50 protein-coding genes and 1 tRNA gene are annotated in these 56,892 nt (G+C 71.4%); 29 read left to right on the forward strand and 22 right to left on the reverse strand.

The genetic code is table 11. The features are described from left to right. Positions 1–91: 91 nt before the first annotated feature. Both ACFWV2_RS19585 and ACFWV2_RS19590 read right to left on the reverse strand, forming a co-directional pair. Entirely contained in the window at positions 92–1,306 is a 1,215-nt protein-coding gene (locus ACFWV2_RS19585; protein ID WP_384406257.1) for an acyl-CoA dehydrogenase family protein, read from the reverse strand. A gap of 5 nt (positions 1,307–1,311) precedes the next feature. Then, positions 1,312–2,334 (reverse strand): phosphotransferase, encoded by a 1,023-nt coding sequence (locus ACFWV2_RS19590; RefSeq protein WP_384406258.1) that lies wholly within the window; start codon positions 2,332–2,334, stop codon positions 1,312–1,314. Positions 2,335–2,488: 154 nt separating this feature from the next. Here ACFWV2_RS19590 and ACFWV2_RS19595 point away from each other — a divergent pair, with 154 nt between their 5' ends. Continuing rightward, complete coding sequence (locus ACFWV2_RS19595) at positions 2,489–3,787, forward strand: enolase C-terminal domain-like protein (RefSeq protein WP_384406259.1); 1,299 nt, start codon at positions 2,489–2,491, stop codon at positions 3,785–3,787. Between the two features lie 255 nt (positions 3,788–4,042). On the opposite strand, the gene ACFWV2_RS19600 is transcribed toward ACFWV2_RS19595, so the two are convergent. From ACFWV2_RS19600 to ACFWV2_RS19610, 3 genes are all read right to left on the reverse strand, one after another. Then, the gene (locus tag ACFWV2_RS19600; protein WP_384406260.1) at positions 4,043–4,342 is read right to left on the reverse strand and encodes a DUF202 domain-containing protein; all 300 of its coding nucleotides are present in this window, start codon (positions 4,340–4,342) and stop codon (positions 4,043–4,045) included. A gap of 65 nt (positions 4,343–4,407) precedes the next feature. Continuing rightward, complete coding sequence (locus tag ACFWV2_RS19605) at positions 4,408–4,803, reverse strand: YidH family protein (protein ID WP_384406261.1); 396 nt, start codon at positions 4,801–4,803, stop codon at positions 4,408–4,410. A 9-nt stretch (positions 4,804–4,812) separates the two neighbouring features. Beyond that, on the reverse strand, positions 4,813–5,361 hold the full coding sequence (locus ACFWV2_RS19610; RefSeq protein ID WP_384406262.1) for an NUDIX domain-containing protein: 549 nt from the start codon (positions 5,359–5,361) through the stop codon (positions 4,813–4,815). Between the two features lie 143 nt (positions 5,362–5,504). On the opposite strand from ACFWV2_RS19610, the gene ACFWV2_RS19615 reads away from it, so the two are divergent. Next, entirely contained in the window at positions 5,505–7,160 is a 1,656-nt protein-coding gene (locus tag ACFWV2_RS19615) for an FAD-binding dehydrogenase (protein ID WP_384406263.1), read from the forward strand. Between the two features lie 52 nt (positions 7,161–7,212). Here ACFWV2_RS19615 and ACFWV2_RS19620 read toward each other — a convergent pair whose 3' ends face one another. Both ACFWV2_RS19620 and ACFWV2_RS19625 read right to left on the reverse strand, forming a co-directional pair. Then, a complete protein-coding gene (locus tag ACFWV2_RS19620; RefSeq protein WP_384406264.1) occupies positions 7,213–8,610 on the reverse strand; it encodes a gluconate:H+ symporter in 1,398 nt (465 codons plus the stop codon). A gap of 45 nt (positions 8,611–8,655) precedes the next feature. Further along, entirely contained in the window at positions 8,656–9,183 is a 528-nt protein-coding gene (locus tag ACFWV2_RS19625; RefSeq protein WP_384406265.1) for a gluconokinase, read from the reverse strand. A 146-nt stretch (positions 9,184–9,329) separates the two neighbouring features. Between ACFWV2_RS19625 and ACFWV2_RS19630 the strand changes: the two genes are divergently transcribed. The 4 genes from ACFWV2_RS19630 (at position 9,330) to ACFWV2_RS19645 (ending at position 13,516) form a co-directional block, all read left to right on the forward strand. Continuing rightward, positions 9,330–10,031: a FadR/GntR family transcriptional regulator gene (locus ACFWV2_RS19630; RefSeq protein ID WP_384406266.1), complete on the forward strand. Its 702-nt coding sequence runs from the start codon at positions 9,330–9,332 to the stop codon at positions 10,029–10,031. 189 nt (positions 10,032–10,220) lie between these two features. Beyond that, positions 10,221–11,678, forward strand: a complete 1,458-nt coding sequence (locus ACFWV2_RS19635; protein WP_384406267.1) for an amino acid permease — start codon at positions 10,221–10,223, stop codon at positions 11,676–11,678. A gap of 123 nt (positions 11,679–11,801) precedes the next feature. Next, positions 11,802–12,887 (forward strand): S-(hydroxymethyl)mycothiol dehydrogenase, encoded by a 1,086-nt coding sequence (locus ACFWV2_RS19640; RefSeq protein WP_384406268.1) that lies wholly within the window; start codon positions 11,802–11,804, stop codon positions 12,885–12,887. Beyond that, a complete protein-coding gene (locus tag ACFWV2_RS19645; RefSeq protein WP_384406269.1) occupies positions 12,887–13,516 on the forward strand; it encodes an MBL fold metallo-hydrolase in 630 nt (209 codons plus the stop codon). Before ACFWV2_RS19640 ends, ACFWV2_RS19645 begins: the two co-directional genes overlap by 1 nt. Here ACFWV2_RS19645 and ACFWV2_RS19650 read toward each other — a convergent pair. Beyond that, complete coding sequence (locus ACFWV2_RS19650) at positions 13,500–14,426, reverse strand: RluA family pseudouridine synthase (RefSeq protein WP_384406270.1); 927 nt, start codon at positions 14,424–14,426, stop codon at positions 13,500–13,502. The two genes, ACFWV2_RS19645 and ACFWV2_RS19650, sit on opposite strands and share 17 nt — an antisense overlap. A gap of 52 nt (positions 14,427–14,478) precedes the next feature. Next, a tRNA-Leu gene (locus tag ACFWV2_RS19655) sits at positions 14,479–14,566 on the reverse strand. Positions 14,567–14,775: 209 nt separating this feature from the next. On the opposite strand from ACFWV2_RS19655, the gene ACFWV2_RS19660 reads away from it, so the two are divergent. The 3 genes from ACFWV2_RS19660 (at position 14,776) to ACFWV2_RS19670 (ending at position 17,430) form a co-directional block, all read left to right on the forward strand. Then, on the forward strand, positions 14,776–16,101 hold the full coding sequence (locus ACFWV2_RS19660; protein WP_384406271.1) for a M20/M25/M40 family metallo-hydrolase: 1,326 nt from the start codon (positions 14,776–14,778) through the stop codon (positions 16,099–16,101). Between the two features lie 127 nt (positions 16,102–16,228). Further along, a complete protein-coding gene (gene chpH, locus ACFWV2_RS19665) occupies positions 16,229–16,462 on the forward strand; it encodes a chaplin ChpH (RefSeq protein ID WP_384406272.1) in 234 nt (77 codons plus the stop codon). Positions 16,463–16,602: 140 nt separating this feature from the next. Continuing rightward, on the forward strand, positions 16,603–17,430 hold the full coding sequence (locus ACFWV2_RS19670) for a chaplin (protein ID WP_384406273.1): 828 nt from the start codon (positions 16,603–16,605) through the stop codon (positions 17,428–17,430). Between the two features lie 72 nt (positions 17,431–17,502). Here the strand turns inward: ACFWV2_RS19670 and ACFWV2_RS19675 are convergent, their stop codons facing one another. Further along, positions 17,503–17,691, reverse strand: a complete 189-nt coding sequence (locus ACFWV2_RS19675; protein ID WP_073915128.1) for a DUF5703 family protein — start codon at positions 17,689–17,691, stop codon at positions 17,503–17,505. A gap of 47 nt (positions 17,692–17,738) precedes the next feature. On the opposite strand from ACFWV2_RS19675, the gene ACFWV2_RS19680 reads away from it, so the two are divergent. Continuing rightward, positions 17,739–18,407, forward strand: coding sequence for a hypothetical protein (locus ACFWV2_RS19680; protein WP_384406274.1), 669 nt, complete (start codon positions 17,739–17,741; stop codon positions 18,405–18,407). An 85-nt stretch (positions 18,408–18,492) separates the two neighbouring features. On the opposite strand, the gene ACFWV2_RS19685 is transcribed toward ACFWV2_RS19680, so the two are convergent. Continuing rightward, the gene (locus ACFWV2_RS19685; RefSeq protein WP_384406275.1) at positions 18,493–20,742 is read right to left on the reverse strand and encodes a helix-hairpin-helix domain-containing protein; all 2,250 of its coding nucleotides are present in this window, start codon (positions 20,740–20,742) and stop codon (positions 18,493–18,495) included. Then, entirely contained in the window at positions 20,739–21,716 is a 978-nt protein-coding gene (locus ACFWV2_RS19690) for an aldo/keto reductase (protein ID WP_384406276.1), read from the reverse strand. Before ACFWV2_RS19690 ends, ACFWV2_RS19685 begins: the two co-directional genes overlap by 4 nt. 131 nt (positions 21,717–21,847) lie before the next feature. Between ACFWV2_RS19690 and ACFWV2_RS19695 the strand changes: the two genes are divergently transcribed. Then, positions 21,848–22,897 (forward strand): LLM class F420-dependent oxidoreductase, encoded by a 1,050-nt coding sequence (locus ACFWV2_RS19695; protein WP_384406404.1) that lies wholly within the window; start codon positions 21,848–21,850, stop codon positions 22,895–22,897. A 218-nt stretch (positions 22,898–23,115) separates the two neighbouring features. Next, complete coding sequence (locus ACFWV2_RS19700; protein WP_384406277.1) at positions 23,116–23,901, forward strand: ferritin-like domain-containing protein; 786 nt, start codon at positions 23,116–23,118, stop codon at positions 23,899–23,901. Positions 23,902–23,937: 36 nt separating this feature from the next. Here the strand turns inward: ACFWV2_RS19700 and ACFWV2_RS19705 are convergent, their stop codons facing one another. Then, entirely contained in the window at positions 23,938–24,930 is a 993-nt protein-coding gene (locus ACFWV2_RS19705) for a magnesium and cobalt transport protein CorA (RefSeq protein WP_384406278.1), read from the reverse strand. An 88-nt stretch (positions 24,931–25,018) separates the two neighbouring features. Here ACFWV2_RS19705 and ACFWV2_RS19710 point away from each other — a divergent pair, with 88 nt between their 5' ends. The 4 genes from ACFWV2_RS19710 to mshC all read left to right on the forward strand — a co-directional run bounded on the left by ACFWV2_RS19710 (position 25,019) and on the right by mshC (position 28,550). After that, a complete protein-coding gene (locus ACFWV2_RS19710; protein ID WP_384406279.1) occupies positions 25,019–25,708 on the forward strand; it encodes a histidine phosphatase family protein in 690 nt (229 codons plus the stop codon). 68 nt (positions 25,709–25,776) lie between these two features. Further along, positions 25,777–26,367: a DUF3090 domain-containing protein gene (locus ACFWV2_RS19715; RefSeq protein WP_384406280.1), complete on the forward strand. Its 591-nt coding sequence runs from the start codon at positions 25,777–25,779 to the stop codon at positions 26,365–26,367. Further along, positions 26,364–27,170 carry an SCO1664 family protein gene (locus ACFWV2_RS19720; RefSeq protein ID WP_384406281.1) on the forward strand — a complete coding sequence of 269 codons (807 nt, stop codon included), beginning with the start codon at positions 26,364–26,366 and terminating at the stop codon, positions 27,168–27,170. Before ACFWV2_RS19715 ends, ACFWV2_RS19720 begins: the two co-directional genes overlap by 4 nt. Positions 27,171–27,320: 150 nt before the next feature. Beyond that, the gene (gene mshC, locus ACFWV2_RS19725; protein WP_384406282.1) at positions 27,321–28,550 is read left to right on the forward strand and encodes a cysteine--1-D-myo-inosityl 2-amino-2-deoxy-alpha-D-glucopyranoside ligase; all 1,230 of its coding nucleotides are present in this window, start codon (positions 27,321–27,323) and stop codon (positions 28,548–28,550) included. Between the two features lie 142 nt (positions 28,551–28,692). Here mshC and ACFWV2_RS19730 read toward each other — a convergent pair whose 3' ends face one another. The 5 genes from ACFWV2_RS19730 to ACFWV2_RS19750 all read right to left on the reverse strand — a co-directional run bounded on the left by ACFWV2_RS19730 (position 28,693) and on the right by ACFWV2_RS19750 (position 35,068). Then, positions 28,693–29,889, reverse strand: coding sequence for a PAC2 family protein (locus ACFWV2_RS19730; RefSeq protein ID WP_384406283.1), 1,197 nt, complete (start codon positions 29,887–29,889; stop codon positions 28,693–28,695). Between the two features lie 208 nt (positions 29,890–30,097). Further along, positions 30,098–31,702 (reverse strand): glycerol-3-phosphate dehydrogenase/oxidase, encoded by a 1,605-nt coding sequence (locus ACFWV2_RS19735; protein ID WP_360793870.1) that lies wholly within the window; start codon positions 31,700–31,702, stop codon positions 30,098–30,100. Between the two features lie 16 nt (positions 31,703–31,718). Beyond that, positions 31,719–33,245 carry a glycerol kinase GlpK gene (gene glpK, locus ACFWV2_RS19740; protein ID WP_384406284.1) on the reverse strand — a complete coding sequence of 509 codons (1,527 nt, stop codon included), beginning with the start codon at positions 33,243–33,245 and terminating at the stop codon, positions 31,719–31,721. Between the two features lie 35 nt (positions 33,246–33,280). Next, positions 33,281–34,039 (reverse strand): MIP/aquaporin family protein, encoded by a 759-nt coding sequence (locus ACFWV2_RS19745; protein ID WP_384406285.1) that lies wholly within the window; start codon positions 34,037–34,039, stop codon positions 33,281–33,283. 264 nt (positions 34,040–34,303) lie between these two features. Further along, entirely contained in the window at positions 34,304–35,068 is a 765-nt protein-coding gene (locus ACFWV2_RS19750; protein WP_384406286.1) for an IclR family transcriptional regulator, read from the reverse strand. Positions 35,069–35,310: 242 nt separating this feature from the next. Between ACFWV2_RS19750 and metH the strand changes: the two genes are divergently transcribed. From metH to ACFWV2_RS19770, 4 genes are all read left to right on the forward strand, one after another. Beyond that, positions 35,311–38,841, forward strand: a complete 3,531-nt coding sequence (gene metH, locus ACFWV2_RS19755) for a methionine synthase (protein ID WP_384406287.1) — start codon at positions 35,311–35,313, stop codon at positions 38,839–38,841. Positions 38,842–38,968: 127 nt separating this feature from the next. Continuing rightward, entirely contained in the window at positions 38,969–39,667 is a 699-nt protein-coding gene (locus ACFWV2_RS19760; protein ID WP_384406288.1) for an HAD family hydrolase, read from the forward strand. A 475-nt stretch (positions 39,668–40,142) separates the two neighbouring features. Further along, positions 40,143–41,732: an ABC transporter substrate-binding protein gene (locus ACFWV2_RS19765; protein ID WP_384406289.1), complete on the forward strand. Its 1,590-nt coding sequence runs from the start codon at positions 40,143–40,145 to the stop codon at positions 41,730–41,732. Positions 41,733–41,809: 77 nt separating this feature from the next. Next, positions 41,810–43,390: an ABC transporter substrate-binding protein gene (locus ACFWV2_RS19770; protein ID WP_384406290.1), complete on the forward strand. Its 1,581-nt coding sequence runs from the start codon at positions 41,810–41,812 to the stop codon at positions 43,388–43,390. Between the two features lie 70 nt (positions 43,391–43,460). On the opposite strand, the gene ACFWV2_RS19775 is transcribed toward ACFWV2_RS19770, so the two are convergent. Both ACFWV2_RS19775 and ACFWV2_RS19780 read right to left on the reverse strand, forming a co-directional pair. Next, a complete protein-coding gene (locus ACFWV2_RS19775) occupies positions 43,461–44,138 on the reverse strand; it encodes a response regulator (RefSeq protein WP_384406291.1) in 678 nt (225 codons plus the stop codon). A 43-nt stretch (positions 44,139–44,181) separates the two neighbouring features. Beyond that, positions 44,182–45,084, reverse strand: a complete 903-nt coding sequence (locus tag ACFWV2_RS19780) for a RecB family exonuclease (RefSeq protein ID WP_384406292.1) — start codon at positions 45,082–45,084, stop codon at positions 44,182–44,184. Between the two features lie 180 nt (positions 45,085–45,264). On the opposite strand from ACFWV2_RS19780, the gene ACFWV2_RS19785 reads away from it, so the two are divergent. From ACFWV2_RS19785 to ACFWV2_RS19795, 3 genes are all read left to right on the forward strand, one after another. After that, positions 45,265–46,398, forward strand: coding sequence for a site-2 protease family protein (locus ACFWV2_RS19785; protein ID WP_384406405.1), 1,134 nt, complete (start codon positions 45,265–45,267; stop codon positions 46,396–46,398). 18 nt (positions 46,399–46,416) lie between these two features. After that, positions 46,417–47,304, forward strand: coding sequence for a tRNA (adenine-N1)-methyltransferase (locus tag ACFWV2_RS19790; RefSeq protein WP_015032448.1), 888 nt, complete (start codon positions 46,417–46,419; stop codon positions 47,302–47,304). Between the two features lie 188 nt (positions 47,305–47,492). Further along, on the forward strand, positions 47,493–48,071 hold the full coding sequence (locus tag ACFWV2_RS19795) for a hypothetical protein (RefSeq protein WP_384406293.1): 579 nt from the start codon (positions 47,493–47,495) through the stop codon (positions 48,069–48,071). A gap of 4 nt (positions 48,072–48,075) precedes the next feature. Here ACFWV2_RS19795 and ACFWV2_RS19800 read toward each other — a convergent pair whose 3' ends face one another. Then, complete coding sequence (locus ACFWV2_RS19800; RefSeq protein WP_384406294.1) at positions 48,076–48,387, reverse strand: ferredoxin; 312 nt, start codon at positions 48,385–48,387, stop codon at positions 48,076–48,078. A 253-nt stretch (positions 48,388–48,640) separates the two neighbouring features. Between ACFWV2_RS19800 and arc the strand changes: the two genes are divergently transcribed. The 5 genes from arc to prcA all read left to right on the forward strand — a co-directional run bounded on the left by arc (position 48,641) and on the right by prcA (position 54,271). After that, positions 48,641–50,407: a proteasome ATPase gene (gene arc / locus ACFWV2_RS19805; protein ID WP_384406295.1), complete on the forward strand. Its 1,767-nt coding sequence runs from the start codon at positions 48,641–48,643 to the stop codon at positions 50,405–50,407. A gap of 181 nt (positions 50,408–50,588) precedes the next feature. After that, positions 50,589–52,100, forward strand: a complete 1,512-nt coding sequence (gene dop / locus ACFWV2_RS19810; protein WP_384406296.1) for a depupylase/deamidase Dop — start codon at positions 50,589–50,591, stop codon at positions 52,098–52,100. Positions 52,101–52,259: 159 nt separating this feature from the next. After that, the gene (locus tag ACFWV2_RS19815) at positions 52,260–52,472 is read left to right on the forward strand and encodes a ubiquitin-like protein Pup (RefSeq protein ID WP_073818441.1); all 213 of its coding nucleotides are present in this window, start codon (positions 52,260–52,262) and stop codon (positions 52,470–52,472) included. A 160-nt stretch (positions 52,473–52,632) separates the two neighbouring features. Further along, the gene (gene prcB, locus ACFWV2_RS19820) at positions 52,633–53,472 is read left to right on the forward strand and encodes a proteasome subunit beta (protein WP_360792376.1); all 840 of its coding nucleotides are present in this window, start codon (positions 52,633–52,635) and stop codon (positions 53,470–53,472) included. 46 nt (positions 53,473–53,518) lie between these two features. Further along, positions 53,519–54,271, forward strand: coding sequence for a proteasome subunit alpha (gene prcA / locus ACFWV2_RS19825; RefSeq protein ID WP_360792378.1), 753 nt, complete (start codon positions 53,519–53,521; stop codon positions 54,269–54,271). Between the two features lie 83 nt (positions 54,272–54,354). Here the strand turns inward: prcA and ACFWV2_RS19830 are convergent, their stop codons facing one another. Further along, a complete protein-coding gene (locus ACFWV2_RS19830) occupies positions 54,355–55,443 on the reverse strand; it encodes a LacI family DNA-binding transcriptional regulator (RefSeq protein ID WP_384406297.1) in 1,089 nt (362 codons plus the stop codon). 122 nt (positions 55,444–55,565) lie between these two features. Between ACFWV2_RS19830 and ACFWV2_RS19835 the strand changes: the two genes are divergently transcribed. Then, positions 55,566–56,846: an MFS transporter gene (locus ACFWV2_RS19835; protein WP_384406298.1), complete on the forward strand. Its 1,281-nt coding sequence runs from the start codon at positions 55,566–55,568 to the stop codon at positions 56,844–56,846. Positions 56,847–56,892 lie beyond the last annotated feature (46 nt).

Below are 56,892 nucleotides of genomic sequence, written 5' to 3' on the forward strand. Positions count from 1 at the left end.
CGCGCCCCTCCTGCGCCGGCCGCACCCCCCGACGCGGCCCTACTTGCGCGGCGCCCACGACCGACCGGTCGTGGGCCCCTCTCCCGTACGCCTACAGGTACTTCTTCAGCTCCCGCCGCGCCAGCGACCGCTGGTGCACCTCGTCCGGCCCGTCCGCGAGCTTCAGCGTCCGCGCCGCCGCCCACAGCTCGGCCAGCGGGAAATCCTGCGACACCCCGCCCGCACCGTGCGCCTGCACGGCCTTGTCGATGATGTCGACGACCGCCCGGGGGGTCGCGATCTTGATGGCCTGGATCTCGGCGTGGGCGCCACGGTTGCCGACGGTGTCCATCAGCCAGGCCGTCTTCAGGACGAGGAGCCGCAGCTGCTCGATCGTCACCCGCGCGTCCGCGATCCAGTTCTGTACGACGCCCTGCTGGGCGAGCGTCTTGCCGAAGGCGGTACGGGAGACCGCGCGCCGGCACATCAGCTCGACGGCCCGCTCGGCCATCCCGATGAGCCGCATGCAGTGGTGGATGCGACCGGGGCCGAGCCGCGCCTGCGCGATGGCGAAGCCGCCGCCCTCCTCGCCGATCAGGTTCGCGGCCGGGACCCGGACCCCGTCGAAGACCACCTCGGCGTGCCCGCCGTGGGAGTGGTCCTCGTACCCGTACACCCGCATCGCGCGCCGCACCTCCACACCGGGGGTGTCGCGCGGGACGAGGATCATCGACTGCTGCCGGCGGATGTCGGCGCCGTCGGGGTCGGTCTTGCCCATGACGATGAAGATGCCGCAGTCCGGGTTCATGGCCCCGGAGATGTACCACTTGCGGCCGTCGACGACGTACGAGTCGCCGTCGCGCCGGATCCGCGTCTCGATGTTCGTCGCGTCGGAGGACGCCACCTCGGGCTCGGTCATCGCGAACGCCGAGCGGATCTCGCCCGCGAGGAGCGGCTCCAGCCACTGCTTCCTCTGCGCCTCGTCGCCGAACTGGGCGAGCAGCTCCATGTTCCCGGTGTCGGGGGCGGCGCAGTTGAGGGCGGTGGGGGCCAGGTGGGGGCTGCGGCCGGTGATCTCGGCGAGCGGCGCGTACTGGAGGTTGGTGAGCCCGGCCCCGTACTCGGCGTCCGGAAGGAAGAGGTTCCAGAGGCCCTGCCGCTTGGCCTCGGCCTTCAGCTCCTCCACGACCGCCGGGGTGTCCCAGGGCGAGGCGAGCAGGGCGCGCTGTTCCTCGGCGGTCTCCTCGGCCGGGTACACATGCGCGTCCATGAAGGCGAGGAGCTTCGCGCGGAGCTCCTCGGTGCGCGCGTCGTAGGCGAAGTCCATGTGGTTCAACCCTCCTGAAGGGTGGTCAGGCCGTGCTCGATGAAGACGGGGACGAGGTCGCCGATGCGGTCGAAGCCGGCGCCGACGGTCTGCCCGAGGGTCCAGCGGTAGTGGATGCCCTCCAGGATCACGGCGAGCTTGAACCAGGCGAAGGCGGTGTACCAGGCGAGGGCGGAGGTGTCGCGGCCGGAGCGGGTCGCGTAGCGCTCGACGAGTTCGGCGGCGCTCGGGTGCCCGGGGGCCGTGGCGGTCGTGGAGACGGGGGAGTCCGGCAGGTCCAGCGGCGTGCTGTACATGACGAGCAGGCCGAGGTCGGTGAGCGGGTCGCCGAGGGTGGACATCTCCCAGTCGAGGACGGCCCGGATGCGGTCGTCCCCGTCGATGAGCACGTTGTCGAGCCGGTAGTCGCCGTGGATCACCGTGGGCGCCGGGGACACCGGGAGCGATCGGCCGAGGGCGGCGTGCAGCTCGTCGATCCCCGCGAGGTCCCGGCCGCGTGAGGCGTCGAGCTGCTTGCCCCAGCGGCGCAGCTGCCGGTCGAGGAAGCCTTCGGGGCGCCCGAAGTCGCCGAGTCCGACGGCGGCCGGGTCCACGGCGTGCAGGTCGACGAGGGTGTCGACCAGGCCGAGGACGGCGGCACGGGTGCGCTCGGGGCCCAGCGAGGCGAGTTCACCGGCCGAGCGGTACGGGGTGCCCTCGACGAACTCCATGACGTAGAAGGGCGCCCCGAGGACGGAGTCGTCCTCGCACAGCAGCAGCGTCTCCGGGACGGGTACGGCGGTGGTGTGCAGGGCGCTGATGACGCGGTGCTCGCGCCGCATGTCGTGGGCGGTGGCGAGGACGTGGCCGAGCGGCGGCCGGCGGACGACCCAGCGTCCGGTGCCGTCGGTCACGACGTACGTCAGGTTCGACCGGCCGCCCTCGATCAGCCGGGCTTCGAGGGGGCCGGACACCAGGCCGGGGCGCTCGCGGTCGAGGAAGCGGCGCAGCTGCTCGGGGTCGAGGCCTGGCGGCGGGGCGGAACTCATACGTGCGTACCTCCGGATCGGCTTCGGTCGGCGTTCATGATGACCGACCAGTCGGTATGTCGTCCAGAGGGGCGCGGGGAAAGCGGACGGCCGACTTGCGGTCGACGCTGTCAGCGGTCTGTCCACGGGTCGCGTTCCTGAATAGGGTTCACATATGGATGCGAAGCTGATCGTCGACGAAGTCCGGCTCACCCCGATCCTCATCTCCGACCCGCCACTCCTGAACGTCCAGGGAGTGCACCAGCCCTACACCCCCCGGCTGGTGGTCGAAGTGATCACTCGGGGAGGCGTCAGCGGCCTCGGGGAGACCTACGGCGACACCGTCTACCTGGACCTCGCCCGGCCCCTGGCCGAAGCGCTGCCGGGGCATGCGGTCACGGACGTGAACACCCTCTTCGCCCTGGCGGCGACGACCGATCCGGCCGTCGGCGACGGGGAGGCGGAGGCGGGCGTCGACGCAGCCGGGCTGCGCGGGGTCCGGACCGCTGACAAGCTCCGCCTCTCCGTCGTCTCCGCCTTCGAGACCGCCTGCCTCGACGCGCTCGGCAGGACCCTCGGTCTCCCCGTCCACGCCCTGCTCGGCGGCAAGGTCCGTGACAGCGTCGAGTACAGCGCCTACCTCTTCCACCGCTGGGCCGAGCACCCGGCCGCGGACGGCCGGGACCGGCCGACGGACGACTGGGGCCCGGCCCTCGACCCCGCCGGAATCGTCGCCCAGGCCCGCCGCTTCGAGCGCCTCCACGGCTTCAGGTCCTTCAAACTCAAGGGCGGGGTCTTCGAGCCCGAGCGGGAGATCGCCGCTATCCGCGCGCTGGCCGAGGCGTTCCCCGGCCGCCCGCTCCGGCTCGACCCCAACGGCGCCTGGTCGGTGGAGACCTCGCTGGCCGTGGCCCGCGAACTCGGCGGCGTACTGGAGTACCTGGAGGATCCCGCGAGCGGCACCGACGCCATGGCCGAGATCGCCGCCCGCACCGACGTGCCCCTCGCCACCAACATGTGCGTGACCACCTTCGAGGAGGTCCCGGAGGCCTTCGCGAAGGGGGCGGTACGGATCGTCCTCTGCGACCACCACTACTGGGGCGGCCTGGGGCGCACCCGTGAACTCGCCGCGCTCTGCCGGACGTACGGCGTCGGGCTCTCCATGCACTCCAACACCCACCTGGGCATCAGCCTCGCCGCCATGACCCAGGTCGCCGCCACCCTGCCCGAACTGCACCACGCCTGCGACACCCACTACCCGTGGCAGACCGAGGACGTCGTCACCACCCGCCCCGTCTTCAGGGACGGACGGCTCACCGTCTCCGACGCCCCCGGCCTCGGCGTCGATCTCGACCGCGCCGCACTCGCCACCCTGCACCGCCGCTGGCTCGACGACGACGGCACCCTGCGGAACCGGAACGACAAGGCGGCGATGCACAGGGCGGACCCCGACTGGACCCAGGGCAGCTGGTGACCCCAAGGGCCTCACCCGCCCCGGCCGCCCCCGCTCGCCCACCGGACCCGCGCCCACCGGGGCCCCACAACGCGTCAGCCGCCGTCGGGCTGGACGAAGGCATGGACGTGCGGAGCCCGCGCGATCACCTGGGAATCGATGGCGGACACCGGAGTTCCCCCGGACGAGAGCCCGACGGGACGGGGGAAGAATGCCGGTCGGCCGGTACCGGGGAAAGCCGGGACCGCACGCCGGTCGGGCCCCGCCCGGCGCCGGTCACCAGATCATCGCCGCCCCGAAGACGGCGAGCGCGATCGTGCACCCGGTCGCCAGCACGGCGCCCCGGGACGAGAGGGGACGCGGCCTCGCCGCGCTCAGGGACCGGATCCGCCGGTGGGAGACGGCCAGGAAGCCGATCCACACCAGTGCCGACAGCGCGAGTCCGGTCAGCCCCAGCGCCGTGGCGTCGTCGTGGACGGCCAGTTTGACGGCGAGGACCGCCACCACCGTGCACGACAGGGTCGTACGCCGCCACGCGAGCCGCGTCCGCTCCGGCTGGAGCCCGGGATCGCGCACGTCCCCCTCCGCGTCCCCCGCGTCACCGGCGTGATTCCCCCCGGCCCCCGTATCGCGGGCGTCCGTCACCGCTCCGCCCAGCCGAAGAGCACGACCACCACCATCGCGAGCGCCACCACCGCCACCGCGAGGCTCAGCACGGCGGGGAACCGGGACCCGGGCAGGTCCTCGCCGCGCCGCATGGCCCGCTCGCAGCGCACCCAGTGGTTCACGGCCCGCAGCGCGCACAGCACCCCGGCCGCGAGCAGTGTGAGCGCGAGCCCGACCCGTACGCCCCAGCGCAGGTCCGGCAGGAACTGGTCCACGGCGAATCCGCCGCCGACCAGGGCGAGCGCGGTCCGGATCCAGGCGAGGAAGGTCCGCTCGTTGGCGAGGGAGAAACGGTAGTCGGGGGTCTCTCCCTCGTCCCGGATGCGCTGCGGGGCGAACCACAGCCGCAGGCTCTGTACGAAGTCGCTCACACGTGCACCCTAGCGGTCGGCCGAGCGGCCCGGCCGGGGTCCGCCGCCCGCCTCCAGGACCCGCAGCCGCTCGTACGCGGCGAGTCCGTCCGGCACCCACTCCCAGCTGCCGAGCCGCTCCGCCAGCTCCCCGTCGGTGAGGAAGCCGTGCCAGGCGACCTCCTCCACCTGCGGGTCGACGGGCAGCTCGCAGCGGACCTCGTAGACCGCCGACCACCACTTCCCGGCCACGCCCTCGGAGTCGTACAGGAAACGCAGGACCGGTTCGGGGCGGGGCAGTCCGGAGACCCCGAGCTCCTCCTCCGCCTCCCGCAGCGCGGCCTCGTCGTAGGACTCTCCCGCGCCGACGACCCCGCCGACGAACATGTCGTACCGGGAGGGGAAGACGAGCTTGGTCGGGGTCCTGCGGTGGACGAAGACCCGGCCCTCGGCGTCCCGGACCCGGACGAAGACGCAGCGGTGGATCAGGCCGCGCGCGTACACCTCACCGCGCGGGGCCCGTCCGATCACCCGGTCGTGCTCGTCGACGACATCGAGAATCTCTTCGGCGGCGCTCATGCCGCCATCCAAGCAAACGAGCTCTCGGACCCGGCGCGCCAAGCCGTGTCCGAGCGTCGGCGCGGTCGGCAGGCGAAAGCCGGAACGGGGTCGGAGCGGCCAAACGGTTGACTGGATACATCCGTGTATCCAAGATGCGGTCCATGTCCTACGACGCTGATGTGATCGTGATCGGGGCCGGCCTCGCCGGGCTCGTCGCCACCGCCGAGCTGGTCGACGCCGGCCGCACCGTGATCCTGCTCGACCAGGAACCCGAACAGTCCCTCGGAGGCCAGGCCCACTGGTCCTTCGGCGGCCTCTTCCTGGTCGACTCGCCCGAGCAGCGCAGGATGCGCGTCAAGGACAGCCACGCCCTCGCCCTCCAGGACTGGTACGGCACCGCGGGCTTCGACCGGGCCGAGGACCACTGGCCGAGGAAGTGGGCCGAGGCGTACGTCGACTTCGCCGCCGGCGAGAAGCGTTCCTGGCTCCACGCGCGCGGGGTGCGCTTCTTCCCCGTCGTCGGCTGGGCCGAGCGCGGCGGATACGACGCCACCGGCCACGGCAACTCCGTACCCCGTTTCCACATCACCTGGGGTACGGGCCCCGGCCTCGTCGCCCCCTTCGAGCGCAAGGTCCGGGAGGGCGTCGCCCGGGGCCTCGTCCAGCTCCGCTTCCGCCACCGTGTCACCGCCCTCGGCCGCACCGCGGGAGCCGTCGACACCGTCACCGGCGACATCCTGGAACCCTCCGCCGCCGCCCGCGGCACCGCCAGCACCCGCACGCCCGTCGGCACCTTCGACCTGCGCGCCCAGGCCGTGATCGTCACCTCCGGCGGTATCGGCGGCAACCACGACCTGGTCCGCGCGCAGTGGCCGGAGCGCCTGGGCACCCCGCCCGCCCGGATGCTCTCCGGGGTCCCCGCCCACGTCGACGGACTGATGCTCGGCATCGCCGAGAAGGCTGGCGCCCGCCACATCAACCGCGACCGGATGTGGCACTACACCGAGGGCATCGAGAACTGGAACCCCATCTGGGCCCGGCACGGCATCCGCATCCTGCCCGGACCGTCCTCGCTCTGGCTGGACGCCACCGGCAAGCGGCTGCCCGTCCCGCTGTTCCCCGGCTTCGACACCCTCGGCACCCTCGAACACATCACGCGGACCGGCCACGACCACACCTGGTTCGTCCTCGACAAGAGGATCATCGGCAAGGAGTTCGCCCTCTCCGGCTCCGAACAGAACCCCGACCTCACCGGCAAGTCGATCCGCGACGTCATCGGCCGCGCCCGCGCCGACGTGCCGAAGCCGGTGCAGGCGTTCATGGACAAGGGCGTCGACTTCGTCGTCGAGAACGACCTCTCCGCCCTGGTCCAGGGCATGAACGCGCTCACCGACGAGCCGCTGATCGACGAGGCCGCCCTCCGCCGCGAGATCACCGCCCGCGACCGCGAGATCGCCAACCCCTTCACCAAGGACCTCCAGGTCACGGCGATGCGAGGCGCCCGCAGGTACCTGGGCGACAGGCTCATCCGCACGGCGACCCCGCACCGCATCCTCGACCCCGAGGCGGGCCCGCTGATCGCCGTCCGCCTCAACATCCTCACCCGCAAGTCCCTCGGCGGCCTGGAGACCGACCTCGACTCCCGCGTCCTGACCGAGGGCGGCGAGCCGCTGGAGGGCCTGTACGCGGCGGGCGAGGCGGCCGGCTTCGGCGGCGGCGGGGTCCACGGCTACCGCTCCCTCGAAGGCACCTTCCTCGGCGGCTGCGTCTTCTCGGGCCGCGCGGCGGGCCGCGCGGCGGCGAGAGCGGTGGCCTGAGGGGCATCAGGGGCGGGGCGGCGCCCGCGAACGCCCGCTCCGCCCCTGAGCCCTACAGCACCAGCGACAGCAGCAGCACGAACACGATCCCGACGACCGAGATGATCGTCTCCATCACCGACCAGGTCTTGATCGTCTGGCCGACGGTCATACCGAAGTACTCCTTCACCAGCCAGAACCCGGCGTCGTTCACATGGCTGAAGAAGAGCGAACCCGCACCGATCGCCAGCACGAGCAGCGCCGTCTCGCTCGTCGACATGCCCGCCGCGAGCGGGGCGACCAGCCCGGCGGCCGAGATCGTCGCCACGGTCGCGGAACCCGTCGCCAGCCGGATGGCGACCGCGATCAGCCAGGCGAGGAGCAGCGCCGGGACGGACCAGTTCTCGGAGAACTCCAGGATCATCCGGCCCACGCCGATGTCGATGAGGGTCTGCTTGAAGCCGCCGCCCGCGCCGACGATCAGCAGCACGCCCGCGATGGGCGCGAGGGACTTCTCGACGGTCGAGGACAGCCGGTCCTTGGTGAAGCCGGCCGCGCGGCCCAGCGTGAACAGGGCCATTATGACGGCGGCGAGCAGCGCGATCAGCGGGGAGCCGATGACGTCGGTGACCTTCTGGACGCCGTTCTCCGGGTCGTCGACCACGATGTCGACGAGCGCCTTGACCAGCATCAGGACGACGGGCAGCAACACGGTCGCGACGGTGACGCCGAAGCCGGGACGCTTCTCCAGGTCCTCGGAGGGCCGGGCCGGGATCATGTGCTCGGGCGCCGGGACGTCCACCCAGCGGGCGGCGTACCGGGAGAACACCGGACCGGCGATGATCACGGTCGGAACGGCGACGACCAGTCCGAGGGCCAGGGTGACGCCCAGGTTCGCGCCGACCGCGTCGATCGCGACGAGCGGGCCGGGGTGCGGCGGGATCAGTCCGTGCATGACGGACAGGCCGGCCAGGGCCGGGATGCCGATCCGCATCAGGGAGTAGTTCCCCCGCTTGGCGACCATGAGGACCACCGGGATCAGCAGCACGATGCCGACCTCGAAGAAGAGCGGCAGACCGATCACGGAGGCGATGAGGACCATCGCCCAGGGCATGGCCTTGCCCCCGGCCCTGGCCAGGATCGTGTCGACGATCTGGTCGGCGCCGCCCGAGTCGGCGAGGAGCTTGCCGAGGATCGCGCCGAGGGCGATCAGCACGCCCACGCCGGCGACGGTGCTGCCGAGCCCGGCCGTGAAGGACTTGATGGTGTCGGCGAGCGGCGCCCCGGCGAACGTGCCGAGCGCGAGCGAGCCGATGGTCAGTGCCAGGAACGCGTGCAGTTTGAACCTGGTGATGAGCAGGACGATGACGGCGATGCCGGCGAGCACGGCGATCCCGAGCTGGGCGTTGCCCGCCGAGGTGATCGGTTCGGCGGCGTCCGCTGCCAGCATCTCGACGTGGAGACTGGGCACGGTGGAGTCCTTCGTGCGAGCGGGGGAACGGGGACGGACGAGAGGTCAGCGGGCCAGGCCGCGCAGGGCGGCGACGGCGCGGGCGGCGATGTCCTCGGGGGTGCCGGAGACGTCGACCGCGACACCGGTCTCGTCGTCCTCCAGCGGTTGCAGGGTGGCGAACTGGGAGTCGAGGAGCGCCGTCGGCATGAAGTGGCCCGTGCGGGAGCCCATGCGCCGCTCGATGAGTTCCCGGTCGCCGGTCAGATGGAGGAAGACCACGCCGGGGGCCGCGGCGCGCAGGCGGTCCCGGTACGCGCGCTTCAGCGCGGAGCCGCTCACCACGCCGCCGAGCCCGGCCCGGTCGTGCGCCCAGGCGCCGATGGCGTCGAGCCAGGGCCCCCGGTCGGTGTCGTCCAGGGGGACGCCGGCCGACATCTTGGCCACGTTCGCCGCCGGGTGGAAGTCGTCGCCCTCCCCGTACGGAAGGCCGAGCGCTTCGGCGACCAGCTGACCGATCGTGGTCTTGCCGGTCCCGGCGACGCCCATCACGACGACGACTGTCCTTGTGCCGGGCTGCGGGGTGGTGCTCATGGGGGTGCCTCGCTGTCTTCTTCGACATCGATCCGTCGTGCTCATGAAACCCATGGGGTACGACGTATTCAAGAGGCTGTGACTAAAAAGTAGTACTTTTAATTCGCGGGCTGATCACCCGGCCGGGCCCGCATAGGCTTGCCACCATGACGACACCGGCCCGGGGACTCCACTCCCACGTCCTCGCCACCCTGGGTCTCGCGATCACCGCCGGGGAGTACCCGCCCGGCACGGTGCTGCGCACCGACGAGGTAGCCCAGCGCTTCGACGTCTCCCGGACGGTGGTCCGCGAGGTCGTCCGCGTCCTGGAGTCCATGCGCCTCGTCGAGTCCCGCCGCCGCGTCGGCGTGACCGTCCTCCCCACCGCCAGCTGGAACGTCTACGACCCCCAGGTCATCCGCTGGCGCCTGGCCGGCGCCGACCGCCCCCGTCAGCTCCGCTCACTCACCGTCCTGCGCTCGGCCGTGGAGCCCGTCGCCGCCGGCCTGGCCGCGGAGAACGCCACCCCGGGCCAGTGCCGCGAGCTCACCGAGCACGCCCTCGGGCTCGTCGCCACGTCGCGCGGCCGGCGCCTGGAGGAGTACCTCGTCCACGACATCGCCTTCCACCGGGTCGTGCTCGACGCCTCCGGCAACGAGATGTTCGCCCGCCTCGGCGACGTCGTCGCCGAGGTCCTCACCGGCCGCACCCACCACCACGTGATGTTCGAGGACCCCGACCCGGCGGCCGTCACCCTCCACGTCCAGGTCGCCGAGGCCGTCCGGGAGCGGGACGCGGCCCGCGCGGAGGAGCTCACCCGACAGATCGCGGTCGGCGCCCTCCACGAGCTGGACGTCCTGGCCCCCTGAGGGCCCCGGGCGTCCACCGGACCCCGTACGGGCTCAAGCTCTGAACTAGCTCAAATATGGGCGTTCAGTGACATGCGCCACAGTCAGGTGGCACCCGTTGCCGTGAGGATGTCCGCTGGCCGTGCCGGGAAGACCCCCACGAGGCACGGCCGGGTACCGCACAGCCCCCTCACGAAGGCGAACAACTCCATGAGTGACCGTGTCACCGCGGCCGACCCGCTGTCCGCCGCTCCGGCGAACCCGGCCGCCCCCCACGTCGACGCCGGCGACGCCGGATACCGCAAGGACCTCAAGTCCCGGCACGTCAACATGATCGCCATCGGCGGCGCCATCGGCACCGGCCTCTTCCTCGGCGCCGGCGGCCGGATGTCCCAGGCCGGGCCCTCCCTCTTCATCGCCTACGCCGTCTGCGGCGTCTTCGCCTTCCTCGTGGTGCGGGCCCTCGGTGAGCTGGTGCTCTACCGCCCCTCCTCCGGCGCCTTCGTCTCCTACGCCCGTGAGTTCATGGGCGAGAAGGGCGCCTACACGGCCGGCTGGCTGTACTTCCTGAACTGGTCGACCACCGCCGTCGCCGACATCACCGCGGCCGCCACCTACGCCCACTTCTGGGCGATGTTCAGCGACGTCCCGCAGTGGATCCTCGCCCTGATCGCCCTCGCGGTCGTCCTCGCCGCCAACCTCATCTCCGTGAAGTACTTCGGCGAGATGGAGTTCTGGTTCGCGATCGTCAAGGTCGGCGCCCTCGTCGTCTTCATGCTCATCGGCATCTTCCTCATCGTGACCTCGCACGACATCGGCGGCCACACCCCCGGCCTCGCCACGGTCAGCGACAACGGCGGCATCTTCCCCAGCGGCGTCATGCCGATGCTGCTGCTCATCCAGGGCGTCGTCTTCGCCTACGCCTCCGTCGAACTCTGCGGCGTCGCCGCGGGCGAGACCGAGAACCCCGAGAAGATCATGCCGAAGGCGATCAACTCGATCATGTGGCGCGTCGGCCTCTTCTACGTCGGCTCGGTCATCCTGCTCGCCCTGCTGCTGCCGTACACGGCCTACTCGGGCGACCAGAGCCCCTTCGTCACCGTCTTCGACAAGCTGGGCGTCCCCGGCGCCGCCGGCGTGATGAACCTCGTCGTCCTCACGGCCGCCCTCTCCAGCCTCAACTCGGGCCTGTACTCCACCGGCCGCATCCTGCGCTCCATGTCGCTCGCCGGCTCCGCGCCCAGGTTCACCGGCGTCATGAACAAGGGCGGCGTGCCCTACGGCGGCATCCTGCTCACCGCCGGCTTCGGCGTCCTCGGCGTCGGCCTCAACTACTTCATGCCCGACGACGCCTTCGAGCTGGTCCTGAACTTCGCCTCCATCGGCATCATCGGCACCTGGGCCATGATCATGGTCTGCTCGCTGCTCTTCTGGCGCCGCGCCCAGGAAGGCAGGGTCACCCGCCCCGGCTACAACCTGCCCTGGGCCCCGTACACCCAGATCGTGACCCTGGGCTTCCTCGGCTCCGTCCTCGTCCTCATGTGGATGGACGGCGGGGTCGGCCGCACCACCGTCGCCTGCCTGCCGCTGATCGCCGCGGCCCTCGTCGGCGGCTGGTTCCTGGTCCGCCGCCGGGTCCGTACGACCGCCGCGGCCGGCCGGGGCTGACCGCCCCCGCACGCCGTACGACGAGACCCCCGCGGGCACGGCCTGCGGGGGTCTCGCCTCTTGTCAGGAGATAGTGGTACGCAGGAGCCTTACAAGATCCGGTCGGAGGAAGGGAAGTTCGCGATGCCACAGCACGTCCAGGGGGTCATCGCCCCCGGCAGGGACGAACCGGTACGGGTCGAGACCATCGTCATCCCCGACCCCGGCCCCGGCGAGGCCGTCGTGAAGATCCAGGCCTGCGGCGTCTGCCACACCGATCTCCACTACAAGCAGGGCGCCATCAACGACGAGTTCCCCTTCCTCCTCGGCCACGAGGCCGCCGGAGTCGTCGAGTCGGTCGGCGAGGGCGTCACCGACGTGACCCCGGGCGACTTCGTGATCCTCAACTGGCGTGCGGTCTGCGGCACCTGCCGCGCCTGCCTCCGCGGCCGCCCCTGGTACTGCTTCGACACCCACAACGCGAAGCAGCGCATGACCCTCCTCGACGGCACGGAGCTGTCCCCGGCCCTCGGCATCGGCGCCTTCGCCGAGAAGACCCTCGTCGCCGCCGGCCAGTGCACCAGGGTGGACCCCGCCGTCGCCCCCGAGGTCGCGGGCCTCCTCGGCTGCGGCGTGATGGCCGGCATCGGCGCCGCCCTCAACACCGGGAACGTCGGCCGCGGCGACACCGTCGCCGTCATCGGCTGCGGCGGCGTCGGCGACGCGGCGATCGTCGGTTCCCGCCTCGCCGGAGCCGCCAGGATCATCGCCGTCGACATCGACGACCGGAAGCTGGAGACCGCGAGGACGATGGGCGCGACCCACACCGTCAACTCCCGCTCCACCGACCCCGTCGAGGCGATCCGCGAACTCACCGGCGGCTTCGGCGCCGACGTCGTCATCGAGGCCGTCGGCCGCCCCGAGACGTACCGACAGGCCTTCTACGCCCGCGACCTCGCCGGCACCGTCGTCCTCGTCGGCGTCCCCACCCCCGACATGCAGCTCGAACTCCCGCTCCTCGACGTCTTCGGCCGCGGCGGCGCGCTCAAGTCCTCCTGGTACGGCGACTGCCTGCCCTCCCGCGACTTCCCCATGCTCGTCGACCTGCACCAGCAGGGCCGCATCGACCTCGCCGCCTTCGTCACCGAGACCATCGGCCTCGGCGGCGTCGAGAAGGCCTTCGCCCGCATGCACGAGGGCGACGTCCTGCGCTCGGTGGTGGTGCTGTGATGGCCGCCCGCATCGACCACCTCGTCACCTCCGGCACGTTCAGCCTCGACGGCGGCACCTGGGACGTCGACAACAACGTCTGGATCGTCGGCGACGACACCGAGGCCATCGTCATCGACGCCGCCCACGACGCCCCCGCCATCCTCGCCGCGCTCGACGGCCGCGCCCTGCGCGCCATCGTCTGCACCCACGCCCACGACGACCACATCGACGCCGCCCCGGCGCTCGCGGCAGCCACCGGCGCCCGCATCCTGCTCCACCCCGCCGACCTGCCGCTGTGGAAGCAGACCCACCCCGACCACAGTCCCGACGGCGACCTCGCCGACGGCCAGGTCCTCACCATCGCCGGCACCGACCTCACGGTCCTCCACACTCCGGGCCACGCCCCCGGAGCGGTCTCCCTCCACGCCCCCGACCTGGGCACGGTCTTCACGGGCGACACCCTCTTCCAGGGCGGCCCGGGCGCCACCGGCCGGTCCTTCTCCGACTTCCCGACGATCGTCGACTCGATCCGGGAGAAGCTCCTCACCCTGCCACCGGAGACGGTGGTACGGACCGGCCACGGCGACACCACCACGATCGGCGCCGAGGCCCCGCACCTGGAGGAATGGATCAAGCGAGGCCACTGAGAGCCGACCGGCTCTCGAAGCTCCTCGCCACACCCGTGAACGGGTCGGTGAACTCCAGCGTCCGCGCCAGCAGTTGCAGCGGACGCGAGAAGTCCTCCGGCCCGTCCGCGCGGACCTCCGGATAGAGCGGATCGTGCAGGATCGGCAGCCCCAGCGCGTTCATGTGCACCCGCAGCTGATGCGTCCGCCCGGTCTCCGGCACCAGCCGGTAGCGCCCGAGCCCGCCCCGCCGTTCCACGAGCGCGATCCGGCTCTCGCTGTTCGGCTCGCCCGGCACCTCCCGGGCGGCCATCACCCCGCGCTCCTTCTCGATCCGGCTCCGCACGGTCACCGGCAGCGCGACCGCCGGATCGTACGGCGCCACCGCCTCGTACTCCTTGCGCACGAGCCGGTCCCGGAACAGCGTCTGGTACGCCCCCCGGTCCTCCGGCCGTACGACGCAGAGCACCAGCCCCGCGGTCAGCCGGTCGAGCCGGTGCGCGGGCTGGAGCTGCGGAAGGCCCAGCTCCCGCCGCAGCCGCGCGAGCGCGGTCTCCGTCACGTGCCGCCCCCGGGGCATCGTCGCGAGGAAGTGCGGCTTGTCCGCGACCACGATCCGCTCGTCGCGGTGCACCACCCCGACGGGAAAGGGCACCGGTGTCTCGGCGGGAAACTCCCGATGGAACCAGACATAGCGCCCCGCGGTGTACGGGTCGTCCCCGCCGACGGGGCCGTCCGTCCCCACGAAACGGCCCCTCAGCAGCATGTCCTCGACCCGCCCGGCACCGATGGCGCCCGAGTACCGGGCGAGCAGGTGCTCCCGTACGGTCCCCCAGACCCCCTCGGGATCCTCGGGCAACCGCACCCGCACCGGATCGATGCCCTCCCGCTGGGGGAGGGGAGAGGAGGGAGCCTTGGATCTGCGTCGCACCGGGTCCTACCGCCGTAACGAGAAAGACCCCACATCATGTGGGGTCTTTCGCTGGTGTCCGAGGGGGGACTTGAACCCCCACGCCCGATAAAGGGCACTAGCACCTCAAGCTAGCGCGTCTGCCATTCCGCCACCCGGACAAGGTGTCTGTCTTCCTGGCCGCTGGGCCCTTCCGACGAGGAAAACCATAGCAAACATTCGGGGTGGCCGATCACCACCCCCGGTGGGCCCCTGTCATGTGACAGAAGCATGGCGGCCGAGGGCCGCCCTTGGGCGGGAAGGAGGACGCGCGCGAGGATGGGGCGAGCACCGAAGCAATCACGTGGGGCACGTAGTGGGAGGAAGCAGCGTGAGCGAGTCGAACACCGGCCGAACCGTCACCGCCGAGAACGAGGTCGTGGACCTCTGTCGCGACCTCATCCGTATCGACACCAGCAACTACGGCGACCACTCCGGACCGGGCGAGCGCGCGGCGGCCGAGTACATCGCCGAGAAGCTCGCGGAGGTCGGACTCGAACCGAAGATCATCGAGTCGCACCGGGGGCGGGCCTCCACCGTCGCCCGCATCGAGGGCGAGGACCCGTCGCGGCCGGCCCTCCTCATCCACGGCCACACCGACGTCGTCCCGGCCAACGCCGAGGACTGGACGCATCACCCCTTCTCCGGGGAGATCGCCGACGGCTGCGTCTGGGGCCGCGGCGCCGTCGACATGAAGGACATGGACGCGATGACCCTCGCGGTCGTACGGGACCGGCTGCGCAGCGGCCGCAAGCCCCCGCGCGACATCGTCCTCGCCTTCCTCGCCGACGAGGAGGCCGGCGGCACCTACGGCGCGCGACACCTGGTCGACCACCACCGGGACCTCTTCGACGGGGTCACCGAGGCCATCGGCGAGGTCGGCGGCTTCTCCTTCACCGTCAACGAGAACCTGCGCCTCTACCTGGTCGAGACGGCCCAGAAGGGCATGCACTGGATGCGGCTCACCGTCGAGGGCACGGCCGGTCACGGCTCGATGACCAACGACGACAACGCCATCACCGAGCTCTGCGAGGCCGTGGGCCGCCTCGGCCGCCACCAGTGGCCGGTGAGGGTCACCAAGACGGTCCGCTCCTTCCTCGACGAACTCTCCGACGCGCTCGGCACCCCCCTCGACCCCGAGGACATGGACGGCACCCTCGCCAAGCTCGGCGGCATCGCCAAGATGGTCGGCGCCACCCTGCGCAACTCGGCCGCCCCCACCATGCTCGGCGCCGGGTACAAGGTGAACGTGATCCCCGGCCAGGCCACCGCGCACGTCGACGGGCGTTTCCTGCCCGGGTACGAGCAGGAGTTCCTCGCCGACCTCGACCGGATCCTCGGGCCGAAGGTGAAGCGTGAGGACGTGCACGGCGACAAGGCCCTGGAGACCAGCTTCGACGGCGCCCTGGTGGACGCCATGCAGCTGGCCCTGCGTGCCGAGGACCCGATCGCCCGCGCCGTGCCGTACATGCTGTCCGGTGGCACCGACGCCAAGTCCTTCGACGACCTCGGCATCCGCTGCTTCGGCTTCGCCCCGCTCCAGCTGCCGCCGGAGCTGGACTTCGCCGGCATGTTCCACGGTGTGGACGAGCGGGTGCCCGTGGACGGTCTGAAGTTCGGCGCCCGGGTCCTGGACCGATTCATCGACGCCTGCTGAATTCGGCCGTGCGTTCGTGCGTGACCGGAAAGAGTGAATGAACTCAAGGGCTCGTAGCCCCCTCCTTTCCCCCTCGTTACAGGTGTGCGGTCCGCGGCTGGGACCGCGTTTCCCACTAGGAGGAATAATGTTCAAGAAGGTCGTCGCTGCTGCGGCTGCCACTGGCGGTCTCGTTCTCGCGGGTGCGGGCATGGCCGTTGCCGACGCGGGCGCTCAGGGTGCCGCCATCGGTTCCCCCGGCGTGCTCTCGGGCAACGTCGTCCAGGTTCCCGTGCACGTCCCGGTGAACGTGTGCGGCAACACGGTCTCCGTGATCGGCCTGCTGAACCCCGCCTTCGGCAACACCTGCGTCAACGCCTGACGTCGTGTCTCGCCCCGTGAGGGTGTGAGCCTGTCCGGCCCCGGAGTGCGTGCCATGCACTCCGGGGCCGGTGGCCATTTCCGCCCCGGGCGGTCCGCCCGGTGGCATTCTTGAGAAGCAGAGCAGGCAGGGAACAAGCTATGCGACAGGTCACGCGCAAGGGCCTTATCACCGTTGCGGCCGCGGGAGGCGTTTTCGCCGCCGTCGGCGGCGGTTATGCGCACGCCGATTCCGGTGCGAACGGTACGGCGACGAATTCGCCGGGCGTCGCGTCCGGAAACTCCGTCCAGGTCCCGGTCCACGTACCGGTGAACGCCTGCGGGAACACCGTCAACGTCGTCGGACTGCTGAATCCGGCGATGGGCAACAAGTGCGCCAACATCTCTCACCCGGCCAAGCCCGGTAAGCCCGGTAAGCCCGGCAGCGGTTCGTCCGCCGACGGGCACACCAGCGGCTCCCCGGGGGTGGGCTCCGGGAACAACGTCCAGGTGCCCGTCCACGTCCCGGTGAACGTGTGCGGGAACAGCGTCTCGGTCGTCGGACTGCTGAACCCGTCGATGGGCAACGAATGCGGCAACGGCATCGAGCCGACGCACCCGGGCCATCCCGGCAACCCCGGCAACCCCGGTAACCCGGGTAATCCTGGTAACCCCGGTAACCCCGGTAACCCCGGTAACCCTGGGAACCCCGGTAACCCGGGCCACCCCGGGAATCCGGGTAACCCGGGTAACCCGGGTAACCCCGGGAATCCCGGCAACCCCGGTGACCCCGGCACCCCGGGTACGCCCGGTCTCCCCGGAGACGGCGGCGGCTCCAACACTCCGAGTGAGCACGGAGTCACCCCGCCCCGCGCCGTCGAGGAGCTCGCCGAGACCGGTTCCGGTCCGCTCGGCGTGATCATCCCCGCCGGTGCCGGTCTGCTGCTCGCCGGCTCGTTGATCTACCGGCGCGCCCGCAGCGCGGCCTGAGCCCGCCGCGTCACGCACCACGCACAAGGGGCCCCGCACACCGCGGGGCCCCTTCTCGTTGTCCAGTTCTCGCTACCAGGTCGCCCGGACCTGGCGGATGATCCGCCGCTTCAGCCGCACTCTGCGGCTCCCGTCCCGGTGCAGGGTCAGACGGTCCAACTCCCAGTGTCCGTACTCGGCATGGTCGGTCAACAGCCGCGTCGCCTCCTTGCGGGAGACACCGCGCGGCACGTACACGTCGACAAATTCGTATTCCGGCATCGCATCTATTGTGCGGGCACGGCCCCGGTACGGATAGCGTCTGTCCCATGTCTGATGCTGCGCAGCCCACCGCTGCCGAGGTACGTGCCGCCGCCGAGGCGGTCAAAGCCGCACTGGACCGTCACCTCGCGGCGGTCGAACGCCGCACGGGGGACGACGACACGGCCGTCTACGAGGCCTTCAACGCCCTCGCGACGGCGGCCGAGACGTACGACGAGATCCTCTACGACCGCTACGACGAGGTCACCCCCTTCGAGATCCCCGGAGCGGAAGGCGCCCTGCCGCCGTACTCCGGACCTGACGAACCTCATGCCCTCAGCCTGCTGATCCGCCGCGACTACGCCGTGGCGGAACCGCAACGGCTGCTCGCCCAGGCCCGCCGCGTCGCCGAGGTCGACGGTGACACGGACACCCCCGGACCGGCCGCGCGGGCCGGGGTCTCGCCGCTCGCCGCGCTCGGAGTGCTCTTCGGCGAGTACGAACCGGACGAGATCGCCTCGCGGCACAAGGAGTTCGGCCTGGAGGAGGGCGACTCCACCCTCTGGGTCACCGCGGCCGAGGAGCTTCCGGAACCGGGGGAGTGGCTCAACGCCCCCTTCGAGCAAGCCGACCCGGAGCGCATCATCTGCCGCTTCGACGTCAGCGCCGTCTTCGACGAGGAAGAGGACGAGGACGTCGAGGACACCGCGGGAGACACCGGCGTCCCCCGCTCCTGAGGCGAAGCGAAAGGGCCGGGACACCCCCATCGGGGGTCCCGGCCCTTTCGCCGTCCGGCCCGGGGCGTGCTCCAGGCGACAGGCCCTACTCCTCGGGCGTGGCCAGCAGCGCCTCCAGGAGCGGCCGCAGCCGCGTCGTCCGCTCCGGGGCCACCCCCTCGGCGACCGCACGGGGCAGCGCCTGGTCCACGCCGTGCACGACCGACAGATGGCGCTCCGCCCGGCCGAAGGCCGTGTACACCCACGGCCTGCTCAGCCCTCCGGCGGCGTCCCCCGGCAGCACCACCACCACCGCGGGCCAGCGCGTCCCGGCCGCCTGGTGCGCGGTGAGCGCCCAACCGTGCCGCAGCTCCGCCTCCACCCGCTCCTTCGGTACGAGGAGGGCCTCGTCCCCGCACCGCAGCCGCAGCCCCTCGGCGTCCGCCGACAGCACCGTGCCCGTCACCGTCCGCCCCGGCGCCGGCGCGTACGCGACCCGGTCACCGATGTCGTAGCCGCCGAAGCGGCCGGGACCCGGGTTGAGCCGCTGCTTGAGGGCCACGTTCAGCGCGCGCGTACCGGCTGAACCGCCGTGGCCGACCGTCACGACCTGCGTCTGCTCGGACGGCACCCCGATGGCCCGGGGCACCGAGTCGGCCACCAGCTGGACCGTGCGGTGCACGGCCTCGCCCGCGTCCCGCACCGGGACGATCACGATCTCCTTGCCGGGGGCCTCGACCTGGTTCAGCTCCCCGGCGCCGATGCCCGAGACCAGCTCGCCGAGCGGCCCCGGGTCGGGCCGCCGCGACACGATCCGCGGGCACACCCGGGCCGCCAGGACGTCGGTGAAGACCTGACCCGCGCCGGGCGCGCCGAGGATCCCGGGGTCGCCGCTCAGCACCAGCCGGCAGCCGTCGGGCAGGGACTCCACGAGCATCGCGGCGCTCTCCACGTCCAGCTGCGGCGCGTCGAGGACCACGAGGAGGTCCAGGGCGAGGGCGCCCTCCTCGTCGCGGCCGGGTCCCGCCGCCCCGGAGAGCAGCGCGGCGACCGTCACCGCGTCCTTCCCGGCGGTGCCGAGCGCGCGCCGACCGTCGTCCGCGTGGACGGCGACCAGGGCGCGGAGGCCGCGCTCGCGGGCGGCCGCGACGAGCGCCACCGGCTCCGCGCGGGACGCCTCGCCACCCGTGTGCAGGACGAGACCGTGCGCACCCGCGGCCCGCTCCAGTTCGGAGCCGTCCCACCGCGCGGCCGTCACCGTCCTGGCCAGCCGGGCGAGCGCGTCCGCGAGGCTCTCCTCGGCCATCGCGTACCGGTCGAGCCCGAGGAGCACGGGCGCGGCGGGCTCCTCGGCGACGGTCTCCGTCGGCTCCTCGTCGTCCTCGGACTCCGCCTCCGCCGCCGTCTCCTCCTCCTGGAAGACGAGGACGGCGCCCGCGGCGACCGCCTCCTCGACCGCGGAGTCCGGATCGGGCACCCCGTGCCCGGTGAGTGCGGCGCGGACCGCCTGGATCTCCAGGGCCGTGTGCCCCTGGAGCGCGGCCCGCTCCAGCACCCACACGGTCAGGGCGACCGTCCGCCGCGGGTCGTCGGGGCCGCAGGCGTCGCCGAGCAGTGCCCGTGCGAAGCCGTCGGCCTGCTCCGGGCGCACGCCGGGCACCGCGAGCAGTTGCCAGGGGTCGTCGAGGAGGGCTGCGGCCGCGCCCTCCCCGAGCCCGGCGGCGACCTGCCCGGCCAGCGCCTCGGGGGCGCCGCCCTTGGCCAGGACCTCCCGCACGGCGGCCGTGGTGCCGGGCGCGGGCGCGGGTGCCCGCACCGGTGCGGGCGGCCGGGCGGTCACGGCCGGCGCCGCCTCGGGCGCGGGACGCCGGGGAGCGGGCTCGGGGGCCTCGTAGAACGCGCTGCCCGTCGCCGCGCCGCCTTCCACGGCCCGGACGGCCGCGAGCAGGTCGGCGGCCGTGCCACTCAGCTTGGCGCCGCTCACCGGCGGCCCCTCCTTCTCGGCCTTGCGCGCCTCGATCCTGGCCCGCAGCTCCCGCTGCGCGATCAACTCGGCCTGGGCGTCACTCAACTCGACCGCGGCGGCAGCGTCGCCGGAACCAGCAGCCTCAGCCGCACCGACAGCCTCAGTAGTAGTACCGGCAGCATCAGCCGTGGCATCAGCCTCGGTAGTACCGGCAGTATCAGCCGCGCCGACAACGTCATCAGTACCGACAGCATCAGCCGCACCGGCCGCCTCGGCCTCAGCCGCGACGGTCGCGTCGGGGCCCGGCGCCGGGGCCTCGGCGGCTCCCTCCTGCGGGTCCTCTGCGGGCTCCACGGCCTCGGGCGCGGTCTCCCCGGAAGGCTCGGTCACAAGGTGCTCCAGTCGTGATCCGGATAGCGGTGCACGGGCGCCGACACATCGTCCAGCGCCCGACAGATCTCGTCAGGAAGACTAAGGGTCTCCACCGACAACGCGGCCGTCAGCTGCCGCGCCGTGCGTGCGCCGACGATCGGCGCGGTCACCCCGGGCCGGTCCCGGACCCAGGCGAGCGCGACGTGCAGCGGGGTCGTGGCGAGGCCTTCGGCCGCCGTCGCGACCGCGTCCACGATCCGGCTCGCCGCATCGTCCAGGTACGGCTCCACGAACGCCGCCATGGTCTCCGACGCACCCCGCGAGTCGCCGGGGGTCCCGCCGCGGTACTTGCCCGTCAGGACCCCGCGCCCGAGCGGTGAGGAGGGCAGCAGGCCTATCCCGAGGTCCTGCGCGGCGGGCAGCACCTCGCGCTCCACGCCCCGCTGGAGCAGCGAGTACTCCAACTGCGCCCCCGCGAGCCGGGTCCGGTCCCCGCCGAGCTGCCAGGTGCCCGCCTTGGCGAGCTGCCAGCCGCAGAAGTTCGCCACGCCCGCGTACCGGGCCCGCCCGCTGCGTACCGCGATGTCGAGGGCCTGGAGGGACTCCTCCAGGGGCGTGTGCGGGTCGAAGGCGTGCAGCTGCCACAGGTCGACGTGGTCCGTGCCGAGCCGGTCGAGGGAGGCGTCGAGCGCGGCGAGCAGGTGCCCCCGTGAGCCGTCCGTACGCCGGTCGGGATCCGGCACGCTGCCCGCCTTCGTCGACAGGACGAGGTCCTGCCGGGACACGAGCCGCTCCATGAGACGTCCGAGCAGATACTCCGCCTCGCCCCCGCCGTACACGTCGGCGGTGTCCACGAGCGTGCCGCCCGCGTCCCAGAACATCTTCAACTGCGCGGCGGCGTCGTGCTCGTCGGTGTCCCGGCCCCAGGTGAGGGTGCCGAGTCCGATGCGCGACACACGCAGGCCGGTACGTCCGAGATGCCTCTGCTCCATGGGCGCGAGATTACTGGCCGGGGCACCCCCAGCAGAGGGGCCTGTGGACAACCACGTCCTGTCGGATGCCCCGGCCGCGCGCTAGAGTCCCGCGCACAGGGACGTTACCGATGGGTAAGGGGTGCGTGGACATGCGGCTCGGCATCAACCTCGGCTACTGGGGCGCCGGTATGGACGGCGACAACCTCGCCGTCGCCCAGGAGGCGGACCGCCTCGGCTACGACGTCTGCTGGGCCGCGGAGGCCTACGGCTCCGACGCCCCCACGGTCCTCGCCTGGGTCGCGGCGAAGACCGAGCGCATCGACGTCGGCTCCGCGATCATGCAGATCCCGGCCCGGCAGCCGGCCATGACGGCGATGACCGCCGCCACCCTCGACTCGCTCACCGGCGGCCGCTTCCGCCTCGGACTCGGCGTCTCCGGACCCCAGGTCTCCGAGGGCTGGTACGGAGTGAAGTTCGACAAGCCGCTCGCCCGGACCCGCGAGTACGTCGAGATCGTCCGCAAGGCCATGTCCCGCGAGCGCCTCACCCACGACGGCGAGCACTGGACCCTGCCGCTCCCCGACGGCCCCGGCAAGCCCCTCAAGCTGACCGTGCACCCGCAGCGCGAGCACATCCCGCTCTACATCGCCGCCATCGGCCCCAAGAACCTGGAGCAGACCGGCGAGATCGCCGACGGCGCCCTGCTGATCTTCCCCTCCGCCGCCCACCTGGAGGAGACCGCCCTCCGCCCGTTGCGCGCCGGACGCGAGAAGGCCGGTCTGACGATGGACGGCTTCGACGTCTGCCCCACCGTTCCGCTCGCCCTCGGCGACGACGTCGAGGCCCTCGCGGACGTGTTCCGGCCGTACACCGCGCTCTACGTCGGCGGCATGGGCAGCCGCAAGCAGAACTTCTACAACCAGCTCGCGCGCCGCATGGGGTACGAGAAGGAGGCCGCCGAGGTCCAGGACAAGTACCTGGCCGGCGACAAGACGGGCGCCGCCGCCGCCGTGCCGCACAGCCTCATCGACCAGACCGCGCTGCTCGGCTCCGTCGAGCGGATCGCCGAGCGGATGACGGCCTACGCGGAGGCCGGGGTCACCACCCTCACCCTCGCCCCGGCCGGCTTCACCCTGGACGAGCGGGTGGCGGCCCTGCGGGCGGGCGTGGAGGCCATGGAGCGTGCGGGCCTCGGCTGACGCGGAGGGAAAGTCCGCGGCCGTGGTGGGGGCTCGGGGGTCTTCCCCGCCACGGCCGTCATCCAGCACAACGCCTCCGCCGGGCCCCCGGTTACGGCCCCGGGCTCACTCTTTCGGCCGAGTCGCACGTCCCTCCTGTTGCCCGCCGCCCCCGACCGCATTTGACTCGTGTCCCCGGGGGCGTACGGAGTGCGGACACGCGCACGGAGGTGGCGGCGATGCTCACGGCCAAAGGTCTGTTCCAGGAGATCATCGACAACGACGAGTCCTTCCGGCTCTTCTGCTCCATCGCGGCGAGCGGTGAGACCCAGGGGGGCTGGGAGAACGCCCGGATCGCGGCCCTCGTCGCGCCCGGCATGAGGGACCTCACGCCGAAGATCACCCGGCACGGGGCCGACGAGGACAAGCACGGCCGGATCTTCCAGGCGCTGATGAGGAAGCGCGGTCTCGAACCCGTCCCCGTACCGCCCGACACCGACTACACGATGCTGCTCGAACAGCGCGGCATCGGCCTCGCCCACGACACGCTCCGCCGCGACGAACCACTGACCGAGCGGGACATCGTCGTCTACCTCGCCCACAGCCGGGTCACCGAGCAGCGCGCCGCCGACCAGATGGACATGCTCGTCACGTACTTCGGGGACCATCCCGAACTCGGCAAGGCCATCCACATGATCGACAACGATGAGGCGAACCACCTCGCCTACTGCCACGAGGAACTGCTGCGCCTCGCGCGCGCGGGCCACGGCCGGCTCATCCAGCGGACCCTGCGCGACTCCGCCCTCGTCGAGATCCAGGTCTACCGCGACGTCAGCCTCGCCGTGATGCGCCACATGGGACGGATCCTGCGCTGGCCCCGGCCCAAGGCCGCCGCCCTCGCCGCAGGCATCCACGGCATGTACGCGTACGAGCGCGCCGCGGGGTGGCACCGGATGGTCGGCCTGCGGATGCCCGAGCGGCTCGACGCCCTCGGCGGGCCCGCGACCCCCGCCCCCGCCTTCTGAGCCCGGCGCGGCCCCGCCGAGCCCCCGGGCGGGGCCTCACATCCAGCCGCGCCGCTTGAACAGCCGGTACAGCATGAAGACGATCCCCGACATGAGGGCGATCACCACCGGGTACGAACCCACCCAGCGCAGCTCCGGCATGTGGTCGAAGTTCATGCCGTAGATCCCCGCCACCATCGTGGGGACCGCCGCCATGGCCGCCCACGCCGAGATCTTCCGCATGTCGTCGTTCTGCCGCACCCCCATCTGCGCGAGGTGGGCCGAGAGCACGTCGGACAGAAGCCGGTCGAGTCCCTCCACCTGCTCGTTGGAGCGCAGGAGATGGTCGTTGACGTCCCGGAAGAACGGCTGCGCGCGCTCGTGCACGAACGGCACCGAGCCGGCCGTCAGCCGGGCCAGCGGACCCGCGAGCGGACCGCTGGCCCGCCGGAACTCCAGCACCTGCCGCTTCGCCGTGTAGATCCGCTCCGCGGTGTTCCCCGGATTGCCCCCGGTCGGCGCGAAGACGTCCGCCTCCAGCTCCTCCAGGTCCACCTGGAGCTCGCCCGCCACGTCGAGGTAGTGGTCGACGATCGCGTCGCTCACCGCGTACAGCACCGCCGTCGGCCCGTGCTTCAGCAGCTCCGGGTCCGCTTCGAGACGGCGGCGCACCTCGGCGAGCGGCGCGCCCTCGCCGTGCCGGACCGTCACCACGAAGGAGTCGCCCACGAACAGCATCAGCTCGCCCGAGGAAACCCGGTCGCTCTCCGGCTCGTACACGATCGGCTTGAGCACCGCGAACAGGCTGTCGTCGTAGACCTCCAGCTTGGGCCGCTGGTGCGCCTTCAGGGCGTCCTCCACGGCCAGCGGGTGCAGCGCGAACTCCGAGGTGACGTGGTCGAACTCCGCCTCCGTCGGCTCGTGCAGGCCCACCCAGAGGAAGGCGTCCCCGGCGGTCCGCGCCTGGTCCAGCGCGTCGGAGAGGTCGGCGGGCCCGTCCGTACGGCGCCCGTCGCGGTAGATGGCAGAGTCGACGATCACGCGGCGCATTCTCCCCCCGAACGGCCCCGCCATGCACGCGTGCGGCCACCCGTATCCTCCCGGCGCGGTTCCGGCCCGGCCGTCTAGGCTGGCCGGCATGGCCACGCTGATCCTCGTCCGGCACGGACGCTCCACCGCCAACACCTCCGGGGTCCTCGCCGGGCGCACGCCCGGGATCGCCCTCGACGAGCGGGGGGCCGCGCAGGCCGCAGCGCTCCCCGGGCGCCTCGCGGACGTCCCGCTCGCCGCCGTCGTCTCCAGCCCCCTCCAGCGCTGCCGGGAGACCGTACGGCCCCTCCTCGAAGCCCGCCCGGACCTGCCGCTGCACGTCGAGGACCGGATCAACGAATGCGACTACGGCGACTGGTCGGGCCGCAAACTGGCCGAGCTGGGTGACGAACCCCTCATGGAGGTCGTGCAGGCGCACGCCTCCGCGGCGGCCTTCCCCGGCGGCGAGTCCATGCGCGCGATGCAGGCCCGCGCCGTGGACGCCGTCCACGACTGGAACGCCCGGATCGAGGCCGAGTACGGCGAGGACGCCTGCTACCTCATGTGCGCGCACGGCGACGTCCTCAAGTCGATCGTGGCGGACGCCCTCGGTCTCCACCTCGACCTCTTCCAGCGCCTCCACGTCGACCCCTGCTCGGTCACCGTCATCCGCTACACGCGCCTGCGTCCCTTCCTCGTCCGCCTGGGCGACACCGGGGACTTCGCCGGTCTCGCGCCCCGTGACCACCCCGACAGCAGCGGGGCGGCCGAGGTCGGGGGCGGTGCGGGCGCACCGTGATCGCTCCGCGCAGTAGGGTGGACGCGCCGTTGTAGTACGACTGTCGAGACGCAAGGGAGCCGGGAAACGTGTCCCGTCAGGTGTTCCTCTACGACCCACCGGAGCGTTTCGTGGCCGGTACGGTCGGGCTGCCTGGCCGCCGTACGTTCTTCCTCCAGGCGTCCGCCGGCGGCCGTGTCACCAGCGTCGCCCTGGAGAAGACCCAGGTTGCCGCCCTCGCCGAGCGCATGGACGAACTCCTCGACGAGGTCGTGCGCCGCACCGGGGGCAACGCGCCCGTCCCCGCCGTCGCCCCCGCGGAGGTCGCCGACACCGCCCCCCTCGACGTACCCGTCGAGGAGGAGTTCCGCGTGGGCACCATGGCACTCGCCTGGGACGGCGAGGAGCAGCGCATGATCGTCGAGGCGCAGGCGCTGGTCGAGCTCGACGTGGACTCCGAGGAGGACCTGGCCGACGCGGAGGAGCGGCTCCTCCAGGACGAGGAGAACGGCCCGCCGATGCTCCGGGTCCGCCTCAGCGGCGCACAGGCGCGGGCCTTCGCCAAGAGGGCCCTGGACGTCGTGAACGCGGGCCGGCCGCCGTGCCCGCTGTGCAGCCTGCCGCTCGACCCCGAGGGGCACGTCTGCCCCCGCCAGAACGGATACCGTCGCGGAGCATGAGCAGCAGCCCCTCGACGCCGCCGGACGCCGAGCTGCTCACCCACGGTGAGCTGACCGTCCGGGGCCAGGTCCGCGAGGCCTCCAACGCCGTCCTGTACTGCTCCGTCGCCCACGGCGGCCGGGAGGCCGCCTGCGTCTACAAGCCGGTCGCGGGGGAGCGGCCGCTGTGGGACTTCCCCGACGGCACCCTCGCCCAGCGCGAGGTCGCCGCGTACGAGATCTCCGAGGCCACCGGCTGGGGCCTCGTCCCGCCGACGGTGCTCCGCGACGGGCCGTACGGCGAAGGCATGGTCCAGCTGTGGATCGAGGCCGACCCCGAGGCGCGCCTGCTGGCCCTCACCGAGGACGAGGAGGCGGGCGCGGGCTGGAAGGCCGTGGGGCCCGCCCAGCTCGACGAGGAACGCACCGCGCTCCTCGTCCACGCCGACACCCCCGAGCTGCGCCGGCTCGCGGTCCTGGACGCCGTCATCAACAACGGCGACCGCAAGGGCGGCCATCTGCTGCCGTCACCCGACGGACGCCTCTACGGCATCGACCACGGGGTCACCTTCCACGTCGACGACAAGCTGCGCACCCTGCTGTGGGGCTGGGCCGGCGAGGAGCTGCCCGCCGAGGCGGCCGAGGTCCTCGACGCGCTCGACCGCTCCCTGGCGCCCGGAGAACCGCTCGCCGCCCGTCTGGCGCAACTGCTCACCGGCGCCGAAGTCGCGGCGGTACGCGCCCGCGTGAAGGCGCTCCGAGCGACCGGACGGCACCCGGTGCCCTCGGGGGAGTGGCCCGCGATCCCCTGGCCCCCGGTCTGAGCAAGGCGAAAGGTTTCGGCCATGGCCGCCGACGGGAGCGCGCACCCCTGGGGGGTATGCACGCACGTCTCCGACCCGCAAGAGCGCCTAATCGGTCAAGATCCCGGATCCGGTTCGTATCCGGAACACCTGTCCGGTTAGGCTCGGGTCATGCATGCCTGGCCCGCTTCTGAGGTCCCCGCCCTTCCCGGCAAGGGCCGCGACCTCCGGATCCACGACACCGCGACCGGCGGACGAGTCACCCTCGCCCCCGGCCCCGTCGCCCGTATCTACGTCTGCGGCATCACGCCGTACGACGCGACCCATATGGGTCACGCGGCGACCTACAACGCGTTCGACCTCGTTCAGCGCGTGTGGCTCGACACCAAGCGGCAGGTGCACTACGTCCAGAACGTCACGGACGTGGACGACCCGCTCCTGGAGCGCGCGATCCGCGACGGCATCGACTGGGTCGGCCTCGCCGAGCGCGAGACCGCCCTCTTCCGCGAGGACATGACCGCCCTGCGGATGCTGCCCCCGCAGCACTACATCGGCGCCGTCGAGGCCATACCCGGCATCGTCCCGCTCGTCGAGCGCCTCCGGGACTCCGGCGCCGCCTACGAGCTCGACGGCGACGTCTACTTCTCCGTCGACGCCGACCCCCACTTCGGGCAGGTCTCGAACTACACCACCGAGCTGATGCGCCACCTCTCCGCCGAGCGCGGCGGAGACCCCGAGCGCCCCGGCAAGAAGAACCCGCTCGACCCCATGCTCTGGATGGCCGCCCGCGAGGGCGAGCCGAGCTGGGACGGCGGCAGCCTCGGCGCCGGCAGGCCCGGCTGGCACATCGAGTGCGTCGCCATCGCCCTCGACCACCTCGGCATGGGCTTCGACGTGCAGGGCGGCGGCTCCGACCTGATCTTCCCGCACCACGAGATGGGCGCCTCCCACGCCCAGACCCTCACCGGCGAGTTCCCCATGGCCAAGGCGTATGTCCACGCCGGCATGGTCGGCCTCGACGGCGAGAAGATGTCCAAGTCCCGGGGCAACCTGGTCTTCGTCTCCGCCCTCCGCCGGGACGGCGTCGACCCCGCCGCCATCCGGCTCGCGCTGCTCTCGCACCGCTACCGCGACGACTGGGAGTGGACCGACCAGGTCCTCCAGGACGCCGTCGAGCGCCTCGGCCGCTGGCGCGCCGCGGTGTCCCGCCCGGACGGCCCGTCCGCCGACGCGCTCGTCGAGGAGCTCCGCGAGGCCCTCTCCGACGATCTCGACACCCCCACCGCGCTCGCCGCGGTCGACCGCTGGGCCGCGCTCCAGACGGCCGGGGGCGGCACCGACGACTCCGCTCCCGGGCTCGTCTCCCGCGCCGTCGACGCCCTCCTGGGCGTCGCCCTGTAGCAGGATCCCGCGCGCCCGACCGGGCTCGTGCGCGACCGCCCCCCGGACCCCTCGCGAGGAGTCCGGGGGGCGGTTCGTCTTCCTGCGGGGCGGGCCGGACAGCCGTACGGGAGGGGCGGCCGCGCCACCCCTCCCGTACAGGTCACTTCTCCGCGTCGCCGCCCGCGCCCTCGGGGGGCGGCTCGGGCCCCTCGGGCCCACCGCGTCCTTCCCGTCCGTCGGCCTCGCGCGAGGAGCTCCCGCCCTGCTCCGAGCCGGTAGCCGCGGAGCCCGCGGCGTCCGAGCCCGCAGCTTCCGGACCTGCCGCTTCCGAGCCCGCGGCGTCCGAGCCCGCAGCTTCCGGACCTGCCGCTTCCGGCGCCGGAGGCGTCTCCGCGCCCGGGACCGCCTCCGGGCCCGGCTGCTCCGGCTTCGGGGGCTTCGTGCGGCCGCCCCCGGCGTCCCGCAGGAACGGGGAGTCGCCGCCCTCCGTCGCAAGCCCCGGCCCCGGCCCGCTGCCGGGCTCACGACGCCGCAGATACCGCTCGAACTCGCGGGCGATCGCATCACCCGAGGCCTCCGGCAGCTCCGCCGTGTCCCGGGCCTCCTCCAACGTCTGTACGTACTCGGCGACCTCGCTGTCCTCGGCGGCCAGCTGGTCCACGCCCACCTGCCAGGCCCGCGCGTCCTCGGGCAGCTCGCCCAGCGGGATGCGCAGACCGATCAGGTCCTCCAGCCGGTTGAGGAGCGCGAGCGTCGCCTTCGGGTTCGGCGGCTGCGACACGTAGTGCGGCACCGCCGCCCACAGGCTCACCGCCGGCACGCCCGCGTGGGTGCACGCCTCCTGGAGGATCCCCACGATGCCCGTCGGGCCCTCGTACCGGGTCTCCTCCAGGTCCATCGTGCGCGCCAGGTCCGGGTCGGAGGTCACCCCGCTGACGGGGACCGGCCGCGTGTGCGGGGTGTCCCCGAGGAGGGCGCCCAGGATCACGACCATCTCCACGCCCAACTCGTGGGCGAAGGCGAGCAGCTCGTTGCAGAAGGAGCGCCAGCGCATCGACGGCTCGATCCCGCGCACCAGGACCAGGTCACGGGGCTTGTCGCCGCCGACCCTGACCACGGAGAGCCGGGTCGTGGGCCAGGTGATCTTCCGTACGCCGTTCTCCAGGAAGACCGTGGGCCGGTTGACCTGGAAGTCGTAGTAGTCCTCGGCGTCGAGCGCCGCGAACACCTCGCCCTTCCATTCCCGGTCCAGGTGGGCGACCGCGGTGGAGGCGGCGTCGCCGGCGTCGTTCCAGCCCTCGAACGCGGCCACCATGACCGGGTCGATCAGCTCGGGTACTCCCTCGAGCTCGATCACCCAGCGCCTCCTTTTCGAAGTTCCTGTCGTACGGACCAACCTTAAGGCTTCTCCGAGGTCCGCCCGCAGCCCCCGGACGTCCCCGAAAACCCGTGCGGCCTTGATCGACTACCCAGGAACGCATCCCCGCACACGGCGGTCCCGCTCCTCCCGGGCACGCGTCAGGGGCGGCCCCTCCGACGAGGAACCGCCCCTGCGCGCCTCCGCGTTACTTCCGCAGCATCGCCTCGACGCCGTCGCGGATCTCGTCCGTGGCCAGGCCGCGGATGGTCAGGGTCGTACGGCGGCGCAGCACGTCGTCCGCCGTCTCGGCCCACTCGTGGTCACGGGCGTAGGCGACCTGCGCCCAGATCTCCGGCGCGTCCGGGTGGATGCGGCGGGCCAGGTCCGGGTTCTCGTTCGCCATGCGCGCGATGTCGAAGGACAGCGAGCCGTAGTGCGTCGCGAGGTGCTTCGCGGTGTCGGCCGCCATCCGGGGGCCGGGCGCCGGACCGTCGACGAGCAGCCGGTGCGCGACCGCGTTCGGGTTGGCTATGCCGGGCAGCGGCAGCCGCTTCGGCAGCGTCGACACCGACTCGTAGTCCTCGCCGAGCGGGTGCCCGGGAAGCTGCTCCAGCTTCCTCATCACCGTGCGGCCGATGTGGCGGAAGGTCGTCCACTTGCCGCCCGCCACCGACAGCATGCCGCCGCGGCCCTCGGTGACGACCGTCTCGCGCTTGGCCTTGGAGGTGTCCCCGGGACCGCCCGGGAGCACCCGCAGACCGGCGAAGGCGTAGGTGATCAGGTCCCGCGACAGCTGCTGGTCGCGGATGGAGAAGGCGGCCTCGTCCAGGATCTGGGCGGTGTCCTTCTCGGTGACCTCCACCTGGCCGGGATCGCCCTCGTACTCCTCGTCGGTGGTGCCGAGCAGGAGCATGTCCTCCCAGGGGAGGGCGAAGGTGATGCGGTACTTGTCGATCGGGGTGGCCAGGGCGGCCTTCCACGGCGAGGTCCGCTTGAGGACGAGGTGCGCGCCCTTGGAGAGGCGGATGGAGGGGGCCGCGTTCGGGTCCTCCATCTTCCGCAGGTGGTCGACCCAGGGGCCGGTCGCGTTGAGCACCAGGCGGGCGGTGACGCCGAACTCGTCGCCGCTGGTGCGGTCCTTGAGCTCGGCACCGGTGACCCGGCCCCGGGTGAAGCGCAGTCCGGTGACCTCGGCGTGGTTGAGGACGGTGGCTCCGGCGTCGACCGCCGCGCGGACCGTCATCAGGGCCATGCGGGCGTCGTTCATCTGGTCGTCGCCGTAGACGGCGACGGCCTTCAGGTTGTCCGTGCGCAGCTCCGGCACGTCCTGCGCCGCCTTGGCGGGGGAGAGCAGGTGTCCGACGCCGTCACCGAACGCCGAGAGGGCGCTGTAGGCGAAGACACCGGCGCCGAGCTTTGCGGCGCCGTGCGGGCCGCCCTTGTAGACGGGCAGGTAGAAGGTGAGGGGGTTGGCGAGGTGCGGTGCCACCTGGCGGGAGACCGCACGCCGCTCGAAGTGGTTCTCCGCCACCAGCTTCACCGCGCCGGTCTGCAGGTAGCGCAGACCGCCGTGGAGCAGCTTCGAGGAGGCGGAGGAGGTGGCGCCGGCGAAGTCGCCGGCGTCCACCAGGGCCACCCGCAGACCCGACTGCGCGGCGTGCCAGGCGGTGGAGATGCCCAGGATGCCGCCGCCGATCACCAGGAGGTCGTAGGTCGCCTTGGAAAGCCGGTCCCGGGTCTCGGCCCGGCTCGGGAGGGAGCCGGATGCCGGGTGCGTCCCCAGGGCGGGGACGCTTCGCAGGGTGGTCATGTCGATCGACTCCTCGTCAGTTCTCTTCGTCGAGCCAGCCCATGGAGCGTTCGACGGCCTTCAGCCAGCTCTTGTACTCGCTGTCACGTCGGTCGGCGTCCATGCGGGGGGTCCATTCCGCCGCCCGGCGCCAGTTGGCGCGCAGCGCGTCGGTGTCCGGCCAGAAGCCGACGGCGAGGCCGGCGGCGTAGGCCGCGCCGAGGCAGGTGGTCTCGGCGACCATCGGGCGCACGACGGGCGCGTCCAGGAAGTCCGAGAGGGTCTGCATCAGCAGGTTGTTGGAGGTCATGCCGCCGTCGACCTTGAGCGCGGTCAGTTCGACGCCGGAGTCCTTCGTCATGGCGTCGGTGATCTCGCGGGTCTGCCAGGCGGTGGCTTCGAGGACGGCGCGGGCGATGTGCGCCTTGGTCACGTACCGGGTGAGTCCGGCGATCACGCCACGGGCGTCGGAGCGCCAGTAGGGGGCGAACAGACCGGAGAAGGCCGGCACGAAGTAGGCGCCGCCGTTGTCCTCGACCGAGGACGCGAGGGTCTCGATCTCGGCGGCGGACTTGATGAGGCCCATCTGGTCGCGCATCCACTGCACCAGCGAACCGGTGACGGCGATCGAGCCCTCCAGGGCGTAGACCGGCTTCTCGTCGCCGATCTGGTAGCCGACCGTGGTCAGCAGGCCGCTGTAGGAGTTGATGATCTTGTCGCCGGTGTTCATCAGCATGAAGGTGCCGGTGCCGTACGTCGACTTCGCCTCGCCCTCGGCGAAACAGGTCTGGCCGAAGAGGGCGGCCTGCTGGTCACCGAGTGCCGAGGCCACCGGGACGCCGGCGAGGACGCCGTCCTTGACGTGGCCGTAGACCTCGGCGGAGGAGCGGATCTCGGGGAGGACGTTGAGGGGGACCCCCATCGACTCCGCGATCTTCTCGTCCCAGGCCAGCGTGTGCAGGTTCATCAGCATGGTGCGCGAGGCGTTGGTGACGTCGGTGACGTGCACGCCGCCGTCGGCGCCGCCGGTCAGGTTCCAGATGACCCACGAGTCCATGGTGCCGAAGAGGATGTCGCCGGCCTCGGCCCGTTCGCGCAGGCCCTCGACGTTGTCGAGCATCCAGCGGATCTTCGGTCCGGCGAAGTAGCTCGCCAGCGGCAGGCCGGTCTCGCGGCGGAAGCGGTCCTGGCCGACGTTGCGGCCGAGCTCCTTGCAGAGCGCGTCGGTGCGGGTGTCCTGCCAGACGAGGGCGTTGTGGACGGGCTCACCGGTGTTCTTGTCCCAGAGCAGGGTGGTCTCGCGCTGGTTGGTGATGCCGATGGCCTTGACGTCCGTGGCGGCGATGCCGCCCTTCGCCAGGGCGCCGGCGACGACCTCCTGGACGTTGGTCCAGATCTCGGCGGCGTCGTGCTCGACCCAGCCCGGCTTCGGGAAGATCTGCTCGTGCTCCTTCTGGTCGACCGAGACGATCCGGCCGTCCCTGTCGAAGACGATGCAGCGGGAGGAGGTGGTGCCCTGGTCGATGGCCGCGATGAACGGGCCGGAGGTGTGTGCGTCGGTCACGGTGTGCTCCAAGGGTGGTCTGGGAGAAGGACGGCTCAGGCGAACGCGATGGTGTAGATACCCGCGGCGAGGGCGCCACCGATCAGCGGTCCCGCGACCGGGATCCAGGCGTAGCTCCAGTCGGAGCCGCCCTTGTTCGGCAGCGGCAGCAGGGCGTGCACGATGCGTGGGCCGAGGTCACGGGCCGGGTTGATCGCGTAGCCGGTCGGGCCACCGAGCGAGAGGCCGATGGAGACCACGACGAACGCGGTGATCAGGGCGCCTATGACGCCGAGGCCCTTGCCGCTGTCGTTGAGGCCCTGGGTGAGCACGGCCAGGACGAGCACGACGGTGCCGATGATCTCGGTGGCGAGGTTCTGCCAGGTGTTCCGGATCTCGGGGCCGGTGGAGAAGACGCCGAGTACGGGGCCGGGGCCCTCGATCGGCTCCTCCGCGGCGGCCTCCGGGTCGGTGAGGTGGGCCAGGAACTGGCCGTAGTAGGCCACCCAGACCAGTGCCGCACCGATCATCGCGCCGAGCATCTGGCCGGCGAAGTAGACGGGGACGTCGCCCCACTCTCCGTCCTTGATCGCGATTCCGACCGTGACGGCGGGGTTCAGATGGGCGCCCGAGAGGGAAGCCGTCATGTAGACGGCCGTCATGACGGCGAAGCCCCACCCGAAGGTGATCGCGAGCCAGCCCGCGTTGCGGGCCTTGGAGCCCTTGAGCGTGACGGCGGCACACACACCGCCGCCGAGCAGAATGAGAACGGCGGTACCGATGGTCTCGCCGAGGAAGATGTCGGAGCTGGACACCCGCGACTCCTTTGTCCTTCGTCCAGGGGAAGGCGAACCCCGGGTCCCTCCGGTGGTCCGCGCCCTCGTGTGAGGGCGTTACCGGCCCTTGGCACTGCCACACTCTAACGCTTATTGCCGTCAAGTGTTCGGCATTGCCGACCGGTGAACGGAAGTTTTGCCCTCCGGTTAACAGCGCGTCAAGAGCCCGGGATGCGAAAAACCCGCCGATAACGGGATCGTTACCAGCGGGTTCGTGGCGGGGCCGGGCCGTACGGGGGACGCTCAGAAGCGCCGCGCCCCCAGGTCCCGGGACACCGCGCGGGCGCAGTCCCGCACGGCCGCCACCAGCTCCGGACGCAGCTCCCCGGCGGGGCAGATCCGCTCCACGGCGCCCGTGACCGCCACCGCTCCCACCGGCATCCGGCGCCGGTCGTGGATCGGCGCCGCCACCGAGGCCACACCCTCCCAGGTCTCCTCCACGTCCGCCGCCCAGCCCCGTGCCCGCGTCAGGTCGAGGAGTGACTCGAACGCGGCGGGCTCCGTGGTCGTACGCGGGGTGAACCCCTCCCGCTCGACCTCCAGCACCTCGCTGTGCGCCACCGGGTCGTACGCCGAGAGGACCTTGCCCAGCGCCGTGGAGTGCAGCGGCTGCATGGCCCCCACCTCCAGGACCTGACGGCTGTCGTCCGGCCGGAAGACGTGGTGGACGATCAGCACGCCCCGCAGGTGCAGCACCCCGAGGTGCACGCTCTCGCCGCTGGACCGCGCCAGGTCGTCCGTCCAGACCAGGGCCCGCGCCCGCAGTTCGTGCACGTCCAGGTAGCTGTTGCCGAGCCGCAGCAGCTCCGCGCCCAGCTGGTAGCGGCCCGAGGCCGCGTCCTGCTCCACGAAGCCCTCCGCCTGGAGGGTGCGGAGGATGCCGTGGGCCGTACCCTTGGCGAGTCCGAGCGAGGACGCGATGTCCGACAGGCCGAGTCGGCGCTCGCCGCCGGCGAGCAGTCGCAGCATGGCCGCCGCCCGTTCAAGCGACTGGATGTTCTTCGCCATCGCCCGGCCTTCTCCCTCTCACGTTGTTCGACAATGCTGAACACTATCGGTCGATGCCGACCTCGCGTCACCCATGACAGTTTCGGACAAGAGGTGGCAGGACCGGGAGTCCCCGCACACAGGATGCCGTCCGGCCCGTGGGACGCCTTGTCCACCCCGGCCCGAGCGCGGTTACGCTGGCCCCGTGCACCCTCCACCGAGCGTGCAAAGCCGACAGCCGTCGCATCCCAGGGAGCTCATCCATGGCCTCGTTGCCGACCCCTTCCGCAGACAGCCGGAACCGCGCCGCAGCACTCCGCGAGGCACTCGCGAGCCGAGTGGTCGTCGCCGACGGCGCCATGGGCACCATGCTCCAGGCACAGGACCCCACCCTCGAGGACTTCGAGAACCTCGAAGGCTGCAACGAGATCCTGAACATCACCCGGCCCGACATCGTCCGTTCGGTCCACCGGGAGTACTTCTCCGCCGGCGTCGACTGCGTCGAGACCAACACCTTCGGCGCCAACCACGCGGCCCTGGGGGAGTACGACATCCCCGAGCGCGTCCACGAGCTCTCCGAGGCAGGCGCCCGGATCGCCCGCGAGGTCGCCGACGAGTTCACCGCCACCACCGGCCGCCAGCGCTGGGTCCTCGGCTCCATGGGCCCCGGAACCAAGCTCCCCACCCTCGGCCACGCCCCCTACACACTGCTGCGCGACGCCTACCAGCAGAACGCCGAGGGCCTGCTCGCCGGCGGCGCCGACGCCCTGCTCGTCGAGACCACCCAGGACCTGCTCCAGACCAAGTCCTCCGTCATCGGCGCCCGCCGCGCCCTCGACGCCCTCGGCGCCGACGTGCCGCTCATCGTCTCCGTCACCGTCGAGACCACCGGCACCATGCTCCTCGGCTCCGAGATCGGGGCCGCGCTCACCGCGCTCGAACCCCTCGGCATCGACATGATCGGCCTGAACTGCGCCACCGGCCCCGCCGAGATGAGCGAGCACCTCCGCTACCTCGCCCGCCACTCCCGCATCCCGCTCTCCTGCATGCCCAACGCCGGCCTGCCGGTCCTCACCTCCGACGGCGCCCACTACCCGCTCAGCCCCGCCGAGCTCGCCGACGCCCAGGAGACCTTCGTCCGCGAGTACGGCCTCTCCCTCATCGGCGGATGCTGCGGTACGACCCCGGAGCACCTGCGCCAGGTCGTCGAGCGGGTCCAGGGCCTCACCCCCGGCGCGCGCGACCCCCGCCCCGAGCCCGGCGCCGCCTCGCTCTACCAGACCGTGCCGTTCCGGCAGGACACGGCGTACATGGCGATCGGCGAGCGGACCAACGCCAACGGCTCGAAGAAGTTCCGCGACGCGATGCTCGAAGCCCGCTGGGACGACTGCGTCGAGATGGCACGCGACCAGATCCGCGAGGGCGCGCACATGCTCGACCTGTGCGTGGACTACGTCGGCCGCGACGGCGTCGCCGACATGGCGGAACTCGCCGGCCGCTTCGCCACCGCGTCCACCCTGCCCATCGTGCTCGACTCCACCGAGGTGGAGGTCCTGCGGGCCGGTCTGGAGAAGCTCGGCGGCCGGGCCGTGATCAACTCGGTGAACTACGAGGACGGCGACGGCCCCGAGTCCCGCTTCGCCAAGGTCACCCGGTTGGCCCAGGAGCACGGCGCCGCGCTGATCGCCCTCACCATCGACGAGGAGGGACAGGCCCGTACGTCCGAGCACAAGGTCGCCATCGCCGAGCGGCTCATCGACGACCTGACCGGCAACTGGGGCATCCACGAGTCCGACATCCTCATCGACACCCTGACCTTCACGATCTGCACGGGTCAGGAGGAGTCCCGCAAGGACGGCATCGCCACGATCGAGGCGATCCGCGAGCTGAAGCGGCGCCACCCGGACGTGCAGACCACGCTCGGCCTGTCCAACATCTCCTTCGGTCTGAACCCGGCCGCCCGCATCCTCCTCAACTCGGTCTTCCTCGACGAGTGCGTGAAGGCCGGCCTGGACTCGGCGATCGTCCACGCGAGCAAGATCCTGCCGATCGCCCGCTTCGACGACGAGCAGGTCACCACCGCCCTCGACCTGATCTACGACCGCCGCGCCGAGGGCTACGACCCGCTGCAGAAGCTGATGGCCCTCTTCGAGGGCGTCAACACCAAGTCGATGAAGGCCGGCAAGACCGAGGAGCTCCTCGCCCTGCCGCTGGACGAGCGGCTCAAGCGCCGGATCGTCGACGGCGAGAAGAACGGCCTGGAGGCGGACCTCGACGAGGCCCTCACCGAGCGTCCCGCCCTGGAGATCGTCAACGAGATCCTGCTCGACGGCATGAAGACGGTGGGCGAGCTGTTCGGCTCGGGCCAGATGCAGCTGCCGTTCGTGCTCCAGTCCGCCGAGGTCATGAAGACGGCCGTGGCGCATCTGGAACCGCACATGGAGAAGACGGACGACGACGGCAAGGGCACCATCGTCCTCGCCACCGTCCGCGGCGACGTCCACGACATCGGCAAGAACCTCGTCGACATCATCCTCTCCAACAACGGCTACAACGTCGTCAACATCGGCATCAAGCAGCCCGTCTCCGCGATCCTCGAAGCCGCCGAACAGCACAAGGCCGACGTCATCGGCATGTCCGGTCTCCTGGTGAAGTCCACCGTGATCATGAAGGAGAACCTCCAGGAGCTGAACCAGCGCGAACTGGCCGCCAAGTACCCCGTCATCCTCGGCGGCGCGGCCCTCACCAGGGCGTACGTCGAACAGGACCTCCACGAGATCTACCAGGGCGAGGTCCGCTACGCCCGCGACGCCTTCGAGGGCCTGCGCCTCATGGACGCCCTCGTCGCCGTCAAGCGCGGCGTCCCCGGCGCCGCACTCCCGCCGCTCAAGCAGCGCCGGGTCGCGAAGACGGACACTCCCGCGCTCCAGGTGTCCGAGCCCGAGCCCGGCGGCCGCTCCGACGTCGCCACCGACAACCCGGTGCCGACCCCGCCGTTCTGGGGCACCCGGGTCGTCAAGGGCATCCCGCTGAAGGACTACGCCTCCTGGCTCGACGAGGGCGCCCTCTTCAAGGGCCAGTGGGGCCTCAAGCAGAACAGGGCCGGTGACGGACCCTCGTACGAGGAGCTCGTCGAGTCGGAGGGCCGGCCCCGGCTGCGCGGCTGGCTGGAGCGCCTCCACACGGAGAACCTGCTGGAGGCGGCCGTCGTCCACGGCTACTTCCCCTGCGTCTCCAAGGGCGACGACCTGATCATCCTGGACGAGGCGGGCAACGAGCGGACCCGGTTCAGCTTCCCGCGCCAGCGCCGGGGCCGCCGCCTCTGTCTCGCGGACTTCTTCCGCCCGGAGGAGTCCGGCGAGACCGATGTCGTCGGACTCCAGGTCGTCACCGTCGGCTCGAGGATCGGCGAGGCCACGGCCGAGCTGTTCGCCTCCGACTCCTACCGCGACTACCTGGAGCTGCACGGCCTCTCCGTCCAGCTCGCCGAGGCCCTCGCCGAGTACTGGCACGCCCGCGTCCGCGCCGAGCTGGGCTTCGCGGGCGAGGACCCCGGGAACGTCCAGGCTGCGACGTTCCTGAACGACGTGTTCGACCTCAAGTACCGCGGTGCGCGGTTCTCCCTTGGCTACGGCGCCTGCCCCGACCTGGAGGACCGCGCGAAGATCGCGGAGCTGCTGCGGCCGGAGCGGATCGGTGTGCACCTGTCGGAGGAGTTCCAGCTCCACCCGGAGCAGTCCACCGACGCCATCGTGATCCATCACCCCGAGGCGAAGTACTTCAACGCCAGGTGACCGGCCAGAGGTAAATCCGTATGTCCGCGGTGGTCGGGACGTACACTTGTCGGTCCAGTGCAGGCCGGTCATCCTCCCCGTACCGGGGAGGGGGCCGGCCTTCTCGTCCCTCCATGGAGGTGTCCGGATGACCAGTACGGTCCCCGCGTCCCTGATCCGTACGAACGGAAGCTCCGCCCTGCAGGCCGTCTTCCTCGACATGGACGGGACCCTCGTCGACACGGAGGGCTTCTGGTGGGACGCGGAGGTGGAGGCCTTCGCCGACCTCGGGCACCGGCTCGACGAGGCCTGGCGGGACGTCGTCGTCGGCGGCCCGATGACCCGGAGCGCGGGCTACCTCATCGAGTCGACCGGCGCCGACATCACCCTCGCCGAGCTGACCGTCCTGCTCAACGAGAAGTTCGAGCAGCGCATCGACCGGGGTGTGCCGCTCATGCCCGGCGCCGACCGGCTCCTCGCCGAGCTGGCCCGGCACTCCATCCCGACCGCCCTGGTCTCCGCCTCGCACCGGCGGATCATCGACCGTGTCCTCGACTCGCTCGGCCGCGACCACTTCGCCCTCACCGTCGCCGGGGACGAGGTCGTCAGGACCAAGCCGCACCCCGAGCCGTATCTGACGGCAGCCCGGGGGGTCGGGGCCGATCCCACGCTCTGCGCCGTCATCGAGGACACCGCGACCGGTGTGGCGGCCGCGGAGGCGGCGGGGTGCCGGGTCGTCGCGGTGCCGTCCGTGGCACCGATCGCACCCTCCCCGGGCCGGGTCGTCGTGCGGTCCCTCGAAGAGGTCGACGTTCCCTTTCTGCGCACGCTGATCACCGGGATCTGAGCTTTCCCTGAGCCTTCCCCGCCCCGGGCCGGAGGAATGCGCCGAGGGGCGGGGGAAAACGATCAGGCCATTCACCGAATGGGCCTCCGCGTGACCTTGGTCACCCAGAGTGCCTGGCGGTGGGTGGCCTTCGTCGTGCTCGGCGCCCGAAAAGGGAGAGTTTCGGCGTCCCCATGTGTCCCGATTCGCTCGGCGCCGTCCGCATCATCCGACGCATGACTATCGAAGCACCCGCATTCATGATCACTGTGCGATTACCCCTGAGGCCGCCCGTGGTCCGGCAATAGCGGCGCCGCCCACTAATCTTTCGCGAGTACTTCGCCGCATATCCGCGTGCACCGGCGCACACCCAAGTCGCCGAGAACACAGGACCGATCGCAACACCCGGCCCGATCGCTCCCGCCCCGACCGGGCGGCCGGCGGCGGAGTTCCACTGACCGCTGCAATCCAGTGCCGGATGAGGAGATCGTCCCTGATGAACCGCAAGACCCTGGTGCTGCCGGCTGTGGCCGGACTGCTCGCCCCCCTGCTCGCCGCCTGCGGCGGAGCACAGGACGGGGGAGCGATCGTCGTCGGCACCACGGACCAGTTCATCGCGACCGCGGACGCCCCCGCCCCGCTCGACCCCGCCTTCGCCTATGACACCGGCGCCTGGAACATCCTGCGGCAGACCGTCCAGACCCTGATGCACGTGCCTCGCGACGGCGGCGAGCCCGTCCCCGAGGCCGCCCAGAGCTGCGGATTCTCCGACAAGGCCAGCGAGAGCTACCGCTGCAAGCTCCGCTCCGGCCTCACCTTCGCGGACGGCACCCCCCTCACCGCCGAGGACGTCAAGTACTCCGTCGACCGCGTCCTGAAGATCAAGTCGGACAACGGCACCGCCGCCCTCCTCTCGAACGTCGACACCGTCGAGACCAAGGGCACCGACGAGGTCGTCTTCCACCTGAAGACCCCCGACGCCACCTTCCCGTACAAGCTCTCCACCCCGGTCGCCGGCATCCTCAGCAAGGACAAGTACGCCGCCGACAAGCTCCGCGACGGCTTCGACGTCGACGGCTCCGGCCCGTACACCATGAAGGTCGAACGCGACGGCGAGAAGGCCACCCGCTTCGTCTTCAGCAAGAACCCCGCCTACAAGGGCGACATCACCCTGCGCAACGACAAGGTCGAGCTGCGCCCCTACGCCGACGCGGACGCCATGGGCCGGGCCCTGGACGGCGACGACATCGACATGATGGCCCGCTCCCTGTCGCAGCAGCAGGTCAAGGACCTCACCGAGACGCCCAAGGACGGCATCGAGATCATCGAGGTCCCCGGCCTCGAGATCCGCTACCTCGGTTTCAACACCAAGGCCCCCGCCGTCCAGGAGAAGGCCGTACGCCAGGCCATGGCCGCCGTCATCGACCGGGGCGCCCTCGTCAACCTGGTCTACGGCCCCACCGCCGAGCCCCTGTACTCGCTGATCCCCTCCAACATCACCGGCCACGCCACCCCCTTCTTCGACGAGTACGGCGAGCCCGACCGCGCCCGAGCCGCCAAGCTCCTCAAGGACGCCGGCGTCAAGACCCCGGTCAAGGTGACCCTGAACTACACCACCGACCACTACGGCGCCGAGACCGCGAAGGAGTTCGAGGCGCTCAAGAAGCAGCTCGTCGCCACCGAACTCTTCGACGCCACCGTCCAGGGCACCGAGTGGTCGAAGTTCCGCACGGCCCAGAAGCGCGGCGACTACGCCGTCTACGGCCTCGGCTGGTTCCCGGACTACCCGGACCCGGACAACTACATCGCGCCCTTCCTGGACAGCGACAACTTCCTCAACACCCCGTACGTGAACAAGGTCGTCCGCGACCAGCTCATCCCGCGCTCGCGCCGCCAGGCCGACCGCACCGCCGCAGGCCCCGTCTTCCACCAGATCCAGAAGATCGTCGCCGAGGACGTACCCGTCCTGCCCCTGTGGCAGGGCAAGCAGTACGTCGCCGCCCGCGACGACCTCAACGGAGTCGAGTACGCCCTCAACACGTCCTCCGACCTCCTGCTCTGGGAACTGGGCCGAGGCACCGCATAACCCCGTCGACTGGATCGGTTACACCGGCCGCGCACCCGCGCGCGGCCGGCCTGACAAGAGATCACGAGGCACGTTCTGTGAAGACGCACAACAAGTGGCTGACGGCCCCCCTCGCCGCCGGCCTCGCCGCCGCCCTCCTCAGTGGCTGCGGCACCGAACAGGGTGGCGCAGGAGACTCCGGCAACGGCGTACGCGTCGGCATGTCCGACGAGATTCTCGCCACCGACCCGGCGGCGGGCTACGACCCCGGCTCCTGGCTGCTGTTCAACAACGTCTTCCAGTCCCTGCTCGCCTTCCCCAAGGGCGGCTCCGAGCCCGAGCCCGAAGCCGCCGACAAGTGCGGCTTCTCCGCGGGCAGCACCGTGTACTCCTGCACCCTGCGCGACGGCCTCACCTTCTCCAACGGCAACAAGCTCACCTCGAAGGACGTCAAGTTCTCCTTCGAGCGGGCCCTCAAGATCGCCGACCCCTCCGGCCCCGCGCCGCTGCTCTCCACCATCGACACCATCGAGACCCCGGACGAGCGGACCGTCGTCTTCCGGCTCAAGGTCCCCGACGCCACCTTCCCCAGCAAGATCGCGTCCGGCGCCGGCTCCATCGTCGACCACCGCGAGTACCCCGCCGACGGGCTCCGCACCGACGGCAAGGCCACCGGCTCCGGCCCGTACAAGCTGGACTCCTTCGGCGACTCCGAGGCCACCTTCTCCGCCAACCCCGGCTACCGGGGCACCGCACGGCTCAAGAACGACGCCGTCACCCTCAAGCTCTACCGCGGCGACCGCTCCGCCCTCTCCAAGGCCCTCACCGCCGGAGAGATAGACGTCGCCTACCGAGGCCTCTCCGCCGACGACATCGTCACCCTCGAAACCTCCGAGGCCACCGACGACAAGGGCATCGAGGTCACCCAGGGCAGCAGCGCCGAGGTCCAGCACCTGGTCTTCAACATGAAGGACCCGGTCGTCGGCAAGCTCGGCGTCCGCCAGGCCATCGCCCACCTCGTCGACCGCGAGGCCCTCGTCGAAGGCGTGTACAAGTCGACGGCCACGCCGCTCTACTCGATCGTCCCGGCCGGCATCGCCGGACACAACACCGCCTTCTACGACACCTACGGCAGCCCCGACGCCGCCAAGGCGAAGAAGGCCCTGCGCGCGGCCGGCATCACCGACAAGGTGAAGCTCACCCTCTGGTCCACGCCCAGCCGCTACGGCCCGGCGACCGACCAGGAACTCAAGGCCATCGCCGGCCAGCTCAACGCGAGCGGACTCTTCGACGCCGACGTCAAGTCCATCGCCTACGACCAGTACGAGAAGGACATCGCCGCCGGCAAGTACGGCGTCTACGTCAAGGGCTGGGTCCCCGACTACCCCGACGCCGACAACTTCACCGCTCCCTTCTTCGGGGAGGGCAACGTCCTCAACAACCACTACCGGAACACCACCATCACCGGCAGCCTCCTCCCGAAGACCGCCGCGGTCCCGGACCGCGCCGCCACCGCCGACGAGTACGGCAAGCTCCAGGACCTCGTCGCCGCCGAACTCCCGCTGCTCCCGCTCTGGCAGGGCAAGCAGTACGCCGTCGCCCGCGACGACGTCACCGGCCTCGAATGGACCCTCGACGCCTCGACCGTCTTCCGCTTCTGGGAGATCCGCAAGGGCTGACGGGGCCACGCCCCCGCACCACGGAGGGGCCCGGCGCGCACCAGCGCACCGGGCCCCTCCGCCGTACCCGCTACTGCCCGCCGGCGCCCGGCCGCACCAGACCGCTCTCGTACGCGTACACCGCGGCCTGCACCCGGTCCCGCAGGCTCAGCTTCGTCAGCACATGACCCACATGCGTCTTCACCGTCGTCTCGCTGACGAACAGGTCCGCCGCGATCTCCGCGTTCGACAGACCACGCGCGACGAGCTTCAACACCTCCACCTCACGGTCCGTCAAGGTGGCCAGCGCGCCCGGCACCTGCTCCTCGCCCGTCGGCAGATGCGCCGAGTACTTGTCGAGCAGCCGGCGCGTGATCGACGGCGCCAGCATCGCCTCACCGGCCGCCACCACCCGGATCGCCTGCACCAGCTCGGTCGCCGGAGCGTCCTTCAGGAGGAAACCGCTCGCCCCCGCCCGCAGCGCCTCCACCACGTACTCGTCCAGATCGAAGGTCGTCAGCACCAGCACCTTCGCCGGGCCGTCCCGACCCGGACCCGTGATCTGCCGGGTCGCCTCCACCCCGTCCATCCGCGGCATCCGGATGTCCATCAGCACCACGTCCGGCTGCAACGCCCGCACCTGGTCCTGCGCCTGGAGACCGTCCCCGGCCTCACCCACCACCGCGATGTCCTGCTCCGCCTCCAGAATCATCCGGAAGCCGGTGCGCAGCAGCGGCTGATCGTCGACCAACAGGACGCGGATCGTCACAAGGGCTCCTTCAGGGGACCTGGGCTCACGAGGTACGCCGGCGCTACGGCGCCGGCGGGGCCAGGTCCATTCTGCCCTGATCCGATTCGCCCGACCCCGGCGGGCGCACGGAAACGATCTTCAGCGGATAGACCGGAGGAGTCCCCCCGAACTCGGGACACACCGCCTGATGATCACACCAACCGCACAGCTTCGTCGGCCGCGGCCGCCAGTCCCCCGACTCCGTCGCCAGCCGGATCGCCTCCCACAGCGCCAGCAGCTTCCGCTCCACCCGCAGCAGGTCCGCCTCCACCGGGTCGTACGTCAGCACCTCCCCGCTGCCCAGATAGACCAGCTGCAGCCGTCGCGGGATCACCCCCCGCAGCCGCCACACCACCAGCGCGTAGAACGTCATCTGGAACAGCGCGCCGTCCCGGTACTCCGGCCGCGGCGCCTTGCCCGTCTTGTAGTCGACGATCCGCACCTCGCCCGAGGGCGCCACATCGATCCGGTCGATCACCCCGCGCAGCCGCAGCCCGGAGTCCAGCTCCGTCTCCACGAACAGCTCACGCTCGGCCGGCTCCAGCCGCGTCGGATCCTCCAGCGTGAACCAGCGCTCGACCAGCCGCTCCGCCTCCTCCAGCCACCCCGCGAGCCGCTCACCGTCGGGATCCCCCGCGAACAGCTCACCCAGCTCCGGCTTCGACTCCAGCAGCCGGTCCCACTGCCCCGGCACCATCGCCCGCGCCCGCGGAGCCGTCCGCTCCACGGCGGGATCGTCGAAGAGCCGCTCCAGCACCGCATGCACCAGCGTGCCCCGCGTCGCCGCCGCACTCGGCTTCTCCGGCAGCCGGTCGATCACCCGGAACCGGTACAGCAGCGGACACTGCATGAAGTCGCTCGCCCGCGACGGCGACAACGACATGGGCGCCCGGGGCTCCGCCGGCACCTGCTCGCTCGTACTCATGACGAAGACCCTACGACCCGCCACCGACAACGAGCGGAATACCATCGACCAGGGACCCCGTCGCACTGCATGATCGAACCGTGACACACCGACGTGGGTCACACCCCGCGTCGAAAGGAACCCGTGAACCAGGACGAGCCCAAGCCGCAGCGGACCGAGGAACCCGGCGGCGGGATCCTCATGGGCCGGCCCTTCGGCGTGCCCGTCTACGTCGCCCCCAGCTGGTTCCTCGTCGCCGCCCTCATCACCTGGGTCTTCGGCGACCAGATCGAGCGCGTCCTGCCCGAACTCGGCGCCGCCCGCTACCTCGTCTCCCTCTTCTTCGCCATCGCCTTCTACGCCTCCGTGCTCGTCCACGAACTGGCCCACACCATCGCCGCGCTCCGCTTCAAGCTCCCGGTGCGCCGCATCCAGCTCCAGTTCTTCGGCGGCGTCTCCGAGATCGAGAAGGAGACCGAGACCCCCGGCCGCGAATTCGTCCTCGCGTTCGTCGGCCCCCTCCTCTCCCTCGTTCTCGCCGGCGTGTTCTATCTCTCCCTGTACGCCGTCGAGCCCGGCACCGTCCCCGGCGTCCTCCTCGCCGGCCTGATGATCTCCAACCTGATCGTCGCGGTCTTCAACCTGCTCCCCGGCCTCCCCCTGGACGGCGGCCGCATGCTCCGCGCCGTCATCTGGAAGATCACCGGCAAGCCCATGAGCGGCACCGTCGCCGCCGCCTGGGTCGGCCGCGCCCTCGCCGTCCTCGTCCTCGTCGGCCTCCCCCTGCTCACCCGCACCGGCGCCCTCGGCAACTCCACCGACGACATCAGCGGCCTCGACACCGTCACCGACGCCCTGCTCGCCGCCATCCTCGCCGCCATCATCTGGACCGGCGCCGGCAACAGCCTCCGCATGGCCCGGCTGCGCGAGCACCTCCCCGGGCTGAGCGCCCGCAGCCTCACCCGCCGCGCCATCCCCACCGAACCCGCCACCCCCCTCTCCGAGGCCCTCCGCCGCGCCAACGACGCGGGCGCCCGCGCCCTCGTCGTCGTCGACGGCCACGGCGAGCCCACCGGCATCGTCCGCGAGACCGCCATCGCCGCCGTCCCCCAGCACCGCCGCCCCTGGGTCGCCGTCAGCACCCTCGCCCAGGACCTCACCGACGGCATGCGCGTCCCCGCCGAACTCACCGGCCAGCCCCTCCTCGACCACCTCCGCGCCAGCCCCGCCACCGAGTACCTCGTCGTCGAGGACACCGGCGAGATCTACGGCGTCCTCGCGACCACCGACGTGGAACGCGCCTTCGTCAAGGCCATGGCACGACCCGGCGCGTAACCCCGGTAGGCTGGTCACATGTCCGAACCGACCGGTGCCGCCCGCCGACGCGGGCCCTTCAAGGTCGGGGACCAGGTTCAGCTGACCGACCCCAAGGGCCGTCACTACACGTTCACGCTCGAAGAGGGAAAGAACTTCCACACCCACAAGGGTTCCTTCCCGCACGACGAACTGATCGGCGCCCCCGAGGGCAGCGTTGTCCGCACCACCGGAAACGTCGCCTACCTCGCGCTGCGCCCCCTGCTCCCCGACTACGTCCTGTCCATGCCCCGCGGCGCCGCCGTGGTCTACCCCAAGGACGCGGGGCAGATCCTGGCCTTCGCCGACATCTTCCCCGGCGCACGCGTCGTGGAGGCCGGGGTGGGCTCGGGATCGCTCAGCAGTTTCCTCCTGCGCGCCATCGGAGACAGCGGCATGCTGCACTCCTACGAGCGCCGCGAAGACTTCGCCGAGATCGCGAAGGGCAACGTCGAACGCTACTTCGGCGGCCCCCACCCCGCCTGGCAGCTCACCGTGGGCGACCTCCAGGACAACCTGTCCGACACCGACGTCGACCGGGTCATCCTGGACATGCTCGCCCCCTGGGAGTGCCTGGAGGCCGTCTCCAAGGCCCTCGTCCCCGGCGGCATCCTCTGCTGCTACGTGGCCACCACCACCCAGCTCGCCCGCACCGTGGAGTCCATCCGCGAGTTCGGCTGCTACGCCGAGCCGCAGCCGTGGGAATCCATGATCCGCAACTGGCACGTCGAGGGTCTCGCCGTCCGCCCCGACCACCGCATGATCGGCCACACCGGCTTCCTCGTCACCGCCCGTCGCCTCGCGGACGGCGTCGAGCCCCCGATGCGCCGCCGCCGCCCCGCCAAGGGCGCCTACGGCGAGGACTACGAAGGCCCCAACAAGGGCTGACGTCCCGACACCCGCGGAGCGCCGCCGTCCACTTCCCCGCCCCTGGCGGGAACTCGACGGCGGCGCACCCATGTTCGGCGAGCACGGCCACAGGCCGACCCGCACCGACCCCACCTGTTCCGTCCCCCTGTGACGTATGGCACGATGCGCGGAAACCCACCGCACCGCCCCCACAGGAGACGTCTCGCGTGCAGCCCTCCGCCGCTCCGGACCTCGCGGACCTCGCCCACACCCATGCCCGGCCGGCCCACTGGCTCGCGATCGCCACCGCGACCGCCGCGGTCGTCGCCCTCGCCGGACTGCTCCAGCCCGGCCCCGCCGAGGCCACCGCTTCCCCCGTCGGCGCCCCGGCCTCCGCACCCGCCCCCGAGGCCACCGGCGCCGACTACCCGCTGGACTGCGGCGGAGGCCCCCACAAGATCGCCACGTGGGCGTCCGGAGACCTCGACGGCGACGGGAACCCCGAGACCGTTGCGGTCGTGCACTGCGAAGCCGGCTCCGGCACCCCGCCGAGCGGCGTCTACGTCCTCACCCGCGGCAAGCAGCCGGGCGCCCCCGCGCGCGTGGTGGCCACCCTCGTCGCACCCGAGCTGCGCAAGAACGTCACCGCGCTCGACGTACGCGACGGAGCGGTCCTCACCACTCTCCTCGGCTACTCGTCCCCCGACGTCCCCAGCTGCTGCCCCGACGAGAAGGAGCAGGTCAGCTGGCGCTGGCAGGGCGGCGCCTTCGTACGCGACGGTCAGGCCGGCGCGCGCAGCGCCTGACCCGTCACTCCGCGTCGGGGCCGTACACCTCGACCTTGTCGGCGGCCCGCCGCACATGGATGCAGTCGCCCGGGCACTCCTTCGCGGAGTCCACGACGTCCTGGAGCAGCGTCAGCGGAACCGGCGTCGTCGCCCCCGCCGCCTGAAGCAGCTCGTCGTCGGCGCTCTTCACATACGCGAGCCCGTCGATGTCCAGCTCGAAGACCTCGGGAGCGTACTGCGCGCAGATCCCGTCCCCGGTGCACAGGTCCTGGTCGATCCAGACCTCCAGCGCCTCACCGGCGTCCGTGGAAGGGACCTCGTGCTGCACGGTCATATCTCCTGCCGTTCCTGATCCTGAATCGCTTCTCGCGGGTAAGTCGGGCCCCCTCCGGCGGGTGTTGGCCCAAGACGACGATACAACCGCCCGCTTTCAAGCCGTGAAGGGTGGGTATTCCCTCTGGCGAGAGGGGAAGCGCAAGGGTGAAGATCGGACACACCTCGGAGTCTTTTTGATCTAGGGGTTTCAATCACCACCCACGCAGGTAGGGTCAGGAAGCGTCCAGCTCCCCTTGGAGGAGGTGAGGACCGTGGCAGCCCACGACGACGACATCAACCGCGGCATCCGGCCCGGGCGAGGGTCTGAAGACCCCGCCGGTCAGGTTGCCTATCTCGAGCAGGAAATCGCCGTCCTGCGCCGCAAGCTCGCCGACTCTCCGCGACACACGAGGATTCTCGAAGAGCGGATCGTCGAGCTGCAGACCAACCTGGCCGGCGTGTCCGCGCAGAACGAACGTCTGGCGAACACGCTCCGTGAGGCCCGCGACCAGATCGTGGCCCTCAAGGAGGAGGTCGACCGGCTCGCACAGCCGCCGGCCGGCTTCGGTGTCTTCCTGCAGGCCAACGAGGACGGCACATGCGACATCTTCACCGGGGGCCGCAAGCTCCGGGTGAACGTCAGCCCGAGCATCGAGCTCGACGAGCTCAAGCGCGGCCAGGAAGTCATGCTCAACGAAGCGCTCAACGTGGTCGAGGCCATGGAGTACGAGCGCGCCGGGGACATCGTCACCCTCAAGGAGATCCTCGAGGACGGCGAGCGCGCCCTGGTGGTCGGGCACACCGACGAGGAGCGGGTGGTGAGGCTCGCCGAGCCTCTGATGGACGTCACCATCCGCGCCGGCGACGCCCTGCTGCTCGACTCCAGGTCCGGCTACGTCTACGAGGTGGTCCCCAAGAGCGAGGTCGAAGAGCTCGTTCTCGAAGAGGTCCCGGACGTCGACTACGAGAAGATCGGCGGTCTGGGCGGCCAGATCGAGATGATCCGCGACGCGGTCGAGCTCCCCTACCTCTACCCGGACCTCTTCAAGGAGCACGAACTGCGCCCGCCCAAGGGCATCCTGCTCTACGGGCCGCCCGGCTGCGGCAAGACGCTGATCGCGAAGGCCGTGGCCAACTCCCTGGCCAAGAAGGTCGCCGAGGTGACCGGCCAGCCCGCGGGGAAGTCCTACTTCCTCAACATCAAGGGCCCCGAGCTCCTCAACAAGTACGTCGGTGAGACCGAGCGGCACATCCGCCTCGTCTTCCAGCGTGCCCGGGAGAAGGCGAGCGAGGGCACCCCCGTCATCGTCTTCTTCGACGAGATGGAATCCCTCTTCCGCACCCGTGGCTCCGGCGTCAGCTCGGACGTGGAGAACACCATCGTCCCGCAGCTCCTCGCCGAGATCGACGGTGTGGAGGGCCTGGAGAACGTCATCGTCATCGGCGCCTCCAACCGCGAGGACATGATCGACCCCGCGATCCTGCGGCCCGGCCGACTCGACGTCAAGATCAAGATCGAGCGTCCGGACGCGGAGGCCGCGAAGGACATCTTCGCGAAGTACCTCACGGCCACCCTGCCGCTGCACGCCGACGACCTCTCGGAGCACAGCGGCTCCAAGGCCGCCGCCGCGCACGGAATGATCCAGTCCGTGGTCGAGCAGATGTACGCCGAATCCGAGGAGAACCGCTTCCTCGAAGTCACGTACGCCAACGGCGACAAGGAAGTCCTCTACTTCAAGGACTTCAACTCCGGCGCGATGATCCAGAACATCGTCGACCGGGCCAAGAAGATGGCCATCAAGGCCTTCCTCGACCACAACCAGAAGGGCATCCGCGTCTCCCACCTCCTCCAGGCCTGCGTGGACGAGTTCAAGGAGAACGAGGACCTGCCCAACACCACCAACCCCGACGACTGGGCCCGGATCTCCGGAAAGAAGGGCGAGCGGATCGTGTTCATCCGCACCCTCGTCACCGGAAAGCAGGGCGCGGACACGGGACGCTCCATCGACACGGTGGCCAATACCGGTCAGTACCTGTAAAACGCCCACCGGCTGCGGATGTCCGGAAACCGGGCATCCGCAGCCGGCGCATTCCATCCAGCATTTCCCCCGGCAGTTCAGGGAAATACGCAAACGATCTCCCCACCAGCGCGGAGCCGCTCTAGGCTCATCGGTACCGCCGAGTCGCGCACAGTGAGCGCCGCCGGGCAAGGAGGGCCGCATGACCGTACGGCGAGTAATGGGCATCGAGACGGAGTACGGGATCTCCGTCCCGGGACACCCGAACGCCAATGCCATGCTCACCTCGTCCCAGATCGTCAACGCCTACGCGGCGGCGATGCACCGGGCGCGCCGCGCCCGCTGGGACTTCGAGGAGGAGAACCCGCTGCGGGACGCCCGCGGCTTCGACCTCGCCCGCGAGGTGGCCGACTCCAGCCAGCTCACCGACGAGGACATCGGCCTGGCCAACGTGATCCTCACCAACGGGGCGAGGCTCTACGTGGACCACGCCCACCCGGAGTACAGCTCGCCCGAGGTCACCAACCCGCGCGACGCCGTCCTGTGGGACAAGGCCGGCGAGCGGATCATGGCGGAGGCCGCCGAGCGCGCCGCGCAGCTCCCCGGGGCCCAGCCGATCCACCTCTACAAGAACAACACCGACAACAAGGGCGCCTCCTACGGCACGCACGAGAACTATCTGATGAAGCGGGAGACCCCCTTCTCGGACATCGTGCGCCACCTCACCCCCTTCTTCGTCTCCCGCCAGGTCGTGACCGGCGCGGGACGGGTCGGCATCGGCCAGGACGGCCGCGAGCACGGCTTCCAGATCAGCCAGCGCGCGGACTACTTCGAGGTCGAGGTGGGTCTGGAGACGACCCTCAAGCGGCCCATCATCAACACCCGCGACGAGCCGCACGCCGACGCCGAGCGCTACCGCCGGCTGCACGTGATCATCGGCGACGCCAACCTCTCCGAGATCTCGACCTACCTCAAGCTGGGCACCACCGCCCTGGTCCTGTCGATGATCGAGGACGGCTTCATCACCGTGGACCTCGCCGTCGACCAGCCCGTACGGACCCTCCACCACGTCTCGCACGACCCGACTCTGCAGTACCTGGTCACGCTCCGCAGCGGCCGCACGCTCACCGCGGTGCAGCTCCAGATGGAGTACTTCGAACTGGCCAGGAAGTACGTGGACGAGCGGTACGGCACGGACGCGGACGAGCAGACCAAGGACGTCCTGACCCGCTGGGAGGACACCCTCAACCGGCTCGAGAACGACCCCATGAGCCTGGCCGGCGAGCTCGACTGGATCGCCAAGCGGGAGCTCATGGAGGGCTACCGGCGCCGGGACGGTCTCGACTGGGACGCGGCCCGGCTGCACCTCGTGGACCTCCAGTACGCGGACGTGCGCCCGGACAAGGGCCTCTACAACCGGCTGGCGGCCCGCGGGCGCATGAAGCGGCTCCTGGACGAGACCGATGTGGAGCGGGCCGAGACGGCGCCTCCCGAGGACACCCGGGCCTACTTCCGGGGCCGCTGTCTCGAGCAGTACGCCGACGACGTCGCCGCGGCCTCCTGGGACTCGGTGATCTTCGACCTGCCCGGCCGGGACTCCCTCCAGCGCGTCCCGACCCTGGAGCCGCTGCGCGGCACCAAGGCCCATGTGAAGTCGCTCCTCGACCGCTGCCGGACGGCCGAGGAACTGGTCCGGGTTCTCTCCGGCGGCTGATCCGAGGCCCGCCACGGGCCTGAAATGCCCCGGCACTGGGAATCATGGAAACAGTGCCCGGGCGTTGTGGAAACCACGGGGCCGAAGTCGGACCCCACGTATAGGGTCTGATCTTGTACGGACTCAACCGAGCGGGCCGATTCGAGCGGGGTGAGGTATATGGCGACCAAGGACACCGGCGGCGGACAGCAGAAGGCGACGCGTTCCACGGAGGAGGTCGAGGAGACCACCACGGAGGCGAACTCCGACCTCCAGGAGCGCCAGGAGAAGCTGAGCGAGGACGTGGACTCCGTCCTGGACGAGATCGACGACGTCCTCGAGGAGAACGCCGAGGACTTCGTGCGGTCCTTCGTGCAGAAGGGCGGCGAGTAGCCGCCCCACGCACGGTCGTCCTCCGTCCCCGGAGCCCCGGAGAAAGCCGTGGGTCCGGGGACGGATGACAAGCGGTGGCACGGGTAAGGTCCGTGCACAGCAATCAAGATCGGCCCGCGCGTCCCAGGGCGGACCGACTCTCCCACCCGGAAGGAATCGCGTGGAAGCCAACCCTCGTAGCACCGGGCGTCTGCCGGCGGCCTTCCTGACGCCCGGGTCGTCCTCGTTCATGGACTTCCTGTCCGCGCACTCGCCGGATCAGCTCCCCGGCAACCGGCGGCTGCCGGAGGGCGTCGTCGAGGCCCCGCACGGGACGACCATCGTGGCCGCGACGTTCCCCGGCGGGGTCGTCCTCGCCGGTGACCGGCGCGCCACCATGGGGAACATGATCGCGCAGCGGGACATCGAGAAGGTCTTCCCGGCCGACGAGTACTCCGCGGTCGGCATCGCCGGCACCGCCGGTCTCGCCGTGGAGATGGTCAAGCTGTTCCAGCTGGAGCTGGAGCACTTCGAGAAGGTGGAGGGCGTCACGCTCTCCCTCGAGGGCAAGGCGAACCGTCTCTCCACCATGATCCGCGGCAACCTCGGCATGGCCATGCAGGGACTGGCCGTCGTGCCGCTCTTCGCGGGCTGGGACGAGTCGAAGGAGAAGGGCCGCATCTTCTCGTACGACGTGACCGGCGGCCGCTCCGAGGAGCACGGGTTCGCCGCCACCGGCTCCGGCTCGATCTTCGCGCGCGGTTCGATGAAGAAGCTGTACCGCGCCGACCTGACCGAGCAGGAGGCCACCACCCTGGTCGTCCAGGCGCTCTACGACGCGGCGGACGACGACTCGGCGACCGGCGGCCCCGACATGGCACGCCGGATCTTCCCGATCGTCACGGTCATCACGGACGAGGGCTACCGCAGGCTCACCGAGGCCGAGTCCTCCGAGCTGGCCCGAGCGGTCACCGCACGGCGCCTCGAGCAGCCCGACGGGCCGCGCGCCGCCCTGCTCTGACCCCCCGTCGTTCTGCAGAAGCCCAGAAGAAAGGGACGGACCGCCGGTGTCCACTCCGTTCTACGTCTCACCCCAGCAGGCCATGGCCGACCGGGCGGAGTACGCCCGCAAGGGCATCGCCCGAGGCCGCAGCCTCGTCGTCCTCCAGTACACCGACGGCATCGTCTTCGTCGGCGAGAACCCGTCCCGCGCGCTGCACAAGTTCAGCGAGATCTACGACCGGATCGGCTTCGCCGCCGCCGGCAAGTACAACGAGTACGAGAACCTCCGCATCGGCGGTGTGCGCTACGCCGACCTGCGCGGCTACACCTACGACCGGGACGACGTCACCGCGCGCGGCCTGGCCAACGTCTACGCCCAGACGCTGGGCACGATCTTCTCCAGCGCGGGGGAGAAGCCGTACGAGGTCGAGCTGGTCGTCGCCGAGGTCGGGGAGGACTCGTCGGGTGACCAGATCTACCGGCTGCCGCACGACGGCTCGATCGTGGACGAGCACGGTTCGGTCGCCGTCGGCGGAAACGCGGAGCAGATCAGCTCCTTCCTGGACCAGCGGCACCGGGACGGCATGTCCCTGGCCGAGGCCCTGAAGCTGGCCGTGCAGGCGCTCTCCCGGGACACCAACGGCAGTGAGCGGGAGATCCCCGCGGAGCGGCTCGAAGTGGCGGTCCTCGACCGCACGCGCCCGCAGCAGCGCAAGTTCAAGCGGATCGTCGGCCGCCAGCTGTCGCGCCTCCTGCAGGCGGACAACGCGGCGGTGACGAAGACGGACGAGCCGTCGGACGAGGCGCCCGAGGAGTAGGCCCACCCATCCCGAAGGGGGCCCGGTCCATGGCGACCGGGCCCCCTTCGGCGTACGGGCGTAGCCCCCGCCCCGCACAAGCCTCAGGGGGCCGGTACAGGGCCCTCGGAGCCCTCGGGGGCCCCGGGCGCCGGGGTGGGGCCGGCGGAGTCCGGGAGGGCCGGCGCGGGGCCGGTGGAGCCGCGGGGGACGAGCGCGGCGGGCAGGGAGACCGGCGCGGGCCGGTCGCCCCCGAGGACGGCGAGCAGCGCCTCCATGCCCCGCCGCCCGAACTCCTCGGCGGGCAGCCGGACCGTGGTCAGCTCCGGCTCGACGACGGTCGCGAGGGCCATGTCGTCGAAGCCGGTGACCGACAGGTCATCGGGGACCCGCAGTCCGAGCCGCCGCGCGGCCTTGCAGACGCCGGCCGCGAGGATGTCGTCGTCGCAGATCACCGCCGTGGGACGGGGGCCGGGCGCGGCCAGGGCCCGCCCGGCGGCCTCCCACGCGTCCGCGACGTTCAGCGGCGACCGTACGGTGCGCACCTCCGTCCCGCGCAGGGCGTGGGCGAGCGTGGCGGCCCGCACGTCGAACGTCCAGGAGGGGGCCGCGGACGCCAGGTGCAGGAAGCGGCGGTGACCGAGTCCCAGCAGGTGCCCGGTCACCTGGCGCATGCCCTCGGCGACGTCGAGGTTCACGTGCGCGGCGGCGCCGGGGCCGGCCGGGTCGCTGTCGAGCATGACCAGCGGCAGGTCGGTGCCCCGGAAGGCCTCCAGGGCGTCGGTCGCCATCGAAGAGGCGATCACGCCGTCGAGGGCTGCCTGTGCCGAGGCGAAGGGGTCACGCGCGGGGCCGAGGCCGTCGGGGGAGGGGTACAGGACGACGCCGAAGCCGTGCCGGGCCGCCTCGGCGGCGGCGCCCGTGTAGACGTGGGCGAAGAACTCGTTGGTGAGGGCCGGGACCACGAGGAGGGCGGTCCGGGTGCTGCCGAGGCGGAGGTTGCGGGCGGCGAGGTTCGGCCGGTACCCCAGGCTCCGGGCGGCCTCGCGGACGGCGTCGGCGGTGCGCCCGGAGACCCGGCCGCGCCACTTGTCGCCGAGCACGAGGGAGACGGTGGCCTGGGAGACGCCCGCGGCCCGGGCGACGTCCCGACTGGTGGGGCGGGTGCCGCCGAGCGGCTCCGGGGTCTGCACTGGGGCCTCCGCGTCGGACGGTTCCGGGGTGCGGGCTGGACCCGCGTACAGCCGACATGGTACGTATGACGAAGGACGTTATACGTAAAACCTCGGCCGGGTCCGAGGCGAGGGGAGACCACATGGCCACCGAGGCGTCGGCACACGGCGGCTATCTCGACATACTCCGGGCGCCGCACGCCGCCCGGCTGCTCGCCGGCACCCTGCTCGGACGCCTGCCCAACGGCACCGGCCCCGTCGCCCTCACCCTCTTCGTCCGCGACCAGGGCGGCAGCTACACCCTCGCCGGCGGCCTCATCGCCGCCTACGGCGTCGCCACCGCCGTCGGCCAGCCCCTTCTCGGCCGCGCCGTCGACCTCAAGGGCCAGCCCCGGGTCCAGCTCCCCGCCGCGGCCCTCTCCGCCCTCGGCATGGCGGTCCTCGCCCTGACCGGCATCGGCCACCTCCCGCTCGCGTACGCGGCCGTCGTCCTCGCCGGCCTCTTCACCCCGCCCCTCGAAGGCGGACTGCGGGCCCTCTGGCCCGGCGTCCTCGGCCGCGAGGACCGGGTCCACCGGGCGTACGCCCTCGACGCGGTCGCGCAGGAGGTCATGTTCACCGCGGGCCCCCTTCTGCTGACCCTCCTCGTCTCCCTCTGGTCGCCCGCCGCCGCCCTCCTCGTCATCAACCTCCTCGGCGTCCTCGGCGCCCTCTCCGTCATCCTCTCCGAGCCCTCCCGCACCTGGCGCTCCGCGCCCCGGGAGGCCCACTGGCTGGGCGCCCTGCGCTCACCGGGACTCCTCGCCCTCCTCGGCTCCTTCTTCTTCGTCGGCCTCGCCCTCGGCTCCATCACCGTCGCCGCCGTCGCCTACGCCGACGACCGCGGCGCCCCGTCCGTCTACGGCTGGCTGATGGCGGCCCTCGGCCTCGGCGCGCTCCTCGGCGGCGTCGTCTACGGCGCGCGCCGGTGGTCCGGCGCCCCCGAGCGGCGGCTCCGCGTGCTCGTCCTGCTCCTCGCGGTCTGCTACCTGCCGCTCGTCCTCACGCCCGGCCCCGTCGCCATGACCGGTCTCTCGGCCCTCGCCGGCGTCTTCCTGGCGCCCGCGCTCGCCTGCGCCTTCATCGTCGTGGACCGGCACGCGCCGCGCGGCACCGTGACCGAGGCCTTCTCCTGGCTCGTCACGACCTTCGGAGTCGGCTCCGCCCTCGGCTCGGCCGTGGCGGGACCCGCCGTGGAACTCGCGGGGACCGTCTCCGGTTTCGCCGTCGCCGGAGCGGGCGGTCTGGTCGCCTTCCTCGTCCTCCTGGCGACCGGCCGCGCCCTCGGCGCGCCCCTGGCCTCCGACACCCCCGCGGCCGACCCGCGACACGCCGTGGGCGCGGGCGCCCCCACCCCCGTACACAGCGAAAAGAACACGCACTGATCGGAAAATGATCGAAACGGGAACGCCCAACCCGGTTTCAGCACAG

Origin of the sequence: Streptomyces sp. NPDC058671 (assembly GCF_042716475.1) — a bacterium.
In the GTDB taxonomy this organism is placed as follows: Bacteria; Actinomycetota; Actinomycetes; order Streptomycetales; family Streptomycetaceae; genus Streptomyces.

What these genes read in the sequence shown, in the direction of transcription:
- ACFWV2_RS19590 (WP_384406258.1), bottom strand. Translation starts at nt 2,334, where the DNA reads ATGAGTTCCGCCCCGCCGCCAGGCCTCGACCCCGAGCAGCTGCGCCGC.
- ACFWV2_RS19675 (WP_073915128.1), bottom strand. Translation starts at nt 17,691, where the DNA reads ATGCCGGAATACGAATTTGTCGACGTGTACGTGCCGCGCGGTGTCTCC.
- chpH (WP_384406272.1), top strand. Translation starts at nt 16,229, where the DNA reads ATGTTCAAGAAGGTCGTCGCTGCTGCGGCTGCCACTGGCGGTCTCGTT.
- ACFWV2_RS19800 (WP_384406294.1), bottom strand. Translation starts at nt 48,387, where the DNA reads ATGACCGTGCAGCACGAGGTCCCTTCCACGGACGCCGGTGAGGCGCTG.
- ACFWV2_RS19640 (WP_384406268.1), top strand. Translation starts at nt 11,802, where the DNA reads ATGCCACAGCACGTCCAGGGGGTCATCGCCCCCGGCAGGGACGAACCG.
- ACFWV2_RS19750 (WP_384406286.1), bottom strand. Translation starts at nt 35,068, where the DNA reads ATGGCGAAGAACATCCAGTCGCTTGAACGGGCGGCGGCCATGCTGCGA.
- ACFWV2_RS19735 (WP_360793870.1), bottom strand. Translation starts at nt 31,702, where the DNA reads ATGACCACCCTGCGAAGCGTCCCCGCCCTGGGGACGCACCCGGCATCC.
- ACFWV2_RS19765 (WP_384406289.1), top strand. Translation starts at nt 40,143, where the DNA reads ATGAACCGCAAGACCCTGGTGCTGCCGGCTGTGGCCGGACTGCTCGCC.
- ACFWV2_RS19835 (WP_384406298.1), top strand. Translation starts at nt 55,566, where the DNA reads ATGGCCACCGAGGCGTCGGCACACGGCGGCTATCTCGACATACTCCGG.
- ACFWV2_RS19690 (WP_384406276.1), bottom strand. Translation starts at nt 21,716, where the DNA reads ATGGAGCAGAGGCATCTCGGACGTACCGGCCTGCGTGTGTCGCGCATC.
- mshC (WP_384406282.1), top strand. Translation starts at nt 27,321, where the DNA reads ATGCATGCCTGGCCCGCTTCTGAGGTCCCCGCCCTTCCCGGCAAGGGC.
- ACFWV2_RS19645 (WP_384406269.1), top strand. Translation starts at nt 12,887, where the DNA reads ATGGCCGCCCGCATCGACCACCTCGTCACCTCCGGCACGTTCAGCCTC.
- ACFWV2_RS19625 (WP_384406265.1), bottom strand. Translation starts at nt 9,183, where the DNA reads ATGAGCACCACCCCGCAGCCCGGCACAAGGACAGTCGTCGTCGTGATG.
- ACFWV2_RS19595 (WP_384406259.1), top strand. Translation starts at nt 2,489, where the DNA reads ATGGATGCGAAGCTGATCGTCGACGAAGTCCGGCTCACCCCGATCCTC.
- ACFWV2_RS19720 (WP_384406281.1), top strand. Translation starts at nt 26,364, where the DNA reads ATGAGCAGCAGCCCCTCGACGCCGCCGGACGCCGAGCTGCTCACCCAC.
- ACFWV2_RS19710 (WP_384406279.1), top strand. Translation starts at nt 25,019, where the DNA reads ATGGCCACGCTGATCCTCGTCCGGCACGGACGCTCCACCGCCAACACC.
- ACFWV2_RS19585 (WP_384406257.1), bottom strand. Translation starts at nt 1,306, where the DNA reads ATGGACTTCGCCTACGACGCGCGCACCGAGGAGCTCCGCGCGAAGCTC.
- ACFWV2_RS19700 (WP_384406277.1), top strand. Translation starts at nt 23,116, where the DNA reads ATGCTCACGGCCAAAGGTCTGTTCCAGGAGATCATCGACAACGACGAG.
- ACFWV2_RS19785 (WP_384406405.1), top strand. Translation starts at nt 45,265, where the DNA reads ATGGGCCGGCCCTTCGGCGTGCCCGTCTACGTCGCCCCCAGCTGGTTC.
- ACFWV2_RS19760 (WP_384406288.1), top strand. Translation starts at nt 38,969, where the DNA reads ATGACCAGTACGGTCCCCGCGTCCCTGATCCGTACGAACGGAAGCTCC.
- ACFWV2_RS19680 (WP_384406274.1), top strand. Translation starts at nt 17,739, where the DNA reads ATGTCTGATGCTGCGCAGCCCACCGCTGCCGAGGTACGTGCCGCCGCC.
- ACFWV2_RS19630 (WP_384406266.1), top strand. Translation starts at nt 9,330, where the DNA reads ATGACGACACCGGCCCGGGGACTCCACTCCCACGTCCTCGCCACCCTG.
- ACFWV2_RS19790 (WP_015032448.1), top strand. Translation starts at nt 46,417, where the DNA reads ATGTCCGAACCGACCGGTGCCGCCCGCCGACGCGGGCCCTTCAAGGTC.
- ACFWV2_RS19815 (WP_073818441.1), top strand. Translation starts at nt 52,260, where the DNA reads ATGGCGACCAAGGACACCGGCGGCGGACAGCAGAAGGCGACGCGTTCC.
- ACFWV2_RS19780 (WP_384406292.1), bottom strand. Translation starts at nt 45,084, where the DNA reads ATGAGTACGAGCGAGCAGGTGCCGGCGGAGCCCCGGGCGCCCATGTCG.
- ACFWV2_RS19615 (WP_384406263.1), top strand. Translation starts at nt 5,505, where the DNA reads ATGTCCTACGACGCTGATGTGATCGTGATCGGGGCCGGCCTCGCCGGG.
- metH (WP_384406287.1), top strand. Translation starts at nt 35,311, where the DNA reads ATGGCCTCGTTGCCGACCCCTTCCGCAGACAGCCGGAACCGCGCCGCA.
- ACFWV2_RS19705 (WP_384406278.1), bottom strand. Translation starts at nt 24,930, where the DNA reads ATGCGCCGCGTGATCGTCGACTCTGCCATCTACCGCGACGGGCGCCGT.
- ACFWV2_RS19610 (WP_384406262.1), bottom strand. Translation starts at nt 5,361, where the DNA reads ATGAGCGCCGCCGAAGAGATTCTCGATGTCGTCGACGAGCACGACCGG.
- ACFWV2_RS19635 (WP_384406267.1), top strand. Translation starts at nt 10,221, where the DNA reads ATGAGTGACCGTGTCACCGCGGCCGACCCGCTGTCCGCCGCTCCGGCG.
- dop (WP_384406296.1), top strand. Translation starts at nt 50,589, where the DNA reads ATGACCGTACGGCGAGTAATGGGCATCGAGACGGAGTACGGGATCTCC.
- ACFWV2_RS19670 (WP_384406273.1), top strand. Translation starts at nt 16,603, where the DNA reads ATGCGACAGGTCACGCGCAAGGGCCTTATCACCGTTGCGGCCGCGGGA.
- ACFWV2_RS19695 (WP_384406404.1), top strand. Translation starts at nt 21,848, where the DNA reads ATGCGGCTCGGCATCAACCTCGGCTACTGGGGCGCCGGTATGGACGGC.